Below are 57671 nucleotides of genomic sequence, written 5' to 3'. Positions count from 1 at the left end.
GCATAGCTTGCAAGGACCAGTGCCCATTTCGGGCACTGGTCCTTGCCCGTTAATCGCCTGTTCAAATATGAATTTTTATGATCGACTGCAACCGCCTATGCCATGGAAAATGACAGCTGATTGGGCGCTCATGCGAAACCTTGGTTAGATTCTCCTGTAGCTATTCAGTTACTCAACTCACAGCAGATTTGGCAGGAGGAACGCAATGGCAGTCGAGCAATCAGCGGGAAAAACGCCGGGGCTGGTGAAATCCTTGGGCAACTTGGATGCCCTGGCCCTAGGGTTCGGTGCAATGATCGGCTTCGGCTGGGTAGTGCTGACCGGTGGGTGGCTGGATAACGCCGGCACCATGGGGGCGGTCCTGGCCATGCTCGTTGGCGGTGGCATCATGGCGGTCGTTGGCCTGACCTATGCCGAACTGACCGCGGCCATGCCCAAAGCCGGTGGCGAGCATAACTTCATCCTGCGCGCCTTGGGCGCCCGGCCTTCGTTTATCGGATCGTGGGCAATTACCGGCGGCTATGTCACGATTGTGGCTTTCGAGGCGGTTGCTTTGCCACGAACCGTGGAATACATCTTCCCGGGCATGAGCCAGATCCCCTTGTGGACGGTTGCCGGTTTTGAAGTAAATCTGACGTGGGCGTTGGTAGGCGTGCTTTCAGCGGTGGTGATCACCTGGATCAATATTCGCGGCGTGAAGCAAGCTGGCGTATTGCAGACCTTCGTGGTGCTCTTCCTGGTGGCAATCGGTGCCCTGATGATTGCCGGCGCCTTTGCCGGCGGCGAAGCCAAGAACATGGAACCTTTCTTCACCCCTGGAACCAGCGGGTTCTTTGCCGTGCTGGTGGCGGTGCCATTCCTGTTCATCGGTTTTGACGTGATTCCGCAGTCCGCTGAAGAAGTGAAGATTCCGGCCAAGCAAATTGGCAAGCTCGTAGTCGTCTCCGTAGTCTTGGCCACCATCTGGTACGTCATGGTTGTCCTGACCACAGCGTCAGCGATGCCAGCTGCGCAACTGGCTGGAGCTGACATTGCAACGGCGGATGCTTTCGGGGCCATGTTCGGTTCGGAGCTGATGGCCAAGGTGCTGATTGCCGGTGGCATTGCCGGCATCTTGACTTCATGGAACTCTCTATTGCTGGGAGCTTCGCGATTGGTCTACTCCCTGGCCCGAAGCGGCATGCTTCCTTCCTGGTTTGGCGCATTGCATCCCGAATACCGCACGCCAGCCAACGCACTGGTCTTCATCGGTGGAATCTCCATGCTGGCCCCATTCTTCGGCGCTGAAATGCTGGGGTGGCTCGTGGATTCGGGGGCGCCAAGCATCATCGTGGCCTACTTCCTGGTCTCGGTCACCTTCCTTGTGCTGCGCAAGCGCGAACCCATGATGGATCGTCCGCTGCGCGTTGGCGGCAACGGAATTGCTGGGACTATCATCGGCTGGACTTCAGTCCTGCTCACCGCTGCGCTCTTCAGCCTCTACATGCCCGGCATGCCGGCCTCGCTGAGCTGGGAACCGTGGGCCATCTTCGCCATTTGGTGGGCACTGGGGGCAATTTTCTTCTTCAAGGTACCCGCGGGCATCAAGCCCGGTGAAGACGCTGAGGAGAGGGTCCTTGAAGCGGTCATGCGCCGCCGGAGATAGCATGTGCGAAGCGCCTGATGAGCCGTGTTTTCAAGTTGGCGTGAGCAATAAGAGGCAGCCTGTGCAATCTGGTTACCCTCGGCAAGAGCAAATAAACATATTGAATTAGATTTCTAGGACCAGTGCCCATATCGGGCACTGGTCCTTGGTTTTTGTCACAATTGAGACATGGATCAAGAAGCTGTCTGGCAAACGCGATAGCGTGGTTCCATGAAGAAGAGCCGGTTGGAACGTCTACGCCGTTTTCGTGTTTCACTTCCGAGTCAGCCGGCGGAAACTCCTGCCACACCAGGGCCAGATCTGACGGATTTCAAAAGCGCCGAGGATATGCCGTATGCCATGCGCATGGCAGCAGCGTGGGCTTGGCGTTTCCTGATCATCGTCGCAGCCTTGGGCGTGCTGGTGTGGGCGCTGTCAAAAGTCTCCTTGCTGGTCATCCCGGTTTTCATCGCAGCGCTGCTAGCAGGGCTGCTCTCACCGGTTGTGAATACGATGAACTCCAAGCTTGCTGTACCTCGCGGGTTGGCCGTCGGCATTACTCTCATCGGCTTCCTTGCGCTGGTCACCGCAGGGCTATCGGTAGCAGGGCAAAAACTTTCGGCCGGTTTTACCGCCCTGTGGACCCAAGCGCTTTCGGGCATCGAGCAGGTCCAGGACTGGCTGTTCAATGGCCCGCTCAAGCTGACCAACGACGACCTGCAGAAGGTGCTGGACGATACCCTCGTCCAGCTTCGCGGCAATGCCACCAACATCCTAAGTGAAGCAATCAGCTGGACTTCCGCGATCGGGCAGATCCTGACAGGCACATTGCTGGCCGTCTTCGCCTTGATTTTCCTGCTGCTTGACGGGCGCAAGATCGGTTTGTTCCTGGTGAACCTCTTGCCGCGCCGCGCCCGCCCGGCGATGGACGGCGCCTTGACCCGGGGCTGGGCCTCGCTGGTCACCTATGTGCGAGTCCAGATGATCGTTGCGCTGATCGACGCCATCGGCATCGGATTCGGTGCATTCTTCCTGGGCGTGCCACTTGCCATGCCACTGGGCGTCCTGGTCTTCATCGGCTCCTTCATCCCGATCGTCGGTGCACTGTTTACCGGTGCCCTGGCAGTTTTGCTCGCGTTGGTAGCCAATGGCTGGGTCAACGCATTGATCATGCTGGCCGTAGTGCTGCTGGTCCAGCAGGCGGAGTCCAACATCCTGCAGCCACTGATTATGGGCAAGGCAGTGAGCCTGCACCCACTGGCAGTGGTCTTGTCAGTAGCCGGCGGCACCATGCTTGCAGGCATTCCGGGTGCGCTATTCGCCGTACCGCTGCTGGCGGTGGTCAACGCGGTCGTGAAATACCTGTCGGGCCGAACCTGGGAAACCGACCAATTCGTGATTGAGCACTACGGAAACCAAGTAGTGGCGCAGAGCCCCAAGGCGAGCGACCCAGCGAAGGCCGACCCGCCGGCTGCAGCTGCAGGACCTGCCGCCGCACCAACAGCTTCGCCGGAAACCCGGCACCCTGAGTCCACAGCAGATGAGGAATAATCCATGAGCACCGAACCTACTTTGCCGGTTACGCTGGCTGATATCGAAGCCGCCGCTGAAGTACTCAAACCGGTTATTGCCCGCACCCCGGTGGAGCATTCCCGTGTTTTGTCCCAGCATGTTGGCGCCGAAGTTTTCCTCAAATGCGAGAACATGCAGCGCGCCGGATCCTTCAAGGTCCGCGGTGCCTATGTACGCATGTCCAAGCTCAGCGACGACGAGAAGGCCCGAGGCGTGGTCGCCGCGTCGGCAGGCAACCACGCGCAGGGCGTTGCCCAGGCCGCCAGCCACCTCGGAATCAAGGCGCGCATCTACATGCCCCGGGGCGTCGCCTTGCCGAAACTGACCGCGACGCGTGATCATGGTGCAGAAGTCGTGCTTTTCGGTGACACCGTGGATGAAGCGCTGGCCGAGGCGCAGCGTTTTGCCGACGAGTCCGGGGCAGTCTTCGTGCATCCTTTCGACCACCCGGACATCATTGCCGGCCAAGGCACCATCGGCTTGGAACTGCTCGAACAGCTTCCTGAGGTGGACACCGTGCTAATGGGTGTTGGCGGCGGTGGACTGCTGGCCGGCGTCGCCATCGCGCTGAAGGCCAAGGCCCGCGAACTGGGCCGCGAGATCAAGGTGGTGGGTGTCCAGGCGGAGAACGCCGCGGCCTACCCGCCATCCCTGGCCGCTGACGCGTTGGTCCCGCTGGATAACGTGCACACCATTGCCGACGGCATCGCTGTAGGCAAGCCAGGGCAGCTGCCTTTCGCGATCATCAAGGAATTGGTTGATGACGTGGTGACGGTATCGGAAGATACGCTCGCACGAGCTCTGGTGGTGCTCCTGGAGCGCAACAAGCTCGTGGTGGAACCAGCCGGTGCGGTGGGCGTCGCGGCACTGCTGGAGAACAAGCTGGAAGCGCACGGGATCAATCCGGCAACCACCGCGGTAATCCTTTCTGGCGGCAACATCGATCCGCTGCTGATGCTCAAGGTGATCCAGCGTGGCCTGTCAGCGGCCGGCCGCTTCTTGACCATACGCATGATGCTTCCAGACCGCCCCGGCTCGCTCGCGCAGATCTCCAACATCATCGCCGAATCGGATGCGAATGTCACCCGTCTGGACCACACCCGTATCGGTGGTTCGCTGTCCATGGGCGATGTCGCGATCACCATCGACCTGGAAACCAAGGGCCATGAGCATTCCAAGACGGTGCTCAATAACCTGCGCGCCGAAGGCTTCGACCCGCAGATCACCAATACTGCCGGCGGTTCAGTCGCCTAGCGCATAAGCAGCAAAGTCCGAAGGCCGCCAACCCAGATGGGTTGGCGGCCTTCGGACTTTGCATTGCAGCCTAGTTGCTAGGACTGGTAAGGCTTTGCAGAGATGATCTCAACCTTGATGTCGCGGCCGTTTGGAGCCAAGTACGACAGCTTGTCGCCGACCTTTGCGCCGTGCACGGCAACGCCAATAGGGGACTGCTCGGAGTAGACCTCGAGGTCGGTGTCGCCGGCAACTTCGCGGGAGCCGAACAGGAAGGTGGTCTCGTCGCCAGCGATATTGGCGACAACCAGCATGCCTGGCTCAACAACACCGTCATCGGCAGGAGCATCGCCTACATCGGCGCGGCGCAGCAGATCCTTCAGGTAGAGGATGCGCGCTTCGGCCTTGCCCTGCTCTTCACGGGCGGCGTGGTAACCGCCGTTCTCCTTCAGGTCACCTTCCGAACGTGCCTGCTCGATACGGGCAACGATCTCGGCACGTCCCGGGCCTGAGAGGAAAGTCAGTTCGTCCTGGAGCCGATCGTAGGCTTCCTGAGTCAGCCAAACGACAGGTTCGTTGCTGTTGGTGCTCACGTTGTACTTCCTTTGGTCAGTTAGGACTTCGATTGGCCTTGGGACCGATAAGTGGTCCTAAAGCCGAAAGCCACCGAAACGGTGGCGTCGACGAAGTCGGATTCGGTACGGATCTGAGGGCTCACACGTTATGGGCGATGCAAGCAAAGACCCCGCCAGGCTCATGTCCTAGTACTCAGCTAGAACCATGCGCCGATGCGGGGCGAAACGTATCTTTTCAACGATAGTAGTCGCCAAAACGATTTAAGCCCAATAGATTCAGCTATTAGGGGATGAAGAAGCTGAAATATTAACCCTTGTATTCCTGCGGAACCTCGTAGCAGGACTCCACGCCAGCGGTGGTCGCCAGGTTGTCGGTGTGCAGGTCAATCTCCAGGCGTTGGGTGATGTGCCCGGTAGCTTCTCCAGGATCAAGCAAAATGGTGTCGTATCCGACGATGGCCTTGGATTCGTTCATCGCACGAATATCGCACTGCACGCGGTGCTTGGTGTTGTATTCGACTGCGACAATGGCCTTGGCCTTCGTTGCGGAAATGACCTCGAACTCGATGTCCTGCGCGCTGATGGCGCTGTAGTTGTTGAAGCCGACATAGGCGGCCCCCGCAACGCCGACTGAGAGCGCGGCAGTAATTAGCCAGTTACGCGTTTTCCTGGGAAGACTGCGTTTCTTGGGGTTGTTGTAGCGAGCCGTTAAGCTTGGATCAGACATTATTTGCCTTGCACCACTCTCTTGCCTGGCGGCATTTGAACTGGGAATGCCGTACGTTGGTTCCTTACTCAAGTTTACCGTCTTTCAGCATGGGGGAATAACCGGTGGTCGGCTGTGAGTTGTTATGGATGACGGACAGATTCGAAGCTTCGGGCCGTCCAAAACGTGGCATAAGGAAAGAAGATAAGTGGAGATTCACGACGTGAAGAAAATTGCTCCTTCGCAGGGTCTGCGGCTCATGGCTATTCACGCGCACCCGGACGACGAATCTTCAAAGGGTGCTGCAACGATGGCTGCCTATGTTGATGCTGGCGCCGAAGTGATGGTCGTTTCCTGCACCGGCGGTGAGCGCGGGGATATTCTCAACGCCGCCGCTGGCGAACTCGCCCATGCGCACCGCGACCTGGCAGGCGTCCGGCGGACCGAGATGGCCGAGGCCGCTGCAGTGCTGGGCGTCAAGCACCGCTGGCTGGGCTATGTCGACTCCGGCTTGCCGGAAGGGGATCCGCTGCCGGAGCTGCCCTTTGGCGCCTTCGCCTTGCAGCCAGTAGAAATCGCTGCTGCCGGCATCATCAAGCTGATCCGTGAATTCCGTCCCCACGTCATCACGACCTATGACGAAAACGGCGGGTACCCCCACCCGGACCACATCCACTGCCATAAGGTTTCAACCTTTGCCTTTGAGCACGCGGCTAATCCGCAGATGTACCCGGAACTGGGTGCGCCGTGGTCGGTGAGCAAGTTGTACTACGACCGTGCTTTCGCACCGGATCGTTTCCGCACCTTGCACTACGCGATGCTGGAAGCAGGTTACGAGTCCCCCTACACCGAGCGCGTTGCGCTGTGGGAAGCGGACGAGGAAAACCAGATGTTCAAGTGGGTTTCCCCACACACCACGACCACCCAGATCAACTGCGCGGATTTCTTCTCGCAGCGCGATCAGGCGTTGCTGGCCCACAGAACCCAGATCGACCCGGAAGGTTTCTTCTTCGCCGTACCGGAACACGTCTACGCGGAGCACTGGCCGTGGGAAGACTACACGCTGATTTCCTCCAAGGTAGCTACCGAGTTGCCCGAGACCGACCTGTTTGCCGGACTAAGATAGTACTAAGCGCTTTCCAGTACTAGAAAAGAGTTGTCTTTACATCGTGAATACGATCTTCGAATCCCTGGCTCTGACTTCCTCGACCCTCGGTGTCGGTACGGAGACCAGCAGCGAATACGGTCCAGGATTCCTTGGGTTCATTTTCACCGCAGCCTTGGTGGTTGCCGTGATCTTCCTGATTCGCGACATGGTCCGTCGAGTGCGCCGCGTGCGCTACACCTCGGAAGCCGAGGCAAAGCAGCAGGAAATGGTGGCCAAGGGCGAAGAGCGCAAGCTTCAGGAATCCGAAGAGCCGCACGACCCGAAGACCGACGAACAGCAGTAGGCGCTTTGTGAGCTGCGCGATAGCATGATTGCGTGGCTCAACGACTCGCTGGCTCATCCAGCCAATACCTCAGACAGCATTCGCACCAACTTGTCGACTGGTTCCCCTATGGGGACGAAGCCTTCGAACAGGCCCGGTTACGCGACGTACCGGTCATGCTTTCCATCGGCTACGCTGCCTGCCATTGGTGCCACGTGATGAGCCACGAGTCTTTCGACGATCCTGAAATCGCGGCGCTGCTGAACGAAAACTTCGTAGCTATCAAGGTGGACCGCGAAGAGCATCCGCTCGTGGACGACACCTACATGCTGGCTACCCAGGCGCTCACCGGTGCCGGTGGTTGGCCGATGACGATTTTCGCCCTTCCTGACGGGCGTACCGCGCATGCCGGCACGTACTATCCGAAGACGCCCCGTGGCGAGACCCCAAGCTTCCGCCAAGTGCTTAACGCCGTCCACGAGGCCTGGGAAACCAAGCGCGATTCGCTGGAAGAGCAGGCCCAGATGCTCGCCGCGCATTTGGCCGAACTCGGAAGCCGCCAGAGCTCGCTGTTGTCGCTGCAGTCGCAGCAACCAGCAGCGCAGGCCTTCGGCGCAGCACTTGATCGATGGGTTGCCGCCACCAAACCGGAAGGCGGCTTCACCCCGGCACCTAAGTTCCCGCCGACCTGGGCTCTGAAGACACTGTGGCGTGCAGTGGTCACCACCCCTGACCGCGCCGCCGAGGCCTTCGCCGCAGCGGCCACCCATCTCGAAGCGATGTTCCTTGGCGGCCTGCAGGATCATGTTGATGGCGGTTTCGCCCGTTACTGCGTTGATGAGAACTGGTCGGTCCCGCACTTCGAAAAGATGCTCTACGACAATGCCGGTCTGCTTTCACTGGCGGCTCGCACCAGCGTCCTGGCGGCGGAATTCGCCCGCAAGTCCGAAGGGGAGATAGCCCAGCGCGCGCAGAATCTCGCCTGGCTCGCCCAGCGCAGCGCCCAAGGCATTATCGACTTCCTCAACGAGGAACTGCTCACCGCATCTTCGGCCGCTCCAGCTTTCGCGGCTTCCCTGGATGCCGATTCATCCCGTGATGGCCAGCAGATCGAGGGCGCGTACTACACCTTTAGCCGCGAGGAAATCGCACTGGTCACCGACCCTTTGATTCAGCGGCTGCCCAAGGGGCTGTTGCGTTTCGCGCCGGTGGCCGAGGACCCGCAGAACTTCTGCTTCTCGCTGTTGAGGGTTCCTGAAACGAACGAAATCGGTGTTCTCCATGAACTGCGGGATGCAATGCGCACGCTGCGCCGCTCGCGAATTATGCCGGTCCGCGATGAGAAGGTGATCGCCGGTTGGAACGGGCTGGCCATCGAAGCCTTGTCTGAAGCCGCGCTGCTCCTGGACCAGCCGGAAGCCTTGGCGCTCGCCGAGAAGGCAGCAACCTCGGTGTGGACGATGCAGTGGGATGAAAAAGCCGGACGGCTGGCCCGCGTGAGCTTCGCCAATCGTGCTGAGCACGGCAATGAAGGCACCTTGCAGGACTATGCCGCCCTGGCCCTGGGATTCTTGGCGTTGGGCCAGGCCACCGGGCACAAGCAGTGGGCCGAGCGTGCCAGCGACTTGCTGGGACGCGCTGCCGACTTCGTAGACCCGGAAACCGGGGTGCCGCGTGACGCGGTCCAAGCCGATGCGCGCATCGCAGCCCAGCGCAGCAACATTGCTGCCGTCACGGTGCTTGATGATGCGCTGCCGGCCTCGGGTGCGCTCTACGCCAAGGCGCTGGCGATGCATGCCCTGCAGTCCATGGCGGCGGGAGACTACACCGAAGCAGATGCGGCGGACTTGGAAAGCGCCCGCGTACTTTCTGCCCACGCCCTGGCTTTGGCCAGCGACGCGCCAACACAGGTAGCGACCGCCTTGGAAGTGCAGTGCATAGTTTCCAGCCCGGTCCAGTATCTTGCGCTGTCGCAGTGGGATTCGGCAGAAGCCAAGCGCGTGCGTTCGGTGGCGTTGAGCCTCGGATTGAATGTGCGCCACGATCCGTCGCTACCTGGTGCGGCCCAGACCGTCCAGATCCAGCCTTGCCGCGAAGAGCTTTGCCAGATGCCTGTAGCCGGGGTGGACGGATTGTTCTCGCTGTTCGCTTCCGGAAAGGGTGCCTGAGCCCGGGAGAATGTGTCCATCGTGGACGCGGTGAAGCGGGCAGATACCCATGCTGGGCGATAAATAGCGGTAGATTTAGAACCTAGAGTTTTTGGAATCTATCGAAAGGCAGGGACAAGGTGCAGCTTCCGAACCTTGCGTACCGTTACTACGAACGGCGCTTGGCGAAGTCCCTCCCTGCCGACAAGCTTCCGCACCATATTGGCGTGATGGTCGATGGCAACCGCCGGTGGGCCAAGCTGGCCGGCACCCCGACCATGGCAGGCCACCAGGCCGGTGCGGACAAGATCCTGGAGTTCCTCGATTGGTGCGAGGACCTGGACATCCAGATGGTTACCTTGTACATGCTCTCCACCGACAACCTCAATCGAGAAGCCAGCGAGCTGCGCGACCTCTTGGAAGTTATCGGCACGACCCTGGACCGTCTGGGAGAGACCAACCGGGTCAAGGTCCAGCAGGTGGGAGCCAAGGACTTGCTGCCTGAAGACCTGGCGCAGAAGCTTGCCGCGCTGGAAACCGTTACCGCCAACCGCACCGGTGTTCATGTGAATGTGGCCATCGGCTACGGCGGACGCCGTGAAATCCTTGATGCTTTCAAGTCGCTGCTTTGCAAGGCCGCCGAGGATGGACGCACGATCGAGGAACTTGCCGCCGGACTGTCCACTGAAGACATCGAATCGGCACTGTACACCAAGGGCCAGCCAGACCCGGATTTGGTGATCCGCACCAGCGGGGAACAGCGTCTCTCCGGCTTCTTGACCTGGCAAAGCGCGTACTCGGAGTTCTACTTCTGCGAGGCGTTGTGGCCGGATTTCCGCCGCGTGGATTTCTTGCGTGCGTTGCGCGACTTCGCTGATCGCCAGCGCCGCTTCGGCACCTGAGCCCCGAATGGTGCACCCGGCTCAGCTGTTCAGCTAATCGTTACCTGAACGTAGTCCCCAGGTAGCGCTTCAAGGTCTATGGTGATCATAAGGCCGGGGCAACAAGACCCAGCTGATCGAAGGGTTCCTCACTAGATGACCAAATGCAGCGCCAGCCGGAGCAATTGCCGGAATCGCCTTGGACATCCGGTGTCGGGATTCCCCACTTACGCGTGGGGAGAGTCCCCACGCCGGATTCGAGAATGGGTGCGCTGCCATGACACGAACAGCCGAACAGGGTGTACGAACCTACGTCATTGATACTTCGGTCTTGCTTTCTGACCCGAAAGCCATGTTCCACTTCGATGAGCACCATGTCGTGATCCCGCTGACTGTCGTCACCGAGCTGGAACATAAGCGCAAGGATCCTGATCTGGGCTTCTTTGCACGCCATGCCTTGCGTGTGCTTGATGAGCTGATTGCCAGCCATGGGGGATTAGCCCAAGCGGTGCCCGTGTCCAAAACTGGTGGAACACTGCGCATTGAACTGAACAACATCGCCCCGGAAGTCCTGCCGGTAGGCATGCGCTCAGGCGATAACGATTCACGCATCCTGGCTGTCGCCAAGCACCTGCTGGATGCTGGCCTCGACGTTGCGCTGGTTACCAAGGACCTGCCGATGCGCATCAAGGCCTCTGCCATGGGCATCCATGCCGAGGTGTACCGCAATGAGCTGATCGCCTCGACCGGGTGGACCGGCATACAGCAGCTGGAACTGGGCGAAGAGACCATGGCCAAGCTCTACGAACATGAACAGCTTCTGAACCACCCTGCGGTCGCCGATGAACCGATCAACACCGGGTTCGTCATCACATCCCCGCGCGGAAGCGCCCTGGGCCGCAAGGTTGATGCGAACACCTTGAAATTGGTGCGTGGCGACCAGCAGGCCTTCGGATTGCATGGACGCAGTGCAGAGCAGCGCATCGCCTTGGACCTGCTGATGGATCCATCCGTGGGCATCGTCTCCCTGGGCGGCAACGCCGGAACCGGTAAATCGGCGTTGGCCCTGTGCGCCGGAATGGAAGCAGTGCTTGAACGCAGGGAACACCGCAAGATCACCGTGTTCCGTCCGCTCTATGCCGTTGGCGGCCAGGAACTAGGCTACCTGCCGGGCTCCGAGGGCGAAAAGATGGGACCTTGGGCCCAGGCGGTCTTCGATACCCTCGGCTCGATCGTGTCGAAGAATGCCATTGATGAAGTGGTCGAACGCGGGATGCTTGAAGTCCTGCCGCTGACCCACATCCGCGGGCGTTCGCTGCATGATTCCTTCGTCATTGTTGATGAAGCCCAGTCGCTGGAACGCAATGTTCTGCTCACGGTGCTATCGCGCATCGGGCAGAATTCCAAGGTGGTGCTCACCCATGACGTGGCACAGCGCGATAACTTGCATGTAGGCCGCTACGACGGCGTCGCCGCGGTCGTGGAACAGCTCAAGGGACATGCCCTCTTCGGGCATGTGACCCTGACCCGTTCCGAGCGCTCTGCTATCGCCGCGCTAGTCACCAACCTGCTTGATTCGCCCACCTTGTCCTAGGATTGGCGCTCGCTGCGCAGCTCCCACGGAATCGGCGCCCGCACGTCGGTAAGCGTGGGAGCTGGGGCGGTGAACAAGGAATCGATGTAGTACTCGTTCTGGGCCAGGACCTGAAGCGACAGCTCCGGGGCTGCAGGCATCCCGGCGTGGGCGGAGAGCACCCGGCGGTTCAGGCAGACGCCTGTTGCCAGATCCAGTACCACGAGGGTTCGTGTCCCGGCGGGAACGAGAGGACAGCTGGCCAGTGCGGGCTGGTAGTTGTGTCCCGCAGTGAGAACGGCGGCTAGAGCAGGCCGGTTGCCATGGGTGATCTCTGCGAGCTCGTGAATGTAGGTGGGGTGGTCGAAAGCGAGATCATGGGCGGCAGGCTCGGTGCCGGCAAGTTCCACCGGATCGAGCATTGGTTCCCAATGCTCCAAGGGCAGCAACCCATTGAAGCCAGAAATTTGTGGACGGCGCAAGATCAGGTGGTCTGAGGTATAAACCGGGGAGGTCAGCGAGGCCGGCAGCTTCCATGAGGAATTGGTGGCTGCGACGTAGCCTCGGCTCCGGTCTGCGGTGAACTTCTCCTTTTGGTACACCAGTTGCCCCTCGGCCGAGCGCACGGCTATGGCTTCTCGCTGGCGGAGGATGGCGGTCAGCTGGCCTTCCAGGCCTTCGTCCGGTTTGGCGTAATGCTCCGGGACCTGGACCTGGAACTGCAAGGAGGTGCTCAGCCATGGGGCGGACCGGGCCAAGGCACGGAAACGACGACGGGCCGCCGACTCAGGGGCGGATTGCCCGGGGAAAAGAACTGGAACTGCTGGAACGTCCATACTCCAATTGTAGAAGCGGCTGAATTATTCACAAGAGGAAGACCCCTCTGCCGAAGATCCAATGAGGTGCCTATGCTCTATGCATGTCAGAAATTTGGAACGTGGCACAGGAAAGCCCGACCACCGCAGCGCTGGTTCTCCTCCAGCTAGCCTGCTTTCTTGGTTTCGGGTTCCTCCTGTCCAAGGAAGACATGGCGAGGCATCGTTTGCCCAACCGGCTACTGGCCTACTGGTTGGCGGCCAGCATCGTGGTGATCGCGCCGCTGGGGATCTTCCGTTCTGATGGGCATGGGCTGCTGATGAGCCTTTTGGGGTTGCTGCTGCTTGGCGGAGGCTATCTGCTCCTCGCGCTGATTTCCGCTGGGGCAATGGGCATGGGCGATGTGAAGCTGGCCGGCGTGCTGGGGATGAATCTCGGATACTATTCCTTGCCCAGTTTGTTCTTCGCGACCTTGCTTGCCTTCCTGCTGGCCACCGGCTGGGTTATCGGGGGCGTGGCGGTGCGGAAATTGACGCTGAAATCAGCGGTCCCTTTCGGTCCCTTCATGCTCATTGGGTCTTTAGCAGTGCTGCTTATGGCACGATGAAATCATGGCAACTCCAGAATTCGTAACCCATCTTCGAGAACGCATCGGTCATGAACTGCTATGGCTCTCCGGGGTGAAAATAGTTGTCCTCCACGACAGCCGGGTGCTGTTGGTGCGACGTGCTGACAATGGCAAATGGACCCTGCCGGCAGGAATTATTGATCCAGGCGAAGAGCCTTCGCATACAGCACACCGCGAAGTGCTGGAAGAAACCGGCGTCGAATGCGAAATCACGGACGTGTTGGGGGTCGGGGTGACAGCTCCCACGGTGTATCCCAATGGGGATCACGCGCAGTACCTGGATGTAGTTTTCAAGGCTCGGCACCTTTCCGGCACGGCGAAGGTCAACGATGACGAGAATTTGGAAGTGGGGTACTTCGAACTGGCTGACCGGCCAGAACTCCCGCCGCTGCACGAACGGGCGCTGCAATGGGCACTGGACCCTCGGCCCGGTGGCTATTTCGCCAGTTGACGTTTTCTGCCTTCAAATCCGCTGTGGCATGCGTGAATGCCGCCGGCATGAGCTTAGACTTGCTCCATGACCGGGATTGGACTGATTGAACCTTCTGCCGCACTGCATGCTTCCTTCATGCGGAGCACAACCGAATGGGCGGGGGCGGAGCAGGACGGGGCCTCGGTCTTCTACGCTGCCAAATACGGTTGGGATCTGCGCAACGCAGAAGACTTCGCGCAGTGGGTCCAGCTGCTCAAGGATCTGGAAAAGCCGCACTTCACGCCACCGGATGGCTTCGTTGCGCAAAGCACCCTGTGGCTAGCGCACGACGATGAGTACTTGGGCGCGGTCAGCTTGCGTCACGAGCTGGGCAATGATTTCCTTCGCGAAGTCGGCGGGCACATCGGCTACGGTATACGCCCGGGCGCCCGTGGCAATCGCCTGGCCAGAACCGCGCTCGCCGGATCCCTGGAACAAGCCCGCAGCCTTGGCCTGCCGCGGGTCCTGCTTACCTGCAACGACTCCAATACTGCTTCGGCGCGAACCATCGAAGCTTGCGGCGGAGTCCTCGAACGCGTCACTCCGGTTGCCGAAATCGGGCCCCGCTTCGGCTCCACTGAGGACCTGCGACGCTATTGGATTGAACTGAGCTAGTTCGCTGGAAGCACCTCGCGGAATACGCGCAACGTATTTCCGCCCATGATGGCCGCGATTTCCGTATCCGAATAGCCGCGATTCATCAGTTCCTGGGTGATGACAGCAATCTGGCTGGCATCCCATGCGACGGTAGTTGCTCCGTCGAAGTCGCTGCCCAAACCGACGTGTTCGATTCCTGCGACCTTGATGACGTGCTCCATCGCGTCCACCACCGAATCCACATCCAGGGTGCAGACCGCAGCGTCCCAGTAGCCAATTCCGATAACGCCGCCGGTCTCGGCTATGGCCTGGATCTGATCGTCAGTGAGGTTCCGGTTCACATCGCAGGTGGCTTGGACACCGCCGTGGCTGAATACCACGGGTTCAGTAGCCAGGGAGAGGACTTCATTGAAAGCCGCGTCGCTGGAATGCGCCAGGTCGACGATGACCCCCAGCTCTTCCATGCGCTTGAGTGCAGCACGGCCAAGGTCGGTGAGCCCTGATTTCTCGACCCCGTGTTTGGAGCCGGCCACCGAGTTGTCGAAGAAGTGCGTGAACCCGGCCATGCGCATGCCATCGTTGAACAGGACATCCACGTTCCTGACGTCGCCCTCAAGATTATGCAGGCCCTCTACCGAGAAGAGGCCTCCGGTGACCTGCTGGCCGCTCTTGCGGTCCTTGAACAGTTGGTCGAGCTCGGCGGTGGTGGTGATGGTGCGCAGGGTGCCTTGCGAGTCGGCGGCGTCGTCGCGCAGCTTCTTGGCCTGGTAGCGCGAACGCTCCAGGAGCGAGAACCAGGTCTGAGGCGGTTGCAGCTGGACAATGCCCAGCAGCGTGATGTTATCCGATTCGGCGCTATTGGAGTCGTAATTCTGGCCGACGGGCGACTTGGAAACCGAGGAGAAGACCTGCAGGGCGACATTGCCTTCTTCCATGCGCGGCAGGTCGACATGGCCGCGGTCCGAGCGCTTGAGCAGCGAACGGTCCCACATCAAGGTGTCGGCATGCATGTCGGCAATCTGCAAGCGCGAATGCAGTTCCGAGGCGTCGTCGCCGACCGCTGGCAGACCCGCGGCCTCGATCTTATTGCGGGTGTTTTCCACGATGCCGGGAGCAAAAGCGAAGAATGCGGCCAAGAGGACTACCAGCGTGCCGGAAATCCAGAGGCCAAGACGTTTAAAAGAGCGAGATGTGGTGCGGGTCATAGGTGGAGGCTAGCAGATGTTACCGGTAAGTAGGAGTCTGTTTTTCCGGGTTAAAGTACGCTACCGCGACCCGATGGCGAGCATCGAACCGCGGTAGCAGCAGGGGTGGAGCAGCAGGGAATTAGTGCTTGCCCACCATGGTGGAAACATCCAGAAGCTGATCGAGCTGTTCCTCGGTGACTTCACCGCGTTCAACGAAGCCCAAAGCGATGGTTGCTTCGCGTACGGTCAGCCCCTCGGCAACAGCCTTCTTGGCGATCTTGGCTGCGTTTTCATAGCCGATCAGCTTATTCAGCGGGGTGACAATCGATGGGGAAGCCTCGGCCAGGAAGCGCGCGCGTTCCACATTGGCCTTGATGCCGTCGATCATCTTTTCGGCCATCACCGTTGAGGTGCTGGACAGCAGGCGAATGGATTCGAGCAGGTTGGAGGCCATGACCGGGATGCCCACGTTCAGCTCGAAGGCGCCGTTGGTTCCGGCCCAAGCGATGGCCGTGTCGTTGCCGATGACCTGGGCTGCTACCTGGATGGTTGCCTCCGAAATGACCGGGTTGACCTTGCCGGGCATGATGGAGGATCCTGGCTGCAGATCAGGGATCGCAATTTCTCCCAAGCCGGTGTTGGGGCCGGAGCCCATCCACCGCAGGTCATTGGCGATCTTGATCAGCGAGATAGCGATGGTGCGCAAAGCTGCGGAGGCCTCGACCAGTCCGTCGCGGTTGGCCTGTGCTTCGAAATGGTTGCGCGCCTCGGTGATGGGCAGGCCGGTGTCTTCGCGCAGGAACTCGATGACCTGCTGCGGGAAGCCGTCTGGGGTGTTGATGCCGGTGCCTACCGCGGTGCCGCCCAGGGGAACTTCGGCAACGCGTGGCAGGGCCGCTTCGATGCGTTCAATGCCGTAGCGTACCTGTGCTGCGTAGCCGCCAAATTCCTGGCCAAGGGTGACTGGGGTGGCATCCATCAGGTGGGTGCGGCCGGATTTGACCACATCCTTGAACTCGGCGGACTTCGCCTCCAGCGAGGAAGCCAAGGTTCCGAGGGCCGGGACCAGGTCATTGAGCAGAGCTCCGGTGGCGGCAACATGCACGGACGTCGGGAAGACGTCGTTGGAAGATTGCGAGGCGTTCACGTGGTCGTTCGGGTGGACCTCGGTGCCGCTGTCCCGGGCCTTCAAGGCACGGGTGGCCAATTCGGCGAGAACTTCGTTGGTGTTCATATTCGAGCTGGTTCCGGAACCGGTCTGGAATACGTCGATGGGGAAGTGCTCGTCGTACTGCCCGGTAGCGACCTGATCGGCTGCGGCCACAATGGCCTCAGCGCGTTCTTCGTCGAGAACGCCGAGCGCCAGGTTGGCTCGTGCGGCGGCCTTCTTGACCTGGGCCAGGGCCTTGATATGCGAGGATTCCAAGGTCTTGCCCGAGATCGGGAAATTATCGACGGCACGCTGGGTTTGCGCGCGGTACAGGGCCTGAGCCGGAACTCGGACTTCGCCCATGGTGTCATGTTCGATACGGAAATCGTCACTGTTAGTCATGAGCCCAGAGTACGCCCGAACCGTCATCGAATGACAGGTCTCTGACGTAAACATCACAACCAACAGTGACGCTTCACCGATTTGGGAATAAAAGCCGTTTTACAAGGCTTTTCCTGAAGCTTGGAGCTTCTAGTCGAGGCCCAGGCTGGAGACCAGCTGGGCACGGCCATCGTGCAGGTGGTAGGCAACGCCGGCGACCGCGGTGCGGCCCTCTTCGATGGCCAGCGCGATGATGCTGGACAGGTCGACGAGACGGTCGGTGGTCTGCTTGACGTGCTCGACAACGGTGCCGTTCACGTCGGTGATGCCCTTGCGTTCGGCGGCATGGACTGAAGGGGTGATGTGCTCGACCAGGTCGCGAACGAAGCCCTTGGGCATGTTGCCAGTTTCCTTGGCTTGGATGGCGCTGGTAATCGCACCGCAGGAGTTATGCCCGAGGATGACGATCAACGGTACGTTCAGGGCGTCAACGGCGAATTCCAATGAACCGAGGCTTGCTGGATCCAGGACATGGCCTGCGGTACGCACCACGAACATGTCGCCCAAACCCACATCGAAAATGATCTCTGCCGCAAGGCGGGAATCAGAGCAGCCGAAGATGACAGCGAAAGGTTCCTGGCCGGAGATCAACTTCTGCCGTCGAGCACTGTCCTGGTTGGGGTGCTGGGTATCTTCGTTGACGAAACGGAAATTGCCGGCGCTGAGCTTTTCCCAAGCCTCTTTAGGCGTCAGGGTCGGTTGTGTTGATTCAGAGAGCATGACTCAGATTCTACGGGATGCTGTTCGAATATCGAATATATGACTGGCTTTTCCCGTGAACGTGACTTAATCCAGCTCGCTAGCGACCTGTTCGGCAACACTGTTCAGCTGTTCGGCCGAGGTGTCACTGGAAAGTACGACGGTGGAGTCCTTGAACTCGGAGATCAGGTACGTGCTCTGGTCCTTGGTGCGCACTTCCCACTGCGCTCCGCCGATGGTGCGAGTTTCGGTGGGCGTCGCCGCATCGGTGATCAGGGCTATCCATGTCGGGTTGGCGTCAGCAGCTTGGCGAACCCACACGAAGTTCTTGTCTTCGAAGACGAGGCCGCATTCCCAATAGGGGACACCCTGTGCAGTGTTAGCCTGCCAGCGAGCGAAGTTCGCATATGCCTTGTCGCCCAGTTCCGGGGCGAAGATCTCAAAGCCAGAAATCTGTTCCGTCTGTTCCGCGGTGGCCTGCAGGTTGACGTCGCTTTCAAACGCGTCGTCCTTGGGCGGCGGGTTGAGCATGAGCACCGGAATGAGTATGGCAACCGTGAAGCCGATGGACAGCACCATGCCCTTGAAGGTCTGGTTCGCGCGCTTGGCCTGCTTCTCGGTGAGCTGCGGCTTGTACGGCAGATCCTCGAAGGTGGCATTCGGATCGTCGAGGCTTCGAGGGGACGCAGCAGGCGTCTGGGTACCGTTGACCGTGTTGCCGGTAGCCGGGACGCTGTTCTCGGTGTTCTTCTCAGGTTGCACGCCTTCCATTCTCCCCGAAGATTCTGTGGAATTCGAACCAGAGTGCCCAAACGCACGTCGAACTATGAGCAGGCACTCCCGACACGAACTGTAAAGCGAAAACTCTAGAGGATAGAATGTCCTTGTTTGCATAGGCGCAATGACTACGACTCAGTGATGGGATCTTTCGTGACCGAAAAGAACAATTATGCCCACCTTTCTCCGCGACTGTCGGTTTCCGACGCGGAGCCGGACCGCAACCTAGCACTGGAGCTGGTGCGTGCAACCGAAGCGGCAGCCATCGCTTCCTCGCCGTGGGTCGGATTCGGTGACAAGAATGCCGCAGACGGTGCCGCAGTCGACGCCATGCGCGGCTTGCTGTCCACCGTGAACTTCAACGGCGTTGTCGTGATTGGCGAAGGTGAAAAAGACGAAGCTCCAATGCTGTTCAACGGAGAACAGGTTGGCAGCGGCACCGGCGCCGAATGCGACGTCGCAGTCGACCCGATTGACGGAACCCGTCTGACCGCGCTGGGCCTGAACAACGCCCTGTCCGTGTTGGCCGTCGCCGACCGCGGTTCGATGTTCGACCCCTCCGCCGTGTTCTACATGGAGAAGCTGGTCACCGGGCCAGAGGCAGCCGAGCTCGTTGACCTCCGCCTGCCAGTGAAGCAGAACCTGCATCTGATCGCCAAGGCCAAGGGCAAGAAGGTCAGCCAGGTGACTGTGACCATCCTGGACCGCCCACGCCACGCTGGCCTGATCGAGGAGATCCGCGCGGCTGGTGCCCGCACCAAGCTGATTATGGACGGTGACGTTGCCGGCGCCATCGCCGCAACCCGCGAAGGCACCGGCGTTGACGCGCTGATGGGTGTCGGCGGCACCCCTGAAGGCATCGTGACCGCCTGCGCTATCAAGGCGCTGGGCGGCGTGATCCAGGGCCGCCTGTGGCCAACTGATGACGACGAGAAGCAGAAGGCCATCGACGCCGGCCACGAATTGGGCCGCGTGCTGACCACGAACGACTTGGTGACCTCGGATAACTGCTACTTCGCTGCGACCGGCATCACCGATGGCGACCTGCTGCGCGGTGTCCGCTACAAGGACAACCGCATCCACACCCAGTCGATCGTCATGCGTGCCAAGTCCGGCACCATCCGCTTCGTCGAGGGTGAGCACCACCAGGATAAGTGGGAAGCCTACACCCGCTAATCCGCATCTGATTGCAAAACTGCGAGCCATGGACTTGATTCAAGTCCATGGCTCGCAGTTTTGCGTTTGGCCCCTATAGTGCCACGAAGGGCCTCAGGGCAGTGCGGCTAGTCGATCTGGGCGCTGGCTGCGAAGAGCTGGCCCGGAACGGTGCCCTGCAAGATGGCGGTGGCTGGCAGTTCGGCCGCGGTGAGGAACAACGACTGCCCGCGGCTGATGCTGCGTTCGCTTTCACGCGTGGCTACCAGGAACTCACCGGCGGTGCACAGCAGCACAGCGGCACCATGCAACTGCAGATCAGCGGCAAGGCCCGGCTCTATGGGATCGAGTACCTGCAGCTGGAACTCTTCGAAGTCGGGCTTGTACAAGCGGTCATGGGTATCAAGGGCCACCGGCTCCAGGATCGGGGCAGGGGAGGGGGCAGCAATGGTGACATCCAGCAGTTCGGGAACATCGATATGCTTGCTGGTCAGGCCACCACGCAGCACATTATCCGAATTGGCCATGACCTCGATTCCCAAACCGCGCAGGTAGGCGTGGACGTTGCCGGCGCCCAGGCTGATGGCCTGGCCAGGCTCCAGGAAGATCAAATTCAGCAGCAGTGCGACCAAGACCCCCGGATCGCCAGGATAGATCTTGTTGATCGAGGCTAGCTCGGCGAAATGGGCATTGCCGTGCAATTCAGGGCTGCCTGCCACTGCTTCGCTGATCTGCGCTACCAGCTGGGAAATTTCGTCCCCCGCGGTCAGCACATGCTTGAAAGTCCGGGCCAGCGGATCGGTGCCCTGCAGCAGGTCGAGCAGGCGGCCTATCGGTGCATGCGCCGAGTCCGGCAGCTGCGCGGCCAGGATCTGCAGGTCTTCAACAATCTGCGCTGGTTGGCGGAAGCCCGATAGCGCCACGAAGTCGGTCAGGGCAAAGAGCATCTCCGGCTTGTGGTTGTCATCGCGGTAGTTGCGGTCAGCAGCATCCAAAGGCTTGCCGTCCGCGTTTTCCTGGGCGAAACGCTCTTGCGCCTGCTTCAGCGTGGGGTGCGTCTGGATCGACAGCGGCTGGGTCGCCGAGAGCACCTTGAACAGGTAGGGCAGACGTCCGTAGCGCTGGGCGACTGCTGAACCCAATATGTGCTCTGGATCCTGGGCGATGAAATCATTGAGCGCTGTCCCGCTATCGGAGATCCGGCTCGGGCACCCGGGATGGGCACCGAGCCACATCTCGGCCTGCGGGGTGGTTTCCGCGGGCAGATCGAGCAGATCGGAAATCTGCGAAGCAGATCCCCAGTGGTAGTCCCTAATCGCGTTTTTCAACTCGAACACGTCTTTTGACCATAGCCTTTCAGGAGCGGTAGTTGGGTCGCATGGCGGTCGGGGGGTCTTGACCGTTTACGGAACCGAGCATTCGTCGTTATTGGCTGCGATCTCTGAAATCAACGTGCGGTAGCCGGCCATTTCCAATTGCACCAAGTACTCTTCGGTGATCGGGCTGCCATCTGGCTGGGTGAATTCCGGGCTGTCCTCTTTCGACAGCTTCGGAGCATTGTTCACGTCAGTGGTTTCCGGCGCTTCTTCGGAAGCCTGGGTTGTTTCTTCCGGAGCCGAGGACTTGGAGGTGTCCTCGCTCTTTTCAGGATTGTCCTTCTTCTTTTCCTTCTTCTTCTCCGGCTCGTTCTGCTTTGCGATCAACGTCTGGATACGCTCTTGCAGCTTGTCGAAGTCGGGGTAGGTGGAGAAGCTGCGTTCGAAGTCCGGCGCACCGAGGGTCAAGCGGGCCATTGGCTCCTTGGATACCTTCTCGGCCAGGGATACGAAGGAACCGAGCTGACCTGCTGGAATGTCGGTTTCAACCAGCTGTTCACCGGCGGACATGATCGAAGTGAAATTGCTCAGGATCGTTTGCGGCTTGAACTGCTTGATGATTCCCTGCTGCAAGCACTGCTGGCGCTTGATGCGGTGGTAGTCATCGGTGAAGTCGCGTGAGCGAGCAAACCACAATGCCTGCTTGCCGGTGAATTCGTGGGTGCCCGGTGCGAACCAGTGCGTGCGCACGGTGCTGTTTTCGTGGTATTTCCCGTTGTAGGGAACCCATCCGCCGGAGTCGATGGTGACCCCGCCCAATGCGTCGACAAACTGCTCGAACCCGGCCATGTTGATCATGACGTAGCCCTGGACAGGGAGCCCCGTGGTGCCTTCCAGCGCGTCCATGGCAGCTTGCGCGCCGACGTTCTTCACGGTCTCGGGGAAAGCATCCGCGTGCTCGGTTTCGGCATTGCGGTAGATGGCGTTGAAGATGCATTCGTCGCCGCAGTTGTAGCCTTCGGGCCAGATCTTCTCCATGGGCGAGCCCGGGGCGAAGCGTGCGCTCTGGAAGTTGCGCGGCACCGAGATCAGCAGGCTCTTGCCGGTTTTGGCATCAACAGAAAGCAGAGCCGCAACGTCGGTGCGGACGCCTTCGCGGTTGGCACCGGAGTCGGCACCGAACACTGCGATGTTGTAGCGCCCGTCGACTGGCTCGAAGGCGGGTCCTTCATCGAATACGGCCACAATGGTTTCGCGTCCGGTATTCAGCAGCGAGGCGCCGTAGATGAAGACACCGCTGGTGGCCACCACGGCTGCCAGGGTGAAAATGGTAACGATGGCACGCATGCCAGGGGCCAGCAGCTTAGGCCGGATAATCACCAAGGTGTTGATGAACATGATCAGCCAGCCCAGGGCCAGCGTGCCGAGCACGATGATCAAGAACAGCTGGAAGTTCGGGTGGGCAACCCAGCCGAGAATGATCGAACGATCAATGAAGTACAGGGCAACCAGCGCAAGAATGGCCAGCCAGCAGGCCATGGTGATGGACACTGCGATCCGTCCAAGCTTGCGATTTCCCGCGACCAGCTGAGCGCCGCCGGGGAAGAAGATGGTCAGCAGGACCAGGATCAGAGCCCGCTTGCTGCGCTGCGGAGAGCTGATGGTCTCCGGCTGGCGCAACGGACTTGGTGCGCGGTGACTGGCAGAACCCATGTACTTTTGGACTTTCCCTAGGAAGCGAAATTCTCGTTGGCAACTTCAGCGCGCAAAGCCGAACCCTTGGCATGGGCTTGCTCGCGCAGTGAATCTGCAAACTGAAGCAACTTTACCTGTAACGATTCGGCTAGCTCATCGGTTCCCGCTGCGAGCATGCGCACAGCCAGCAGGCCGGCATTGCGTGCTCCGCCAATGGAAACAGTTGCTACGGGGACTCCTGCAGGCATCTGGACGATGGAGAGCAGGGAGTCCATTCCATCTAGTTTAGCCAGTGGAACTGGAACTCCGATCACCGGCAGCGGTGTAACAGCTGCAAGCATGCCCGGAAGATGCGCTGCACCGCCTGCGCCGGCGATGATTGCGCGCAGTCCGCGTTCGTGGGCTTTCTTGCCGTAATCGATCATTTCTTCTGGCATGCGGTGCGCCGAAACGACGTCCGCTTCAAAAGGGATTCCGAATTCGGCCAGTGCCTGTGCGGCCAGGCGCATGACCGGCCAATCGGAATCAGAACCCATTACGAGGCCGACCAGTGGTGCTTCAGACATGAGATATTTCCTTGCGGTGTTCTAGTAAGAGCCGCTGCCCGGTACGCGGCAGCGGCTCTTGATCAAAATAAAGTCTAGACGGCGGCTTCGATGCCGTCGCGGATGAGCGCGGCAACCTTATTGGCCTGCGAACGAAGTTCATCTACGCTTTGCCCGGCGTTAGCCACAACGTTGACGTGGCCGATCTTGCGGCCCGGGCGCACGGACTTGCCGTAGGCATGGACTTTGACTTCTGGCGCGGCGGCCAAGGCGGCTTGGAAAGCCGAGTAGAGGTCCTGGTTGGCGCCGCCGAGATAGTTCTTCATCACAGTCACGCCCAGCTCGCGGGTTTCGCCCAGCGGCAGATCCAGGACCGCACGCAGGTGCTGCTCGAATTGGCTGGTGACCGAACCGTTCATGGTCCAGTGGCCGGTGTTGTGCGGGCGCATGGCCAATTCGTTGATCACGAAACCGGCTCCTGAACCTGGGGTTTCAAAGAGCTCTGCGGCCATGACTCCGGTGACGCCGAATTCTTCGGCGATGCGCAAGGCCGCATCGGCTGCGGTGGCTGCGGTGGCTTCGTCAATATCCTGGGCAGGCGCGATCACTTCATCGCAGACTCCATCAACCTGGATGGTGTGGACCACGGGCCAAGCCTTGGCCTCGCCTGAAGGGGTGCGGGCTACCAACGCGGAAAGTTCGCGGGAGAACTCGACCTTGTCCTCGGCCAGCAGCGGGCCATGGGCGAACCAGTCGGCGGAATCCCTGGCGTCTTGGGCATTGTCCAGCATGCGCACGCCCTTGCCGTCGTAGCCGCCGCGCGGGGTCTTGAGCACAATGGGCCAGCCGGTCTGCTCACCGAAAGCGATCAGGGCATCGACATCGTCAACCTTGGCCCACGCAGGGTTCGGTAGTCCGAGGCGTTCGATGGCCTCGCGCATGACCAGCTTGTCCTGGGCATGGATCAGCGCAGCCGGACGGGGCTGGATGTTGACGCCCTCATTGATCAGGGTGGTCAAGAATTCGTTGGGCACGTGCTCGTGGTCAAAGGTGACAACGTCCTTGCCCTTGGCGAATTCACGCAGGGTTTCGAGGTCTTTGTAGTCGCCTACAGGAGCGTCGGGAACGCTTCGCGCAGCCGAAACATCAGGACCTTCGGCAAGAACATGCAGTTCGAAACCTAGGTTCAGGGCCTCGGGGGCCATCATTCGGGCTAGCTGCCCGCCACCAATCACACCAATTTTTGGAAAGCTCACGATTACAAGGGTATCGAAAGCGACGTTGAGAATCGCATGCGCGTTGTCTGATTACTCTCACAATTCGGTCAATTTCCAGAAAGTGCCGATAAAATAGCAAGATCGCGCGCTTCTCGTAGTGCTTAGCGCGCCTTGTTACTGCTAGCCAGACGGGAACAATATTCCCTGGAGGACAATTGCTCGAGCGCATCAAACTCAAAATAGCCGGACTCATCTCGTTGCTGTGGCGCGAGGTGGCGAAGTTCGGCGTCGTCGGTGGCGTTGCGTTCATCATCGACTCGGGGATCTACGTCTGGCTCCTGCACGGTTCCATGAGCGATTCCCAGGTTAAAGCGAAAATCATTGCTGGCGTCGTCGCGACGATGTTCTCTTGGGTGGCCAACCGCTACTGGACTTTCCGCCACCGCCGCCAGGCCAATGTGGTGCGCGAGCTCGTGATGTTCATCATCATGAATGCCATCGGCTTGGGCATTGCCGCGGCCTGCGTATGGGTCACCAAATACTGGCTGGGCTTGACCGATCCCACCTCGGTGTTCATTGCCGGTTCGGTAGTCGGCTTGGTGCTCGGCACCATCTTCCGTTTCTTCGCCTACCGTTTCTGGGTCTTCGGCAGCGCGATGGATGCGGAGGAAGAATTCGCCCACGACCACGAAGTTCTGGGCAATCACAAGGCCGATACCGGCGCTGACGCAGCGCACTCCGCTGGCCAGGCCGATACCGGCACGGTACCGACGGTGGCTCGCTAATCCGCTGGTTGGTAGTCGAAGTTAATGCGTTCGCCGTCGCGCAGGCGCTGGGTCACTTCCATCCCGTCTTCTACTAGCACAATTCCGTCACCCGCTGCCCACTGGCCAATGGCGAAGGGCAGCAAGGAGAGCACGGGTTGCTGAGCACGCACTAGAATTGTTCCTTGCGCCTTAGCTTCGGTATCGAATAACGCAGCAAGGCTGACCGGGGTGTCACCATTGGTTGCGATGGCTGAGGCATCACCAGTTACTGGCGAGGGATAGAACTGATCCCCGTAGGTACGCACGGAGGCATTGAAGTCTTCTGCGACAGGGCCGAGATCCGAGCCGAAGGACAGCGCGAGAGCTGCCGGGTTCACGGCAAGGATTTCAGAGCTGCTGGGGATGCGCTCATCATCCGGTTGGGCCGTCACCCACACCGATGCCTGCTGTGCATCATCATGCCCAGCATCGACCAGCGTGGCGCCATGGTGCAGCGCGGCCAGGGCCACGACCAGGGACTTCCAATGCGCCGGCAAATCGAGCACCACGATCGAGTCTTCATCGAGGTCGAAAACCTCGCCCAAGAGATTGGCGCTTTTCGCGACCCAATTGTCAAATACCCGTCCGGACAGCTCGATGCGTTCCCCGCTGACGGAGTACCAGGTGAGCCATGGGGAGGCTGAACTGCGCCGCGGCGCGAGAAGATTCTCGACAAATGTTCGTGATTGTAGGCTATTGCTCATTGGATGTCCTTAAATTTAATTACTGAGAATTCACCGAGAATTCAGCCAAGACGGGACTCGCCCACCTCATGTGCGTCTTTTGACGGCGTGTTGTGCCGGGAGTTTCCTGAGAACTCTTCTTAGAATGACCTCCCCGCTTGACTCTAGCGGAGTTACACGGCTGTAATTAGATGGTGAGTCCGGGCAGGTTCATCACTTTTCGCTAGTTCGATGGAATAAATGCTGCCGGATGGATCGGGAGCAATGACGGCCCGATCTCCTCAAACCAATCGAAAGGTCAACATCACCATGGCGAATCTGGAGCAGGGGTACTCCGAATTTTCGACCTCGGCTGTTGCGTCGGCTCAATATGGGCTGGAGGACGCACCATCCGACTGGTTTGTCGATCCTCAAGCCGGTGAGTCCGCACGGGTTGCAGTTGCAGCCGATCTGGAGACCGCGGCCGACAGCTTCCTGAAAGAGCACGACACGTTATCCGACACCGAAGAAATCTCCTCGGTTGGCTCGTGGGCTCCTGAGCTCGACGAGGATGACGAAGTGCGCGAAACCATCAAGGCAGTTTGGCTTGGTGTTGGCGGCGAAGTTGACGAGGGCGAGCTGGGCTGGCAGGCCCGTGCTCTGTGCGCACAGACTGACCCCGAAGCGTTCTTCCCTGAAAAGGGCGGATCGACTCGCGACGCGAAACGCGTCTGCGGCGCATGTGTTGTCCGTTCGGAATGTCTAGAATATGCCTTGAGCAATGACGAGCGCTTCGGAATCTGGGGAGGGCTCTCAGAGCGCGAACGTCGCCGTCTACGGAAACGAGCAATCTAATTCGTCCGCCAATTCACGTCACCGCCATCGTTGCTTCGCACGATGGCGCTGACTTTTTACCACGCACTTTGGCCGCACTGCGAAACCAGTCCCGGCCTATCGAACGCTTCGTCGGAGTTGACGCTTCGTCCTCTGACGCATCGCTAGAGGTCCTGCGGGCGAACTTGCCTTCCAACTCCGCCTTGCTGGTCGCCGATGAAGGATCCTTGGGGCTGTCGCTGGAAGTAGCGGTTTCGCAACTGCCCGAAGCGCGTTTGGACCGTGATGAATGGCTATGGATTATCCATGATGACTCCATGCCTGCTCCCGACGCGCTGGAACAGCTGACTCGGACCGTTGAGGCCTCCGAATCGGTATCCATTGCCGGTTGCAAGCTGCTGGACATCGATAACCCGCGCCATCTGGTCGAGGTGGGTTTGAGCGTGGACCGCAAGGCCCAGCGCCTGACCATGATCGATATCGACGAAGTCGACCAGGGCCAGTACGACGGACGAAGCGATTACTTTGCCGTGTCCTCGGCCGGCATGTTTATCCGGCGCGAGGTCTTTGAGCAGCTGGGCGGATTCGACCCGGCTATTCCGGGCCGTGGCGACGACGTGGACCTATGCTGGCGCAACCGCCTGGCCGGTCACCGCGTGGTCGTGGTGCCAAGTGCCAAGATGTACCACCAGGTCGAGGTCGTCGACTCGCTGGCAGGCCCGCGCGAAGCCAAGCGCTCGGAGGTCTTCCAGCGCTTGAAGTTCGCTTCGCCTTTGGAACTGCCGTTCTTGTGGATTGGATTGCTGCTCGGCGGCATCGGCCACTTCCTCGTAGCATTGCTGGCCAAGGACCCGGGCCATGGCTTCAGCCACCTGGCTTCGGTCCTGCGCGGACTGTTCTCCCCGGGCAAGCTGGCCGCTTCACGTCGCAACGTCGCCCAGATCCGCGAAATTCCACGCCGCCAGGTCCGCAAGCTGATGGTCTCCGGCGCACAGGTGCGCGAATACCGCCGCAATGTGAACACCGGGCGTGCCGATGGCGAGGTCTACGGGGATGGCAGTGGCGCCGACGCGATGGTTGAACCTAGCGGTGACAACTTCTCCGACTTCGTGCGAATCGCCCGTCCGCCGCGCACCACCGCAGTACTCTCGCTGATTCTGGCACTCTTGCTCTCCGGGGCCGCTTCGCTGGTTGCTTGGCGCAGCCTGCTTGGATCCACTGCTTTGTCCGGCGGCGCGCTGCGCCCGCTGTCCAACAGCAACCAGGAAATCGGCGCCAACGCCCTATCGTGGTGGCAGAACATCACCACCGGATTGAGCGCTCCGCCGGATAACTCCGATGTGCTGTTCTGGCTTTTCTCGCTGGTGACTTTCAACCATGCCAACGAAGCTTCGATCTATCTCTTCTTCGCCGCGATGCCGTTGGCCGCCCTGACCGCGTGGTGGGGCATTGGCGCGGTGAGCCGTTCGCGTGCTGTCCGGTTCTTCGCCGCATTGATCTGGGCCCTGTTGCCTTCGCTGGTCTCTTCGCTGGCCTCGGGACGAGTCGGCTCGGTATTGATCCACATCTTGCTGCCGCTGTTCTTCCTGGCAATTATCCGTGCCATGAATGCCCATGTGGCCATCGAAGGCGCGAAGCCCAAGAACCCGAAGCAGCAATCCGTATCCGCATGGACCGCTTCGGCTAGCGCCGCCTTGCTGCTCTGGGTGATCTCCGCCGGTTCCGTTTCATTCTTCCTGACCGCCAGCATCCTGATTTACGTTTTGGCCATCTTCTCGGTGCGCCGCGCACGCAGCCTGTGGTGGATCCCGCTGCCTGCAATCGTGTGGAATCTTCCGCTGCTGTTTGCCGGCCTGGGCGATCTGCGGCTGCTGTTCACCGAGCCCGGTGCGGCGCGCGCGTTCTCGCCAGCTGCCCCATGGCAGATGCTGCTGGGCTTCCCGGAATCCTTCAACGCCAACGCCTCGCTGGTGGGTTGGGACTTCCTGCCCGCCGGTCCGTGGGCTTTGGTCGCCGCACTGCTGGTCGGGGCTCCAATCATCGTGCTGGCTGTTTTCGGGACCTTGAGTTCTTCGCTCAGCCACAGTTCCAGCATGCGCCGGAACTCCCGCCGCCTGCTGTGGGGCGCAGTCCTGTCGCTGGCAGCGGGATGGGCCGTCGGTTTTGTCCCGTTCACCTTGGACTCGCACACCGCGGTGAGCGCCTACACCGGTCCGTTCGTCTCCTTTGCCATGTTTGCATTGCTTGCAGCTGCCGCCAACGCGCTAGCTGCCCTGCGCCATGAAGATCAGCCGCGCTCGATGCGGACGCAGGGTTCTCGTCCGGCGATGGGCCTGATGGCCGCATTCAGCGTGATCGCGGTTCTCGCTTCCGGCGCCGTGCTGCTTGGCGCCCAGCTGAATCCGGCCGCGGAGTCCGAAACGCTGACGTCCCTGAATTCGGCCCAGCAGGTCCACAGCTCCCAGCCTCGCACCCTGCCTGCCACGGCAGCCGATGCGGGCCGCTCCGAATTCCAGAAGCGCACCTTGGTGCTCAGCCCGCGTTCCTCCGGTGAAATCGACAGCCAGTTGGTTTCGGGTTCCGGTGAAACCCTGGACAGCATCAGCCGCTACTCGCAGGTCAAGCAAATGACCGGACCGCTGCTGGATCCTGAACGCAATGAAGCTTCTGCCACCGCGCAGGTTCAGAGCAAAGCCGTAGCGATGCTGCTCTCCGAGTCTGCATTGGATTCGCGCGAATCGTTGCGCGACTTGGGCGTGGGCTTTGTCGTGCTCAACGAGACTGGTGAATCTGTCCCAGCGACCGTTCGCATCCTGGATGCGGCCACTGGGCTGGCATCGGTCGGCCAGACCGACAGCGGCTGGTTGTGGCGAGTGGATTATGAAGCCGATGAAGAGAATCAGGGCGCTGGATTTGCCCGCGTTGTCGCTGAAAACGGAGACGTGAGCGTATTGCCGACCCAGCGTGGCAAGATCGCCAATCTGGAAATTCCGGCTTCTGATGCCAAGCGGACCCTGGTCCTTGCAACAGCGTCGGATCCGAAGCTGCGGGCCAGCGTTGATGGCGAATCCCTGCGTTCGGTGTCCTATCCCGAGGATTCGGAAACTCGATGGGCCCAGGCTTACGAGCTTCCTGCCGAGGGCGGCAAGCTGACGTTGTCGCACAAGGACTCCACGGCCATACCGGTTCTGGTGCTCAGCGCGACAGTTCTGCTGATTACCGTCCTCTTGGCCATTCCGGTGCCAAGCTCGCGGCGATCCGCCAACTACCGCAACAACGAATACCGCTTCCGTGAGCCACGCGACGAAAATGAAGAACTCGCCGACGGCTCGGCCGTTTTGGCGGCCGCCGAAGTCCAGAGCCCGGCTACCGGCACCATGCCACTGAGCCGACGCGAGGCACGCGAACGCGCCAGCGAGATGCGTGAGAACTTGACCCCGAAGCTCAGCGACCGGATTTCGGACGCCGATGCCGAGCAGGAGAAGAAGTAGTGAGCGACGAGAAGAACGTGAACTCAGCGGATTCTGCTGACAAGCCAACTGAACAGACCCCGGCCCCGAAACCGGCCTCCGCGCAACCAGAAGCCAAGGACACCACCCCAGTGTCGGCGACACTATCGCGTGCTGAGACAAAGGCTGCCAAGGCCCGGGCCAAGGTCGATGCCAAATTGGACAAGGCCCGCGCCAAGGAAGCCCAGGCCCGGTCCAAGGCCGAAGCGAAGAACGCCGAGAAAGCGGCGAAGGCTGAAGCCAAGGCCGCTCAGCGGGAAGAACCAAAGGCAAAGCCGCAGCCTGAGGCGAAGTCAGGGAACAAGGACGCCAAGGAAACGGTGCCCACCGCGCAGGCTGCCCAGGCGAAGGCTCAAGGCGAACCGGCGGAACAGAAGCCGGCTCCCAAGCCGGACTCCGTTCAAGCCGGATCGGAGCAGCCCGAGGCTGCGCACGCCAAACTGCCTGCAGCTGATGCAGCCGCCGCGGGCACCACTGATGCAGCTGCGCAGCCGGAACACTCCCAGGGCGCCGAGCCTGCCAAGAACGCCGGCCCAGCCGCGGCTGGAAGCAAGACGGGGCCTGGTGCCGCCCAGGACGCTGGACCGAAGAAGCCTGCAGTCCAGGACCCTGTAGTTGTTCCCGAACCAGTCAAGCCGCCGGCCGCAGAAGCGGCTAGGGCTTCCGGGAAGCAGAACGATGCCGGGGACTCCTCGGGGCAGCAAGGCGCAGCTGCGCAAGTTGCCGGCGTGGCAGCCACTGGTGCCGCAGCTGGCGCTGGTTCCACCGAGGCTGAGAAGAACCAGCCGGCCGGCCCGAAGCCTGGAGAAGAAGCCGCAATGGCATCAGAACCGGAAGATCCGAAGGCTGCCAAGCGCCGCCATCGGCTGGAGAAGGTTCGCGCGCGGAACGCCGCGAAGGAAGAACTTGCCGCTGCCAGTGCGCTGGATGCGCCCGCAGCCGGGCCGCAGGCGGAATCGGTGGACGGCAACGTCTCGAAGCGTCGCCAGAAGCTGGACAAGGCCCGCGCCGCGGCCTCCAAGGATGCGGCTGCCGCGCCGACGCGCAAGAAGACCGGCGCGGTTCTGCTCAGCCTGGTAGCCGTCGCGGCTGCTGGCGCTGCAGTGGGTGCCGGATCAATTTTTGCCCCGGCACCGGCCGAAAAGTCTTTGCCAGCTGCCGTGACGAACCTGCCCGCAGGTGACTCCAGCAGCGTTTGCTCGGCAACCCCGCAGCTGCTCAAGGGCGTGGAAGGCACCGATGCGCAGTTCGCCCCAGGTGCCAAGGACATTTCCAGCAACTTGCGCAGCATTGCTGTTTCGGATCTGGCCAAGCGCATTCCGGGCTCCTCCTTCACCAAGCTCGATGGCAGCGGCGCGCATGAGCTGACTGGACGCATCGCTGAGGATGAAGCTGCCGAGGCCCGTGGCGCTGATGATGAGGGCCTGACCGGCCGCGCCAGCAAGATTTCAACCGCCAACGATATCGATGACGCCCAGGTCTACACCTTGCAGCCGCTGGGCGAACTCGCTTCGAAGGGCAGCGCCGTGCGCAGCTACCAAGCCAAGGATGGCGACCTGGCAGGGCTTGCTGCCGCAACGTGCCAGGCTCCGGCGTCCAACTGGCGATTCACCGGCCTGCAGACAAGTACCGGTTCCACCAGCGTGATGCATTTGGCCAACCCAACGCATACCACTGCCCAGGTGTCCCTGCGGCTTCGCGGTCCAGACGGCTTGATCGACACCTCGACGCTGCAGAACATTGTCCTGGCAGCGGGGGAGAGCCGGGCCATCGTGCTCGGCGGCTACGCGCAGAACCTGAATTCTGTTTCGGCTGAAATCACCAGTGTTGGCGGAAAAATCACTGCATCGGTCCAGCAGGCCGCCCTGCGCGGTTTGACCCCGTCGGGTGTTGAACTGGTCAGCGCCAACGCGACGGCTTCCAACAGCCAGGTGATTCCGGGAGTGTGGATCGAGAGCAAGGAGAATATTTCCAAGCTCAGCAAGGACAACAAGTCCTTGGTTCCACAGCTGCACGTTGCGGCAACCGGTTCCTCGGGCGCTGGATTCAAGGTGAAGGTCCTGGGCGAAGACGGCGAAGTCGCCGCCAGCTTCGACGATAACCTCGCCGTCGACTCCGACGCGACGAAGATTGTGGATCTGACCCAGCTGGCTGGTGGCTATTACACGGTAGTTGTCGAGTCCGATGCTCCGGTCACCGCAGCGGTGAAGATGGTTCGCGGTGCGGACCCGAAGGACTCCTCGGACACTGCCTGGGCGGTGAGCTCCAACGCGCTAGCCGGTACGCAGGCCATGCCGCTGTCGGCTAATGGCACTGGGAAATTCGCCATCGCCGCCGTAGCTGCAGACTCAGCGGTGGAAGCAGTGGTGGTTAATAAGGACGGCAAGCTGGAGGAACCGAAGAAACTCCAGATCAAGGCCGGGCAGAATGTTGTCTTTGATCCGAAATCTGTCTCCGAAGATGCCCAAGCAGTCATCTTCTCGACAGATGCCAACGCTTACCTGGCCCAGCTGGTGCTCGGTTCCGATCGTTCCATCGCTTGGGCTGCCATGCCACAGGCGAATGCCGGACGCGACGGCATTGTGGTGAACATCGGCGGCTAGGAATCCGCCATTAAGGAACTGGATAATTGAAGACCCCTTTCGCATGGCTGGCTGAGCGAATCACGCTGGAACGTAGTTCGCTCAAGGCAGCTTCGCTATCGGCAATGATCGCAGCGATTCTGATTATTGTCGGCGGCGGTGTCGTTCGAGTCACCGGGTCAGGACTAGGCTGCCCCGACTGGCCAACCTGCACCGGCGGCTCCATCGCGCCAACCGCTGAAATGGGGATTCACGCGACCATCGAGTTCGTCAATCGGCTGCTCACCTTTGTCCTGTGCGCAGCGGTTGGTTGGGTCATCATTGCCGCCCGACTGCAACGCGAACCAGTTCCGGGCATCACCCGATGGGCGTGGTTCCAGTTCTGGCTTGTTGTGCTCAATGCGGTCATTGGCGGGATCACCGTCTGGGTGAAACTGAACCCCTACGTAGTTGCCGCCCATTTCCTGGCTGCGACCTTGCTGCTCACTGCCGCTGCGGCCACCTGGGACAAGGTGCAGAATCTGGGAAACGCCGGCTCAAAAGCCAGTACGGATTCGCTGAAGTCGCTGGGAACCTGGTTAGTTGTTCTCAGCGCCCTGCTCGTCATCATTGGCACCGGGGTGACCGGCTCAGGTCCGCATGCCGGAGACTCGGCCGAGGTCCCGCGGATGGGCTTCGACTGGCTGCAGATCACTCTCGTGCATGCCGCAGCAGCCGTGGGCGCACTGGTTGTTGCTATGGTGATGTGGCGTCAAGCAAGAAAAGAACAAGTACCGGACGTGGCGCACAAAGCCAAGCTCTACCTCTGGGTATTGGCCGGACAGGGGCTGCTCGGAGCGATCCAGGCCATGACCAGCCTGCCAGAGCTGTTTGTGGTCGCCCACCTGGTTGGTGCTGCGCTGGTATGGATCGGTGCCGTGCGCGTTGGCCTGGCCTCCCATGCGCCGGGACGTGAAAGCCGGATCCAGGCCAGCTAGAGAAGATGGCCTTAGTAGTCCGGATCCTCAGGGAAATATCCGGGGTCCACTTCCGAGATGGGTTTCATCCAAAGCTGCGCGACCTCGTGCACCACGCACTGATGGACCAGATCCAAGAGTTCGCCGGTGTTTTCCGCAATCTGCTCAATGGGCAAGCGATAAATGATGATGCGCGCTGGGCGGCTAGCCGAAGCTGATTTTGATGATGCAAGCGGCACCCGCTCGCCCAGTGCAGCAGCCTGTTCCAGCAGCTTGTCACTGGGCACCGGATCAATCAGGAAATCGATCTTTTCAATTTCTCCGGGCCAGCGTTCCGAGAGCCTTTGCGCACTGGCCATCACGGCATCATCAAATCGTTCCGGCCGTGAACGGTAAGCAGGAAGATGCATGGGCATCAGCGGGCCACGCCGCCCGCGTCCGTGGCGGTGGCGACGGGAACCGCTTGGCGGATCAGGCAACTTGGAGTTCATGAACTCAGCCTAGCGCTTGCGACACTGTGCCGGTGCCCATCAGCCCGCAAATGGGCGAAGATCCCAAGGATGTGCTGACCAGCCGAGTAGAATGGCAAACGTGGAAGGTCTTCGTCTTTGTTCTCGCCCAGCCTGCCGTGAAACGGCCCGCGCTACTCTTACCTACGTATACGCAGATTCAACTGCTGTTCTTGGGCCTTTGGCGACGTACCCGGAACCGCACTGCTATGACCTGTGCGCCCGCCATGCGAACCGTCTGACAGTTCCCAGCGGGTGGAGCCTGATCCGTGGCGCCATCCCAGATGTGCTTGAACCAGAAGATGAGCTGAACGCGTTGGTGAATGCCGTCCGCGATCGAGAACCAAAGGTTCGCGAACCTCGCCACGCATCGGATTCGCCCATTGATTCAGTCCGTCCCCGCGATATCCGTGCACAGCGCTTTGACACTCGCGTCCGCTTGGCTGTGCTCCCAGCTGGCGACGAAGAAGCCTAGACCTTCTTCTCGAAGAATTCTTGAACCTGCATCGGCACTTTGGCGGCATCTGCAGCGCCTCTTTGTGTCCTAGCTGAAATCCAATTGTGGTGTGGTAATCCGTCAGATGACTCGACTCGCTGGATATGCTAAAGGCGCGTGCGCCGTACTCGGCCCGTGAAGCAACCCCAAAACAGCACACCATCGCGCGAATTGCAGGAGGACTCCTCATGGCTGAGGCGGCGAAAAACCCCACTGGAGGGCAAGGAACTACGGGCCAGCCGGCACCGGCTGCCACTGGCAACATGCCAGGCCCACAGACCAGCCTGAGCCAAAAAGCTGAAGAGCTTACTGCGCGCCTGGAAAAGCACAAGAACCAGGCCCAGGCAAACGCCGCTGCCCAAAAGGAAGAAGCCCGCAAAGAGGCCATCCGCCGCGCGATGTCCGGCAAAACCGACGCCGAGACCAAGAACCCAACTGCAGCTCCTGCAGCCAAGGCGCAGCCTGCCCCCGTGAAGCCAGCGGCAGACAAGCCTGCCGCGACCCCTGCGGCCAAGCCAGCTGAGGCCAAGCCTGCTGCGGCCAAAGCCCCGGCAACCAAGCAGCCGGTCAAGCCAGCGCCCGTCAAGCCCGCGGCGTCCAAGCAGGCAGCCGCCAAGCCAGTTGCGGCCAAACCTGCGGCCGCGAAGCCTGCCGCCAAGGCGCCCGCTGCGAAGCCGGCCGCTAAAGAGCCAGTAGAAGATGTCATTCGCGCCATCAAGCTGCCGCACGAAATCGAAGCGGAGAAGCAGGTGCAAAGCGAAGCCGCCGCCGGTGCCGGGAAGTCCGCTGAGCCGCAGGCCAGCGAGAAGGCAACCACCGCGCAAAGCGTGCCACCGGTGTCTGCTGCTCCGAAGACCGGATCCCTGCCAACAACAAAGGCTGCCGTTGCCCAGGCGCGCAACCGCGTCTTTGGCAGCTACGCGCCAGAACCGGAACCTTCCGAAGCGGCCGTGAAGCGCCGGGTTGCGCGCGAACGGGCGCTGAACTCGAAGCCGGCCCTGGGCCGTACTGCCCAGGTGATCGTGGCTCTGGTCTTCCCGCTGCTGACCTTGATCGCTGCCATCCGTTTGGTTGCCACGCCGGCTTTCCTGGCCCTGTCCTACGGCCGCCCTGGATTCCCAAGCGATTCTTTTGGTTTCACCGATTCTGAACGCCTGACCTACGGCAGCTACGGTGTGGATTACCTGAACAACTTTGCCGGCCCCGAATACTTGGCCGGCCTGAAGCTTTCCACCGGTTCAAGCATGTTCACCGAAGGGGAAGTCCAGCACATGGTGGACGTGAAGAACCTCATCGGGTTCGCCTATATCCTCGGAGCTGTTCTAGCGGTCATCTTGATCATCGGTGTTTGGTACCTCGCCAAGCGCTATGCAGGCGGCGTACGGCGTGCATTGTTCTCGGGAGCGATCTTGGCCTTGGCGGGCATTGCTGCGCTGGCCGTCTCCGCGATTGTGGGATGGGACAATTTCTTCACCCAGTTCCATGCCCTCTTCTTCTCCGACGGCACCTGGACCTTCAACGTCAGCGATACGCTGATCCGCCTGTACCCAGAGCAGTACTGGCTCGATAGCGCCATTGGCATCGCCGTGCTGCTGCTGGCCACGATCGTCGCTGTATTGATCAGTTGCTGGCCAACCGGCCGCCGCCGTGAGGCGGCCCGGCTGCGCCAGGAGGCCCGTGCGTTCGGCATTGGCAACTAGCTGGCACAAGGCTTAAAGCACTGGGGGAGCAGTTCATGGCGAACTGCTCCCCATTGCTTTACCCAGTGGGAATTACTGGCGGTAGAGGGCTTCCACGCGGCCTTCGAATTCTTCGAGAACGCTCTGGCGCTTGAGCTTCAACGAGTTGGTCAGGTGCCCGGAAGCTTCGGTGAATTCCTCTTCCAGGACCACGAATTTGCGAATGGACTCAGCCTTGGAAACGGTCAAGTTAGCGGTATCCACGTAGCTCTGGATTTCGGCGATCACTGCTGGGTTGATCGCCGCCTCAGCCAGGGTCATGGATTCAAGCCCCTTGGCCTTGGCCCACAGCACCAGTTCTTCGGGATCCAGGGTCATCATGGCCGTAATGAATGGGCGCTGTTCGCCAGCCAGTACGCACTGGGAGACGATGCGTCCGGCGCGGACCATCTCTTCCAACGGGCCAGGGGAGACGTTCTTGCCGCCGGCGGTGACGATCAGTTCCTTCTTGCGGCCAGTGACCTGGAGGAATCCTCCATCATCCAGGACACCGGTATCACCAGTCTTGAAATAGCCGTCTTCATCGAAGACTTCAGCCGTGGCGGCAGGATTGTTGTGATAGCTCGCGAAAACCCCAATGCCCTTGACCAGGATTTCACCGTCATCGGCGATCCTGATGGAGGTGCCGGGAAGCGGACGTCCCACGGTGCCCACGCGGATTCGTGATGCTTGATTCACGGTGGCTGGGGCGGTGGTTTCGGTCAGGCCGTAGCCTTCGAGCAGTTCAATGCCAGCGCCGCGGAAGAAATGAGCCAAGTCCGGGTTCAATGCACTGGCTCCGGAAATCGCGTAACCGCAGTGGCCGCCAAAGACGGCCTGCAACTTCGGGTAGAGGACCTTGCTGAACAAGGCATGGCGGGCACGCAGGCCCAAGGGCATGCGAGTCTTGAGGCCACGCGCACGCGCATCACGGATCTTGGAAACCTCGATGGCTGCCTGTTCTGCCTTGAGGAACAGCTCGGCCTTGCCGCCACGTTCGGCTGTGGCCAAAGCGGTGGTGCGAATTTTCTCGAAGACGCGCGGCACGGCCAGCAGGAAGCCGGGCTTGACCGCGGACATGTCCTCGACCAGATTGGCCATGGAACTGGAGTGAGCAATCACCGATCCGCCGTGGATGCAGGTCTGCTGGACGGCACGAGCCAATACGTGGGCCAGCGGCAGGAACATCAGCGTTCGGCGCTCTTCACCGAGCACTTCGAGCATATGGCCGGCCAGATTATGCGCCACCATGGCAAAGTTCGAGTGGGTCATATTGCAGCCCTTGGGACGCCCGGTGGTACCCGAGGTGTAGACCATCGTGGCCACGTCCTGGAGGGTCATGGAAGCACGGCGGGATTCGACCAGCTGCTCATCGACTTGGTTGGCAGGAACCATCAGCTGATGCAGGCCAGCGGAGGGAATAAGCGTCTTGTCCGCCGTGTCGGAGCCTTCAAAGATGTGTGTGCGAACCGGTTCGCCCAGCTGAGCCGCCGCCTGGCGGACGTTGGCGCGCAGCTCGTGGTTTTCGGCGAAAACCACGCGCGCACCGGAGTCGCGCAGGATCCATTCGATCTGGAAGGCGCTGGAAGTTTCGTAGATGGGGACCGTCACGCCTCCGGCGAACCACACCGCTTCCTCTGCCAAAGCCCATTCATAGCGGGTACGGGAAATAATGGCGACCTTGTCACCGGGCTGCAGCCCATCATTGATCAGCGCCATTGCCAGGCGCTTGACATCAATGAGGAAATCACCGGCACTGAGATCATGCCAGGTGCCGTCGCGCTGCACGCTGAACAGTGGTCGTTGCGCCCCACGTGCTACGCGATCAAGGAGTAGGCTCGTCGTGTTTACTTCTGGTGCTAGATCAGTGAGTAGCTCGACGGTTACTTCTTGCATTGAAGAATTGTCCTTTGGGATTCGATGGTCGTCTTAGTGGCCTATTTCATGGAAGCAGGTGGCCAAGCCACGGGCAGCCTAGCCCCAGCTGGGGAGCCACACGTGCAAGCGCCAGTAGTCATCCGCGATCATTTCCCCACTCCATATCGGCCAGAAAAAGGCCGACGTGACTAGGAATAACGCCATGAATATGGTGAGTACGATGATGCGTGATCGGTGCGCGGCACTGGAATTAGGGTCGCGTGGAATGAACCTGCCAATCATATACGTCAACGCGAGCACCATGAACGGAACCAGTGGCAGGGTGTAGAAGAAGAACATTGTGCGTTCTGGGTACATCAGCCACGGCAGGAACCCGGCCGCCACCGATGAGAGGATCGCTCCGGCGCGCCAATCACGGGCGCCAATCCACCACAGAATCAGCAAGAACATGCTGATGGTGCAGGCCCACCACATCAACGGGTTAGGCAGGTCGGTAATAACCTCGGTGCAACGCTCCAGCCCGCAGCCGTTGGCGCCCTTGTCGTAGCCTTCGAAGTAGAACAGCACTGGACGTCCGGCGAAGGGCCACGTCCACGGCGAGGATTGCCAGCCATGCTCGGAGTCGAGCCCGGTATGGAATTCGTAGCCAGCCTGGTGATAATGCCACAAGGAACGCAACGGCGAGGGCAGCCAGCTAATGCCTTCGCCGGGATTCTCCTCGGCCCAATGGCGGTATCGGCCGCCCTGGGTGATCAGCCACCCGGTCCACGTGGACAAATAGGTCAGCAGCACCAGCGGCAGCATGGTGAAGAAGGAATAGATTCCGTCGCGGATGAATGCCGCCGACTGCCACTTGTGAACTCCTGCGGTGCGCCGCGCACCAAAGTCCCAAAGCACCGCCATGAGGCAGAATACAGCTACGAAGGACAGCGCCGACCATTTAATGCCAACTGCGCCACCGAGCATGATCGCTGCGATCAGCCGCCATGGGCGCCACCAGAGCATGGGGCCATGAACGAGCAGGAAGTCATCTGGCCGGTTACCCTCGGGTACTGAAAGCTTCCGGGCAAGCACGGTTCTGCCATGTATCCGGTCTTTGAGCAGGGCATAAAACGCGGCAATCACAAAGAACATCAAGAAGATGTCCAGCAACGCGGTGCGCGACATGACTATGGAATGGCCGTCGATGGCCATGAGCAAACCGGCGATGCCGGCAAGGACGTGGGAACCGAAGAGCAAGCGGGCGCACAGAGTGACTAGCAGGACCGAGAGGGTGCCGACCAGCGCTGTGGAAAAACGCCAGCCGAAGCCATTGAAATCACCGAAGAGGAGCATGCCCACGCCGATCATCCACTTGCCCAGCGGCGGATGGACGACAAAGGAAGATTCAGCTTCCAGCTGCGGGTCGCCTGCGATGAACTTCCCATCGCTGTCGTCAGCCCATTCGCGCTCGTATCCGCTTTGCAGCATCGCGAATGCGTCCTTGACGTAATAGGTTTCATCAAAGATCAGCAAGTGCGGGTGCGCCAGATTGACGAAGCGCAAGAGGCCGGCAATCAGTGTCACGACCAGCGGAATGATCCACATCAGCGGGCCGCTGGGAGCCACCACAGGCAGGAGCCGTTGTTTCAGGCTCTCGAAAGTGAAGGCCTGTCGCGCCGAGCGTACGTGGCCGGAGTCCGGAGTGTCTAAAACCGAGGTGCCCATCACCAATTCATGCTACCGGTGGAAAGTCCAGAAAGTGGGCTTTTCCTGCGTCGCGTAGGCTTAAGAATGTGCAGAACTCAGATAATGAGGGCGTAATCGTCCTGGGAGCCACCCCGATTGGCAATTTGTCCGACGCCTCCCCGCGTCTGCGGGAGATTATGGCCAGTGCCGATATCATCGCCGCGGAGGACACCAGAAACTTCCACCACCTGGCCCATGCCCTGGGCATTAAAATCACTGCGAGGGTGATGAGCCTGCATGAGCATAACGAGGCTCACAAGCTCTCCGAGGTGATTGACCTGGCCGCCGAGGGCGCGACTGTGCTGGTGGTTTCCGATGCAGGAATGCCGGCGGTATCGGACCCCGGCTACCCATTGGTGGCCGCTGCCTTGAGTGCTGGCATCCGTGTCACCGCGGTACCGGGCCCTTCTGCGGTGCTCACCGCGCTGGCCCTGTCCGGATTGCCAACTGGCCGTTTCACCTTTGAAGGCTTCCTGCCGCGCAAGGCGGGGGAACGCCGCAAGCGCCTGGATTCCTTGCTCGCCGAAGATCGCACCATGGTGTTCTTCGAGGCTCCTCACCGGCTGAGCGACTTCCTCGATGCCGCTATCGAAGCATTTGGCCAAGACCGCCAGGCCGCCGTAGCCCGCGAGCTGACCAAGAAGTTTGAAGAGGTCCGTCGAGATTCACTGGCAAATCTGCGCGCATGGGCAGAAGATGGCGTACGCGGAGAAATTGTTGTGGTGGTCCACGGAGCCCCGGAAGCAGAGGCCGCATCCATCGAGGATTTGCTTCCCAAGGTTGCAGCCCTCGTGGAGGAAGGCATGCGCATGAAGCAGGCCGTGGCCGAAGTGGCCGAAAAATTCGGCGTGAAGAAACGCGAGCTCTATGAAGCTGTTCTGGCAGCACGTCACGAAGCGGGAAAATAGCCGAAGTCGCATAGGCTAAATGCACAATGAATGCTCGCGTTTATCGTGCAGACGGCAATTTACAGCCACCACCTGCCAGGAATAGCGTAGACATCAAAGACGATTAGTTTTCATTATTTTCTATCAGGAGATGCTCGTATGTCGATTACTGCCCAGCGCGAAGCGGAACTGCTTGCCAAGGTGCCAACCGGCCTATTGATTAATGGCGAATGGAGGGATGCCTCCGACGGTGGCACCTTCGACGTGCTCGACCCGGCTACCGGCGAGAAGCTGCTGACACTGGCCAGTGCTACGAGCGAAGACGCAATGGCTGCACTGGATGCAGCTGACGCAGTCCAGGCCGAATGGGCACTGACCGCACCACGCGAACGCGCGGAGATCCTGCGCCGTGCTTTCGACCTTGTCACCGAGCGCAAGGATGACTTTGCGCTGCTGATGAGCCTGGAAATGGGCAAACCACTGGCCGAGGCCTATGGCGAAGTAACCTATGGCGCCGAATTCCTGCGCTGGTTCTCCGAAGAAGCCGTACGCCACTACGGCCGCTACCTCACCACCCCCGAGGGCAAGAACAAGGTCCTGGTCCAGCACAAGCCGGTTGGCCCATGCCTGCTGATCACCCCGTGGAACTTCCCGCTGGCCATGGCTACCCGCAAGGTCGGCCCGGCAGTAGCGGCAGGCTGCACCATGGTGCTCAAACCAGCCAAGCTGACCCCGCTGACTTCCCAGCTTTTCGCAGCCACGATGATGGAAGCAGGCCTTCCAGCTGGTGTGCTGAACGTGGTCTCCGGCGCTTCGGCCTCGAAGATCTCCGGCCCGCTGATGCAAGATGACCGCCTGCGCAAGGTTTCCTTCACCGGCTCGACCCCGGTGGGCAAGCAGCTGATGAAGGACGCCGCAGACAAGGTCCTGCGCACCTCGATGGAGTTGGGTGGCAACGCACCATTCATCGTCTTCGAGGATGCCGATCTGGATGCTGCTGTCGAGGGCGCCATGGCAGCCAAGATGCGCAACATGGGCGAAGCCTGCACCGCTGCTAACCGCTTCCTGGTCCATGAGGATGTTGCCGAGGAATTCACCGCCAAGTTCGCTGCAGCGATGAAGGCCCTGAAGCCAGGACGCGGCACCGAAGCCGACACCACGGTAGGCCCGCTGGTCGAGGAAAAGGCCCGCGACGAAGTCCACTCGCTGGTTGAAGCCGCCGTCGCCGCCGGCGCGACTGCCATCACCGGCGGCGCGCCAGTTGACGGCCCGGGCTACTTCTACCAGCCAACCGTGCTGGCCAATGTCGCCAACGACGCCAAGATCCTGAGCCAGGAAATCTTCGGCCCAGTGGCACCAGTGACCACGTTCAAGGATGAGGCCCAGGCTATCAAGCTGGCCAACTCCACCGAATACGGTTTGGCTTCCTACATCTACTCGCAGGACTTCAACCGCATGTTCCGTGTTTCGGAGCAGATCGAATTCGGCCTGGTTGGATTCAACGCTGGCGTGATCTCCAACGCCGCGGCACCATTCGGTGGCGTGAAGCAGTCGGGCCTGGGCCGCGAAGGCGGCGCCGAAGGCCTGGAGGAATACACCACCGTGCAGTACATCGGCATTGCCGATCCTTACGCAGCCAAGAAGTAGATTCTCCAGCTCGCGCCGAGGCCCGACCGGATTCTTCCGGTCGGGCCTTGGCCGGTTAAACCGATGGCTACATGTCGATTCGCGTGGATTCTTCCGAGCGCGAATGACGCGGGTGCACCGAAGCAGGGAACAAGAATGCCCTGATTCGTTGGATAAAGGACAGCTCGCCGCGCAAATTGCCCTGGATCGCGTGCAAGGCGTCAAGCAACGGAGCGGCATCATCAGCGCTGGGATGCCTGTTGGCGTAGAAGCTCTCTTGGATGACAGTTTTCAGGGACTGCAAATCCTTGGCGACTTGGGGATGGTCTTCGCCCAGCCGGGTAGTGTAGTCACCGGCCGACTCGTGGCTGCCGGCCGGCCCCCGGTAATCGGCCCCAATAGCCTGCAGCTCGGCCAGCAGAGCTGGAGCGGCATCAGCGCCGCCACGGCGCACGCGTCCTAGCCGCTCCTCACGCAGGCGATGGCGACGCCACGGAGCAACTCCCAGTGCGAGGAAAGCCAGCAACAAGACCGCTGGCAACAGCCACACTGCCTTTGCGCCCTGGGTCCCAGAATCTGCGGACGGTGCCGGTGCAGAAGGCGCGGCGCTGGCCGGGAGGCTCGGGTTGCCGCGCTCGGTGGGCACTTGGGGTGCAGTGCTTTCTTGCGGGTTCGACGTAGGAGTTGGTTCCGGCGCGTAACTTGGCGAGTAGCCCCGACCCGGGGTGGGCTCGAACGGAATCCAACCCAGCCCGTTCAAATACAATTCTGGCCACGCGTGGGACTGTTTCCCGCTGACGGTATATCCGGTGAGCTCGGTACCTTCTTCCAGGCGCCGTTCCAGCATGCTCTGGGCGGTGTCCCCGGTGATTTCGAGAGTGTCTCCGCTGGCTTCACCGGGTGCATACCCCACGGCAATGCGCGAAGGGATTCCGGCTTCACGAGCCAGCAGGGCCATCGCCGAGGCGAAGTGCACGCAATACCCCTGGCGCCGGGCCAGGAATGCTTCGACAACTCGACGATTGGCCCCGTCGTAGCCTTCGCGCAGCGGGGTGCGTTCGGAGTACACGAAATTCCCGGAACGGAAGAAATGCTGCAAAGCCACGGCGGTATCAATGTCGTTGGCAGGCTTCCCCTTCTTGCCGAAAACCTCATCAAGGGTTTGCTGCAGCAACGGTTCCAATCCGTTGTCAGGATCCTGCGGAAGACGCAGGTATTCCTCGGGCAGCTGGTCGCTGGCGTCGACTCCCATGTGCCCGACGTTGCGGACCATTTGCGTGCTGATGGCCAATTCCGCGTAGGCCACTGAAATGTCGTTGGTCGATGCCATGGCGTCGCCAGTGAGCCTAGCCACCGAGGTCTCGTAGGTCCAGTTCCAATCCCCGACGATGCCTTGCACGAAATAGGATTGGTTGGGCAACGGGAGGACCGGACTGCTGATGCCATCAGGCCAAGTCATTCGCAAGACTTCGTCGGTGCTGTTGAACGTGCTGAAATTCGTTGACACTGCGGAGGTGCCATCAAGCGTGTGCTGCATGGAGCTTTCGCTTGGTTCCCAGCGGTCTGCGGACAGATCCTTGATCACCTGAGTGCGCAGGTAAGGCGCTTCTTCTGCAGTTGTGTAGTAGTCCAGGATGGGAACACCGCTGTTCGAGCGGAGGTCTCTTCCGAGGTTGATCAGCGGATCGACATTGCTGGCCAGCAGATCACCCGAAGGACGTTGCCCCTCGGAGAACATGCCGCTGCGGAAACCAGGCATCCAGATGCTGGCCGCCAAGAGGGCACCGACACAGGCCATCACGCTGACACCCAGGATTCCCAGCGTCCTGGGCGTGGGAAGCATCACTTGGGAATGCTTGGAAGATGCAGGGGCAAAGAGATACGGAATCAGCGCAATATAGCCGAGCACTGCCGACAACAGCAGCGCGAGGTAGCCAATTCCGGCGCCTTCCTGCTTGAACAGCGACGCGATGATCGGTGCCAGAGACAAGGGAATGATGATCAGCATGGCCATGCGCCGCGAGCTGGCCAGCATTTCCACGATCAGGCTGATTGCCAAAGTGAAGCACAATACGCTGAAAGCCACAGAGCGGGAATTGGCTACCGGCGGCACTTGGGTAGCTAGCTGGATTCCCGCTTCACCAAGCACATTCCAGACCCATTGGGCGAGAGGCAAACCGTAGATGTTGCTTTCCCGGGCATCGCTGAGCGCAATGGATGCCACAGCGACGATTGCAGCAGCAGGAAGAGCACTCCAGCGCAAGCGGCGGACTGCGCGCAGCAGACCGGCGCACAGGTGCACGGCGAAGACCGGGAGGACCAAGGCCGGGAACCAGCTGGAGCCTTCAATGACCCCGGACAGCGAGGCGGCACCCGCTAATACAGCGACTGCAAGGCAGCAGGCAGCAGCAACCCGCACGAGCAGAAGCCGCATCGCGGGAGCCGAGCCAACGCTCGGATCCGGGTTGTCGGGAGTCGGGGCCAGAATGCTTGCCCCAGTACGGCCAGCGCTCATCATCCCCACATCTCGTCTATCGCCATATTGCCGGGAAGAATATGCACTTTCCAGCTGGTGCGAGCCAATTCAAGTTGTATCTGCCCATAGCGTTCAGGGTGGCTGACCAGCAGGAAAACCTCGACATTGCGCACGGTGCGCGAGAGCGTAGCCAGCCAAGCTGCCTGCGGCGCAGTGAGCTCTCCGAGGATCATGATGACCGGTTCTTCGCGGAACACCAAGAGCTCCTTGCGCAGGGTATTGCCCAGAATCTCGGAACCGTTGGCTTCAACTGTTCCGTTGGCCAAGGCCAGGTCCGAAGTTGCGGCATGGAAGTCTTCAAAACTGTTCAGCGCGCCGAGCTCGGAGACGCTTTGCGGGTCTCGTTGCGCCAACGAGGCCCCGGTGAGGTCCCGGAAGGCGAGCTGGTAGCCGCTAGTGGCATATCTCAGGCCGATGCTGCTGGCCAACGACAACGCATTTTCAAAGCGGCGGCTGCTGGTGAGTGCCTCCGCGTGAGCCTGCGGCAACGAGATCCTCAGATCCGATCCGCTGTGATTCCAATGCTCGAAGGAAGTGTCCAGGACCAGGAGCGCCTGCGCGGTTGCCACGTGGTTTTCCTGGCGGACCATGAGCTTTCCGTGCCGGGCACTGGCTTTCCAGTGCACCTGGCGGACGGAGTCGCCTTGCTGGTAGTCGCGCGTCGCGACATCGTAGTAGTCGGTGGTGGTGCTCCTGGAGAATTTCGCATCGCCAGTGAGCGTTCGTTCGCCGAGCGGGGCGAAACGATCCAAGCGGTGCAATTGGGAACGCACGGGGATCTGCAGGCTCGCTCCGGTGCGCACCATTCCCTGTATCAGCCCCAGAGGGTCCACGACTATTTGCTGGGCTGGTCCCACAAGGTGGATCCCGCGTGTGCGGAACACCAATTCGTATTCGATTGAACCCGGGGCCTGGAATCGTGGGCCGGGTCCGAAATCCTCCGGCAATTGTTCCTGGATGATGGAACGCTCAGCACACGACAAGCGGAACTTGCTGACCTCGCCAACGCTGGGAACCGCCGAGAGCAGCTCCCGGTGGATAATCGTGCGTCCGCGCAGGCGCAAGGCCAAACCCCAGTTCGCCAAAGCCAACGCCACCAGGGCCAGGCCCAAAGCCATCATTTCGTGCCGGCCCAGGAGATATGCCACGAACACCAGCAGGCCGCCAGCTCCGGCAGTGCACCAACCGCGCACGGTGAACAGGTCAAGGTGCCAACGCCGCAGGGCTGTCGCCGAATTTTCGGTGCGCGTCCAGGAGAGGGCATCGCGCGAATCGTAGCGGGGAATCTTCTCCATGGCTGCCCGTTAGCTCACTGGGGTGCTGGCAACAAGCTCTTGGATCACGGCGCTGGCATCCAAGCCGTCCGCAACCGCTCGCCGGGTCAGGATCAACCGGTGGTTCAGCACCATCTGGGCCACGCTGCGAACGTCTTCTGGCAAGACGTGGTCGCGTCCATGAATCGCGGCATGGGCTTTGGCCGCGCGAACCCACTGAATCAGTGCGCGAGGCGAGGCCCCCAGCGCCACCTGCGGGTGCTCGCGTGTGGCTCGGCCCAGATCCACCACGTAGGCGCCTAGCCGTTCGGTGACCGTCACCGCTTTAACCTGCTCAATCATGTATTCCAGATCAGCCAGCTGCACCACGGCTTGCAGTGCTTCCAATGGGTCGAACTGGTGCCGGCCGGTGAGCATGGTGATTTCGGCATCGCGTTGTGGGTAACCCAGCGAAAGCCGTGCCATGAATCGGTCACGCTGTGCCTCGGGCAGGGCGAATGTGCCCTCGGATTCCACCGGGTTCTGCGTGGCCACGACCATGAAAGGCTGCTCCAGCCGATGGGTGATCGAATCGACGGTGACTTGCTTTTCTTCCATGCATTCCAGCAATGCCGACTGGGTCTTGGCATTCGCACGATTGATTTCATCGGCGATGACTATATTGGCGAAGACCGGTCCGGGATGGAAAGTGAATTCGTGAGTCTGCGGGGAGTAAACCGAGACACCGGTGACGTCACTGGGCAAAAGGTCCGGGGTGAACTGGATGCGGTGCACCGAACCATTGACGCTGCGCGCCAATGACTTGGCCAGCATGGTCTTACCGACCCCGGGAACGTCTTCCACCAGCAGGTGGCCCTGTGCCAGCAGAACCGTCAATGCGCTAGTCACCGCCTCCGGCTTGCCGGTGATGACGCTCTGGACAGCATCGAAAATGCGCTGGCAATTGGACTGGAATGCCGAATCAAGCGACGGCACTGTTCGGTTTGCACTCATGCGCGGTTCCTCCTGAAGAACGAATCGTTGGCAAGATCGATCGCCGCAGCATTCATTCAATTGGGTCTTGCATCACATCATATGGGGATCTTTTGTCCAGCAACAGAGCCTAACTACCGGGAGCTGAGCACCTGATTGTCGTTGCTACCCCTAGTGGTGCCACAATTAACCACAGATTCGATCCCAGTATTCACGCGCAAAGGATAACCGTGTCCAAGAAGAAGCACACTGATCCCACCCTGGTTCCCGAGGCCTACCGCCCGACGGAGCAAGCCGCTGCAGCAGAGCAGGGGGAGCGGTCGCGTGCTTCTGGCAATGAAAAGGGCGGAAGCCAGCGCAATTTGCAGTACCCGGAAGCGCCAGAAGCGCTTCCGGTGCCAGTGGTCGATAACCATACGCATCTGGATTTCCTTGACGGAACTGTGAAGGTCACGGCTGCCGATGCCCTGGCGGCGGCGGCAGCTGTTGGCGTGAAAGGGCTGATCCAGGTCGGCTGCGACGTGGAGTCATCGGAATACGCGGTCCAGGTAGCTAACGAGTACTCGAATATCCTGGCCGCGGTAGCCATTCACCCCAACGATGCCGCGCGTCTGGCTGAACGCGGGGAGCTGGAAGGAGCGATCGCGCGGATCGAAGAACTTGCCGCGGATCCGCGGGTGCGTGCAATTGGCGAAACCGGGTTGGACTACTTCCGTACCGGTGAAGACGGACGGGGCGCCCAGGAGCATTCCTTCCGGGAGCATCTGCGCATTGCGGTGGAGCAGGGCAAGGCCCTGCAGATCCATGACCGGGATGCCCATGAGGACGTGGTTCGTGTGCTCAAGGACGCGCCATTGCCGGGGAAAGTGGTCTTCCACTGCTTCTCTGGGGACGCGGCATTAGCCCGGATCTGCAACGACAACGGCTGGTACATGTCGTTCTCTGGAACTGTGACATTCAAGAATTCGCATGATCTTCGCGAGGCCTTGGCGCTGGCGGATCCAGAACTGCTTCTGGTAGAAACCGACGCACCGTTCTTGACGCCGCACCCCTTCCGGGGCCGCCCGAACGCCAGCTACATGATTCCGTACACGACTAGGTTCTTGGCGGAAACCAAGGGGATCGATCTGGCCGAATTCTGCACCCGGATCGATGCGAATACGCGAGAAGTGTACGGAGAATTCTAGACCCGGAGGTTGTGTGTCTCGTTACAGGACACTTGCCACAAATATAACAATTCGGTTACGGTGGATGAGATGTCCGGTACCGCCCCCGCCTATTTTCGGCACGGTGTGTTCAGGACAGCCTGATCCTCACGCCTTGCTGCAAGTGGAAACACGGCGCAACTTTGACTGAAGGACAGGCAGCGAACACTGCCGGGCCCAACCGGAGATCCTGACAGGATTCCCGCAGTTGGGTCTACAAACGATGGGGACCTCATTACCGTGACTCACTTGCTCAAGAAGACCTGGGTGAAATACCTGGCTCAGGCGCTCGCCGTAGCTGTGGTTATTGCCGGTGCTGTTTTCTATATTTCTGGCCAGAAATCGGTCGTCATGTCGGTGGACGGCCAGCGCCAGGAAATCACCACCCGTGCTGCCACCGTTGGCGCACTGCTGGAACAGCAGGACGTTGCCTTGGCTGAGCGCGACGAGATCTCCGCAGCACTGGATTCCGAGCTTGCCGACCAGCAGCTTGTTGATATCAAGCGCAACAAGTCGATCGAAGTAACCGTGGATGGCACCGAGCGCGTTGTGCACACTACCGGCATGACCGTTGCCGACGTGGTTGAACAGCTCGACCTGGATAAGGATTCCGAGGTTTCCCTCGATGAGGACATGCAGCTCGCAGCCTTGAGCGATGAATTGGAAGTCATCACGCCCAAGGAAATGACCCTGGTCGTCAAGGACAAGAAGAAGAAAATCGCAACGACTGCTTTGACCGTCAAGCAATTGCTTGCCGACGAGAAGATCAAGGTCGACGGCAACGACGAAATCAACGTCAAGATCAAGGACGAAACCGACAAGGACGTCAAGGACAGCGCCAAGCTGGCCGCGGGCACCACTGTCGAGGTGATCGACGTAACGGTCAAGACGTGGGACGAAACGCGCGACATCGACTTCGAGACCAAGAAGGTCAAGGACAGCTCGTTGGATAAGGGCGACACCGAGGTCAAGACCGAAGGCAAGAAGGGCGAGCGTGAGCTGACCCTGCGCCAGGAAACCCGCAACGGCAAGAAGGGCGAGGAAGAAGTCCTCAAGTCCAAGGTCACCAAGAAGCCCGTTGCCGAGGAAATCCGTGTTGGCACCAAGGAAGAGAAGAAGGAAACTTCAACTTCCAAGAACACTCCAACCCCGAGCAGCATCTCCTCGACTTGGGCTGCCCTGGCCAAGTGCGAATCCGGCGGCAACTGGTCGATCAACACCGGCAACGGCTACTACGGCGGACTGCAGTTCTCTGCATCGTCGTGGCGCAATGTGGGTGGCACCAAGTACGCACCGCTGCCGCACCAGGCAACTCCGCAGGAGCAGATCGCTGCAGCTGAAGTGCTGCGTCGATCAGGCGGCTGGGGCCACTGGCCATCGTGCTCGTCCAAGCTGGGCCTGCGCTAAAAGCAAGAGCCGAATAACAACGCGACGCGTCCACCATCACGGTGGATGCGTCGCGTTGTTATGTTTGGATCAATCTAGCTGAACTAGAATTGGATTTGTGATGTCTAAGGAATCTTTGCCGCTGCTTGGGGCCACCGAAATCCGTCGTCTGGCCGAAGAGCTGGGAATCCGCCCTACCAAGACGCTGGGGCAGAACTTTGTGATCGATGGGAACACCATCCGCCGCATTGTCGCCGCCGCCAAAGTCGACCGATCCGAAACAGTGCTGGAAGTAGGCCCGGGCCTAGGTTCCCTGACCCTGGGCATCATGGATGCCGCCGCCAAGGTCGTGGCCGTGGAGATCGATCCACCCCTGGCAAAGCGACTGCCGCAGACCATGGCCGAGTTCCGCCCTGGCCGAGAAGACGATCTGACCGTGATCCTTTCCGACGCCATGAAGGTCACCGAACTTCCCGGCGAGCCAACCTCGCTGGTCGCCAACCTTCCCTATAACGTTGCCGTCCCGGTGGTGCTGCACCTGCTGGAGCACTTCCCGTCCATCCGCAATGGCTTGGTTATGGTGCAGGACGAAGTTGCCGACCGGATGGCCGCCACCCCGGGCAATAAGATCTATGGCGTCCCATCGGTGAAGGGCGCCTGGTACGGAACCATGCGCAAGGCTGGCGTGATCGGCATGAACGTCTTCTGGCCAGCTCCGAAGATCCACTCCGGCCTGGTGGGGTTCACCCGCGACAAGGACCGCAGCGATGCCCCGGATCGCAAGGAAGTCTTCGCCATCATCGATGCAGCCTTCGCCCAGCGCCGCAAGACGCTGCGTGCTGCCCTCTCCGGCTGGGCAGGCTCCGGTGCTCGTGCAGAACAGATCCTGGTTGCAGCAGGCATTGATCCGAAGGAACGCGGCGAGAAGCTGGATATTGACCAGTACATCGACATTGCCCGTGCCGCACAGGATATTCCGGCTGAAGCTCCAGCTAGCGAGGCATAAGCATGTCTAAGCAGCGTGTCATCGCGACCGCACCGGGCAAAATCAACTGCTACTTCAAGGTCGGTCCTCCTCGCGAAGACGGATACCACGAAGTGGCGAGCCTCTACGTTGCGGTTTCCCTGGCCGAGCAGATTGAAGCGACGCTGCGCACCGACGGGGAATTGCAGCTGAGCCTGGAACCGAATTCCCCTGTGGTCTCCGAACCGGAAAGCTTTCCGCTGGGTGCAGGCAATCTGGTGCACCAGGCAGCCCAGCTGCTTCGCGAGCACACGGGCTGTAGCCTCGGAGCGAACCTGCACATCACCAAGCGCGTCCCGATCGCCGGCGGAATGGGTGGAGGCTCTGCAGACGCGGCGGCCACCCTGGTAGCCTGCAACGAATTGTGGGGAACCGGGCTGGACCGGGAAGAACTCGGCCGCTTGGGCGCACGCCTCGGTGCTGACGTGCCTTTCGCCTTGATGGGCGGGGCCGCCATCGGCCTGGGCATCGGCGACAAGCTTGCCCCGTTGCTGACTCGTGCCAAGACCCATTGGGTGCTGATCCCGGCCAGCTTTGGCCTATCGACCCCGCGAGTCTATGGCATGCTCGATCGCTTGCGTTCCGGCACGGAGATCGAAGTCCCGCAGGAAATCGATCCAGCGGTCATCGAAGCGCTGATGGCTTCGGACGCGCCAGCGTTGGCCCAGGTGCTGGCCAACGACCTGACCCAGGCTTCCTTGGCCCTTGCCCCGGAACTAGGCACCATGCGCGATATGGCAGAAGGCGCCGGTGCCCTGCGAGCCATGGTTTCCGGTTCGGGGCCGACCCTGGCTCTGCTGGTCGAAGATGCCGAGCATGCTGAAGAGGTCATGGCCCAGCTGGGCGATGAGGTGGGTGTCGCTACCATCCCGGTGACCGCTCCAGCGCCCGGAGCGCACATCACCGTTTCCGAATAACTTTTCCGGAAGTCCCTGTCTGGCCTTGGGCCGGGCAGGGATTTCTTGCATCATTTTCCGCCACCCCTCTTGTTGCGCCCTGGGCCCGGCCCTAGGCTGAATCCCAAAGCAATTATTGAGAGCCATTCATTTTGGATCTGGGGCGGAATACAACATGCTCAATGGACGCGTCTCGCACTGGTGGGAAGACATCGGCCTGCCAGAGCCACGCCAGCAATTACGCGGTCAGGGCACCGCAGATGTCGCCATCATCGGTGCCGGGTTCACCGGACTGTGGACCGCCTATTACCTGGCCAAGGCCAACACGGATCTTCGCATCACGATCCTCGAAGCCCGGCACGTGGGCTACGGCGCCTCGGGGCGCAATGGGGGATGGCTGACCAACACCATCACCGCTGGCCGCGAACGCTACCTGAAATCCCATGGCAGGCAAGCAGTCAATGACTTCCAGCTGGCCATGAACCGGACCGTCGCCGAGGTCATCGAGGTGTGCGCTGCCGAGGGGATCGATGCAGATATCCTGCAGGGTGGCGAACTCGAAGTTGCCTACACCCCTGCCCAGGAAAAGCGCTTGCGCGCCGATGCCATGGCCGACGCGCAATGGGAACACACGCACACCGAATTGCTGGAAGCCGAGGCAGCGCAAGGCAAGGTCAACGTCGCCAATGCCCGGGCCGGGCTGTGGCATCCGCACGCGGCCAGAATCCATCCTGCAAAACTGGTACGCGGACTCGCCGAAGCCGTGGAGCGGCTCGGCGTACGGATCTATGAAAACACCCGCGCCACCACACTGCGCGCACGCCGCATCGAATTCGACGGTGGGTCATTGGACGCCGAGTACATCATCCGTGCCACCGAAGGGTTTACTGCCGGGCTAGCAGGACACAAGCGCTTGTGGCTCCCGATGAATTCGTCCTTGATTGCCACCGAACCGCTAGCTCCATCCATCTGGGACGAACTGGCATGGAACAACGGCGAGGTGCTGGGGGACTACGCCCACGTCTACATGTATGCCCAGCGCACCGCGGATAACCGCATTGCCATTGGAGGCCGGGGAGTGCCGTATAAATATGGTTCGCGCACGGATGCCGATGGCCAGACGCCGCAAAGCACCGTGGAGGGACTGCAGGAAATCCTGCACCGCATGTTCCCGCAGACCCGGAATTCGAGAATCGATCATGCCTGGTCCGGGGTACTGGGCGTGCCGCGGGACTGGGCCGCTACCGTCGGGCTGGACCCGGCGGCCGGACTGGGCTGGGCCGGCGGCTATGTCGGCACCGGGGTCGGCGCAGCGAACCTGGCCGGACGAACCTTGCGCGACTTGATCCTCGGGGAAAGCACTGAATTGGCCAATCTGCCGTGGGTCAATCACCAGGTGCGCAAATGGGAGCCGGAACCACTGCGCTGGCTGGCAACCAAGGGGCTCTATGCAGCCTATGGTGCCGCAGATCGAAGCGAACTGAAGGGGCGGGGGAGCTCCTCGCCGCTGGCCGTGCTGGCCGATAGAATCACCGGAAAGCCTTGAGCGCTGGCACACTGGGGCATAGGCTGTGGCCATGGGACTTGATAAACGTGGAATCTATGTGTGCGCATTAGCACTTGTGCTCATTATTTCTGGCGTCTTGATGATCACGCTGATGCAGGCCGGAATTCTTGGCTGGGCACTGCAAGCGGCCGGAATCTTCGTCATGGCCATCTCGGTGGGTGCGGCGCGTACGCCCAGGGCCAGTGCCTGAGGTGCGCGAGGAGCCCATGAGCGCCTGCAGCTTGTCGGCACGCGGCCAGAACTACCTCCTGCGCGAAGCACGGGCTACGGATCTTGAACAGATCATTGCCTTGATGGCAGATGATGAGATCCGTCGTGCAGAGCATGCGGACGCTGGGGACGCCGGGGAACAGTATCTGGAGGCTTTCAACGAGATTCACGCAGACCCAGCGCATACGCTGATCGTGGTGGAGGGCAATGACGGAGCCATTGCCGGCACGATGCAGCTGACCATGTTGCCGGGTCTTGCGCGCAGGGGAGCGAAGCGGATGCAGATCGAGGCAGTGCGCGTGGCCAGCGCATTGCGCGGCGGTGGCCTGGGAACGGAAATGATCCGCTGGGCCATTTCCGAAGCCGAAAGCAAGAGAATTCCGCTGGTCCAGCTGACAAGCGACGCGCAACGCCAGGACGCGCACCGCTTTTACGAGGGGCTAGGATTTACCGCGTCGCATGTGGGCTTCAAAATGCACCTGGCTATAAGCCCTTGATCTTGTAGATTCGTTGCAATCCGGAGGTCGTCTGGCCCCATTCGCTCTTCGCGGCCCGCTGCTGGTGGGCCTCGAAAGCGGCACTGTCTTCGAATTCCTCGTGCACCAGCCAGACCCAGGGATCGCCGGTTTGCGTGACAGAGAAAGAAATGCAGCCGTCTTCCGCCTTGGTGAGGCGTATATGCTCCGGCAGCAATTTCTCCACCAATTCAGCCTCAGCCGCGTCCGCGCACAGCAACCGGCCCTCCATGATCACAATTCCCATGTTCGCCAGTCTGCCACGATCTTGAGTGGATTGGGGAAAAATCACAGTATAAGGAGGTGGCCCGGAAACCAGTATTTCCGGGAATTCTTTTTGGCCGACTTACGCAGGTGTGATTGTTAGCTTCGTTTGACGGTTAAGTCGTAACTTCGATTGGCGGCTTTCCAGCAACGAGGCGGATATGAACCACTAAAGTTCACCTCCTGGCGGATTGGCTGCGGCATAGCTTACGACGGCTTGAGCTGCGGCCTGGACGGTTGCTCGTGTTTGCCGTTGAGACACCAGCCACATCGTAATCTCGAGCGGGAGGCCAAGTATTGGCCGCCAACGCCAACCAGGCAACTGGCGTTGGGCTGTCATCTGGCTGACCAGCGCCACATCGGCATCTGCAACCTCCGCACTTGCCCTGGCGTGTTCAACGAACTGCGCAAACTGCCACTTTGGCTGCACGCCCGCCTCCAAGGCCCTGCCGAGAATCCCCTCCTGTTGCGGCGTCGGCACCTGATCCCGCGAGTGGATAAGCACACGAACGCCGTCCAAGGAGGGCACAGTCAGCTCGGCCTCATGCATGAGCGCCGAACCAAGTCGTATGGCCAGGCCAAAGGCTTCCTGGCGTAGCTTCCACGAGGCGTATTCGTCAGGGGGTTGCTGATGGAGCATCGCCAAGTTTTGCCTGCCCTCACGAAGCATGCGTAATTGAACGGAGCTGTTGGCTTCGATCAAGGTCGGAGTGCAGGCTGGCGCAAGGGACGCACCGCCGAAGACGCAGCACGCCTGGTCGGGTGGAGCCGTGCCACGTTCTACCGTCATCTCGGTGATCGAGGGATAAACACGGGCACAGAGTAACTTTTCAATTCACAAATGCATGCAAGTATTCACATCGACCGAAATTCCATGTCAGCAAGGTCTCGCAACGGGCTTGTACGCACGACTAGATGTTGCTACTTGAAGCCCATGGTTGCGAGACTTTCGAAGCGTTGGATTTTCAGTGCTTTTGATGCGGGGGAGCGGTGTTCGAAGAGACGTCTTGCAACCTATTGGTTACAAGACATGTCGCCGAATGTATTTACCTTGTTTGTCTTCTTATTTAGGTAGCCCCCGGGTCTATGAAAAAAGCAACCGTTGCATCGAGGGGTTCACTTAGAATCAGCCCATTGCATTCGACGATCGAGTGGCCGATACAGTCGTCAGCAGTAAGGCGCTTTTAGAGGTGCCGGAAATTAAGAAACCCGCCGGATGCCGGCGAACAGCCTTTGTACGCGTACTTGGCCACGAGGGATTTATTAAATAACTGAGTCAGCAATAACTGTGTCAGCGGAAATGATCGACCTAGCACTCGTGAGTTAGAGATTTAGCGCTCATGGGTTAGAAAGGGTGAATTTTGGGGTGAATTTAACCCGTGAGCCGACGAAAGGTTATTTTCAGTTGGACACTCTTGAAGTACTTGCAGTTCTGTGAAGATGGTAGATAATTCACGAGCTCCAAATTGGGAAGAATCACATCACTTCTGACGCGTGATTATTTCACCTTCCCTTCGTGGTCCAGTGTCACGAAAAGTGAAATCCTCTGGCGCGAATGACTTCAATTGCTACTCACCGAGAGAGCTGTTCTAAATATAGCCATGTCAAAATCATTTTCCAACGCCAAATTTAGTAAGGTATGAAAATTTTCAAATCGAAACGCGTACTTGGCTCAGCATGAATGTATCTGAGAGAGAATAGCGATCTTCGATCATAAAATCCGTGGTTGCGAGCTTCTGGAAATCTAGCTCGTATGCATAACGCGCAAATTCGCATAGTAATCCTTCCCTGACCTCAGCTATTTCCAACCTGATAGTCCCATTTATCACCTTGCTAGACTCGCGATGTCCACAGTGGGGGAAGTCTGCGTTTAGGGAACCAGACGGGTGTTTACCACCCTGCTAAACAACGGTAATTGGGAATATGAAAATGCGAATAGAGCACGAATCTGGCGTATCAAAACGCTGGAAATCTATGCTTGCCTCGTTCCTTGCGATAACCGTCGGAATTGGAATGGCAGGTGTAGCGCCAGCAGTGGCCGCTCCTTCCTCCGATTCGTCTGTAGCAGATACAGCTGTCGCAAGCGCCGACTCGCAAGAAGGCGGACCGGAAGGTCAAGAAGCAAGTGATTCAAGAGCGGACAAAGAGTCCACAGCAGTAAATAATATTCAGGGCACAATAGCACCGCAAGTTGGTACTCGTGCCGCCGCCGGTGCTGGCATGTTCTTGGAAAAGAATCTGACCAGTAATGAAGTGATTCGTCCGGGCGATTTCGTCAACTACGAGATCAAGCTGGGCTGCTCCTCAAACACTGAACCGTGTAGCGATGCGTTTCTGATTGATGCCCTTCCTGAACCATTGGTGCTGGAAAGCATTAATTACAACGGGTTCGCGAAGGATATTACCGAAGAACCCTCGGAAGATGGCACTTCGGTAAAGCTGACTTTCAATGAAACCTCTGAGGACCGCCCCGGGAAAATCGGTATCAACGATGGCACCGACTACACGATAACCATCGTGGCAAAGTTCCCCGATAACGCGGACCCAAAATTCAACGGCCAGCAGCTGATTAACGAAGCAGAACTCACTTCTGACCTTGGATCCATCAAGGACCCAGCCGAAGCTGTTGTTCCGAACATTGATCTGGCTCCCAACGCCGAAATTACTAAGCAGTGGTCCGAAGATGTGCTGGAGCAAGGAGCTGATAAGAACATCAGCGCGACGCTCGGAGGAATCAAGAACACCTCAAAGGTGGGCGCAACTTCGCTGATCATCGAGGAGCCATCAGGCAATTCCGCTCCATTCGCTTCAGTTGAATTCACCGGATTCGGTGACATTGTCTACCCCGAGGGTGCCGATGAACTCGTCGTTTCCTACTTCGTGGGTGACGCGCCAGAACCTCAGGTTCTAGAAACCGCCAACCCTAACGCACCGCCTGTATTCCCGGAGAGCTTTGATCTAAAAACCATTACCGGGTTTAAATTCGTCTTCACCTCAACGAAATCAACCGACACCGAAGGCGGAATCATCGCCAACGGTACAACTGGATCGATTCCACTGAACACCGTCCTACGCGATGGTGCCGAAGCCGCTGTGGTCGCGAATGAAACCAACATCATCGCTGTACTCCCTAACGGCGAACAGAATGACCCTTTCACTGCTGAAGATAGCTTCGTGATTGAGTCGGCAAACTAC

Annotated in this window: 49 protein-coding genes (1 of these 49 cut by a window edge); 29 read left to right on the top strand and 20 right to left on the bottom strand. The window is 60.1% G+C overall.

Annotated features, from left to right (window positions below; genetic code table 11):
* The first annotated feature begins 205 nt into the window (after positions 1 to 205).
* The 3 genes from AC1Z36_RS16885 to ilvA all read left to right on the top strand — a co-directional run bounded on the left by AC1Z36_RS16885 (position 206) and on the right by ilvA (position 4450).
* Entirely contained in the window at positions 206 to 1645 is a 1440-nt protein-coding gene (locus AC1Z36_RS16885) for an APC family permease (RefSeq protein WP_483561482.1), read from the top strand.
* 339 nt (positions 1646 to 1984) lie between these two features.
* Positions 1985 to 3175, top strand: a complete 1191-nt coding sequence (locus tag AC1Z36_RS16880; RefSeq protein WP_286134180.1) for an AI-2E family transporter — start codon at positions 1985 to 1987, stop codon at positions 3173 to 3175.
* Positions 3176 to 3178: 3 nt separating this feature from the next.
* Positions 3179 to 4450, top strand: a complete 1272-nt coding sequence (gene ilvA, locus AC1Z36_RS16875; RefSeq protein ID WP_105657446.1) for a threonine ammonia-lyase — start codon at positions 3179 to 3181, stop codon at positions 4448 to 4450.
* Positions 4451 to 4527: 77 nt separating this feature from the next.
* On the opposite strand, the gene greA is transcribed toward ilvA, so the two are convergent.
* Together greA and AC1Z36_RS16865 are read right to left on the bottom strand one after the other, a co-directional pair.
* Positions 4528 to 5022: a transcription elongation factor GreA gene (greA, locus tag AC1Z36_RS16870; RefSeq protein ID WP_105657447.1), complete on the bottom strand. Its 495-nt coding sequence runs from the start codon at positions 5020 to 5022 to the stop codon at positions 4528 to 4530.
* 289 nt (positions 5023 to 5311) lie between these two features.
* Positions 5312 to 5731 (bottom strand): DUF4307 domain-containing protein, encoded by a 420-nt coding sequence (locus AC1Z36_RS16865; protein ID WP_402735635.1) that lies wholly within the window; start codon positions 5729 to 5731, stop codon positions 5312 to 5314.
* A 238-nt stretch (positions 5732 to 5969) separates the two neighbouring features.
* On the opposite strand from AC1Z36_RS16865, the gene mca reads away from it, so the two are divergent.
* The 5 genes from mca to phoH2 all read left to right on the top strand — a co-directional run bounded on the left by mca (position 5970) and on the right by phoH2 (position 11762).
* Positions 5970 to 6836, top strand: coding sequence for a mycothiol conjugate amidase Mca (mca, locus tag AC1Z36_RS16860; RefSeq protein WP_105657493.1), 867 nt, complete (start codon positions 5970 to 5972; stop codon positions 6834 to 6836).
* Positions 6837 to 6879: 43 nt separating this feature from the next.
* Positions 6880 to 7161 (top strand): hypothetical protein, encoded by a 282-nt coding sequence (locus tag AC1Z36_RS16855; RefSeq protein ID WP_105657449.1) that lies wholly within the window; start codon positions 6880 to 6882, stop codon positions 7159 to 7161.
* 32 nt (positions 7162 to 7193) lie between these two features.
* Positions 7194 to 9308 (top strand): thioredoxin domain-containing protein, encoded by a 2115-nt coding sequence (locus tag AC1Z36_RS16850; RefSeq protein ID WP_402735634.1) that lies wholly within the window; start codon positions 7194 to 7196, stop codon positions 9306 to 9308.
* 119 nt (positions 9309 to 9427) lie between these two features.
* Positions 9428 to 10189, top strand: coding sequence for an isoprenyl transferase (locus AC1Z36_RS16845; protein WP_402735633.1), 762 nt, complete (start codon positions 9428 to 9430; stop codon positions 10187 to 10189).
* Positions 10190 to 10445: 256 nt separating this feature from the next.
* Positions 10446 to 11762 carry an RNA 5'-3' helicase PhoH2 gene (gene phoH2 / locus AC1Z36_RS16840; RefSeq protein ID WP_105657452.1) on the top strand — a complete coding sequence of 439 codons (1317 nt, stop codon included), beginning with the start codon at positions 10446 to 10448 and terminating at the stop codon, positions 11760 to 11762.
* Here the strand turns inward: phoH2 and AC1Z36_RS16835 are convergent.
* Positions 11759 to 12577, bottom strand: coding sequence for a hypothetical protein (locus tag AC1Z36_RS16835; protein ID WP_105657453.1), 819 nt, complete (start codon positions 12575 to 12577; stop codon positions 11759 to 11761). The genes phoH2 and AC1Z36_RS16835 overlap by 4 nt on opposite strands.
* 83 nt (positions 12578 to 12660) lie before the next feature.
* Between AC1Z36_RS16835 and AC1Z36_RS16830 the strand changes: the two genes are divergently transcribed.
* From AC1Z36_RS16830 to AC1Z36_RS16820, 3 genes are all read left to right on the top strand, one after another.
* Positions 12661 to 13164: a prepilin peptidase gene (locus AC1Z36_RS16830; protein ID WP_105661711.1), complete on the top strand. Its 504-nt coding sequence runs from the start codon at positions 12661 to 12663 to the stop codon at positions 13162 to 13164.
* A gap of 4 nt (positions 13165 to 13168) precedes the next feature.
* A complete protein-coding gene (locus AC1Z36_RS16825; protein ID WP_483561481.1) occupies positions 13169 to 13636 on the top strand; it encodes an NUDIX hydrolase in 468 nt (155 codons plus the stop codon).
* Between the two features lie 66 nt (positions 13637 to 13702).
* Positions 13703 to 14272 (top strand): GNAT family N-acetyltransferase, encoded by a 570-nt coding sequence (locus tag AC1Z36_RS16820; RefSeq protein WP_105661712.1) that lies wholly within the window; start codon positions 13703 to 13705, stop codon positions 14270 to 14272.
* On the opposite strand, the gene AC1Z36_RS16815 is transcribed toward AC1Z36_RS16820, so the two are convergent.
* The 4 genes from AC1Z36_RS16815 to AC1Z36_RS16800 form a co-directional block, all read right to left on the bottom strand.
* Positions 14269 to 15459 (bottom strand): dipeptidase, encoded by a 1191-nt coding sequence (locus AC1Z36_RS16815; protein ID WP_402735631.1) that lies wholly within the window; start codon positions 15457 to 15459, stop codon positions 14269 to 14271. The genes AC1Z36_RS16820 and AC1Z36_RS16815 overlap by 4 nt on opposite strands.
* Positions 15460 to 15580: 121 nt before the next feature.
* Positions 15581 to 16993, bottom strand: coding sequence for a class II fumarate hydratase (locus AC1Z36_RS16810; RefSeq protein WP_105657458.1), 1413 nt, complete (start codon positions 16991 to 16993; stop codon positions 15581 to 15583).
* A gap of 129 nt (positions 16994 to 17122) precedes the next feature.
* Positions 17123 to 17752, bottom strand: coding sequence for a carbonic anhydrase (locus AC1Z36_RS16805; RefSeq protein WP_105657459.1), 630 nt, complete (start codon positions 17750 to 17752; stop codon positions 17123 to 17125).
* 66 nt (positions 17753 to 17818) lie between these two features.
* Positions 17819 to 18493 carry a DUF4245 domain-containing protein gene (locus AC1Z36_RS16800; RefSeq protein ID WP_332728213.1) on the bottom strand — a complete coding sequence of 225 codons (675 nt, stop codon included), beginning with the start codon at positions 18491 to 18493 and terminating at the stop codon, positions 17819 to 17821.
* A 156-nt stretch (positions 18494 to 18649) separates the two neighbouring features.
* Here AC1Z36_RS16800 and glpX point away from each other — a divergent pair, with 156 nt between their 5' ends.
* The gene (gene glpX, locus AC1Z36_RS16795; protein ID WP_105657461.1) at positions 18650 to 19684 is read left to right on the top strand and encodes a class II fructose-bisphosphatase; all 1035 of its coding nucleotides are present in this window, start codon (positions 18650 to 18652) and stop codon (positions 19682 to 19684) included.
* Positions 19685 to 19791: 107 nt separating this feature from the next.
* Here the strand turns inward: glpX and manA are convergent, their stop codons facing one another.
* From manA to AC1Z36_RS16775, 4 genes are all read right to left on the bottom strand, one after another.
* Entirely contained in the window at positions 19792 to 21000 is a 1209-nt protein-coding gene (manA, locus tag AC1Z36_RS16790; RefSeq protein WP_483561480.1) for a mannose-6-phosphate isomerase, class I, read from the bottom strand.
* 66 nt (positions 21001 to 21066) lie between these two features.
* The gene (locus AC1Z36_RS16785) at positions 21067 to 22692 is read right to left on the bottom strand and encodes an LCP family glycopolymer transferase (protein ID WP_105661716.1); all 1626 of its coding nucleotides are present in this window, start codon (positions 22690 to 22692) and stop codon (positions 21067 to 21069) included.
* Between the two features lie 17 nt (positions 22693 to 22709).
* The gene (purE, locus tag AC1Z36_RS16780; protein WP_105657464.1) at positions 22710 to 23240 is read right to left on the bottom strand and encodes a 5-(carboxyamino)imidazole ribonucleotide mutase; all 531 of its coding nucleotides are present in this window, start codon (positions 23238 to 23240) and stop codon (positions 22710 to 22712) included.
* Positions 23241 to 23314: 74 nt separating this feature from the next.
* Positions 23315 to 24475 (bottom strand): 5-(carboxyamino)imidazole ribonucleotide synthase, encoded by a 1161-nt coding sequence (locus tag AC1Z36_RS16775; protein ID WP_402735629.1) that lies wholly within the window; start codon positions 24473 to 24475, stop codon positions 23315 to 23317.
* Positions 24476 to 24651: 176 nt separating this feature from the next.
* Here AC1Z36_RS16775 and AC1Z36_RS16770 point away from each other — a divergent pair, with 176 nt between their 5' ends.
* A complete protein-coding gene (locus tag AC1Z36_RS16770) occupies positions 24652 to 25221 on the top strand; it encodes a GtrA family protein (RefSeq protein WP_105657466.1) in 570 nt (189 codons plus the stop codon).
* Here the strand turns inward: AC1Z36_RS16770 and AC1Z36_RS16765 are convergent.
* On the bottom strand, positions 25218 to 25946 hold the full coding sequence (locus tag AC1Z36_RS16765; protein ID WP_146112920.1) for a TIGR03089 family protein: 729 nt from the start codon (positions 25944 to 25946) through the stop codon (positions 25218 to 25220). The genes AC1Z36_RS16770 and AC1Z36_RS16765 overlap by 4 nt on opposite strands.
* Before the next feature lie 288 nt (positions 25947 to 26234).
* Here AC1Z36_RS16765 and AC1Z36_RS16760 point away from each other — a divergent pair, with 288 nt between their 5' ends.
* The 4 genes from AC1Z36_RS16760 to AC1Z36_RS16745 are packed head-to-tail and all read left to right on the top strand — an operon-like array spanning position 26235 to position 33806.
* Entirely contained in the window at positions 26235 to 26759 is a 525-nt protein-coding gene (locus tag AC1Z36_RS16760; RefSeq protein WP_105657494.1) for a WhiB family transcriptional regulator, read from the top strand.
* Entirely contained in the window at positions 26705 to 30229 is a 3525-nt protein-coding gene (locus AC1Z36_RS16755) for a glycosyltransferase family 2 protein (protein WP_483561981.1), read from the top strand. The genes AC1Z36_RS16760 and AC1Z36_RS16755 overlap by 55 nt, the downstream gene beginning before the upstream one ends.
* Positions 30229 to 32850: a DUF5719 family protein gene (locus AC1Z36_RS16750; RefSeq protein WP_402741655.1), complete on the top strand. Its 2622-nt coding sequence runs from the start codon at positions 30229 to 30231 to the stop codon at positions 32848 to 32850. Before AC1Z36_RS16755 ends, AC1Z36_RS16750 begins: the two co-directional genes overlap by 1 nt.
* Before the next feature lie 26 nt (positions 32851 to 32876).
* Complete coding sequence (locus AC1Z36_RS16745; protein ID WP_483561479.1) at positions 32877 to 33806, top strand: COX15/CtaA family protein; 930 nt, start codon at positions 32877 to 32879, stop codon at positions 33804 to 33806.
* 11 nt (positions 33807 to 33817) lie between these two features.
* On the opposite strand, the gene AC1Z36_RS16740 is transcribed toward AC1Z36_RS16745, so the two are convergent.
* A complete protein-coding gene (locus tag AC1Z36_RS16740) occupies positions 33818 to 34276 on the bottom strand; it encodes a metallopeptidase family protein (RefSeq protein WP_402741657.1) in 459 nt (152 codons plus the stop codon).
* A 91-nt stretch (positions 34277 to 34367) separates the two neighbouring features.
* Between AC1Z36_RS16740 and AC1Z36_RS16735 the strand changes: the two genes are divergently transcribed.
* Positions 34368 to 34769, top strand: coding sequence for a DUF3499 domain-containing protein (locus tag AC1Z36_RS16735; protein ID WP_208294212.1), 402 nt, complete (start codon positions 34368 to 34370; stop codon positions 34767 to 34769).
* 284 nt (positions 34770 to 35053) lie between these two features.
* A complete protein-coding gene (locus AC1Z36_RS16730; protein ID WP_483561478.1) occupies positions 35054 to 36490 on the top strand; it encodes a TIGR01906 family membrane protein in 1437 nt (478 codons plus the stop codon).
* A 72-nt stretch (positions 36491 to 36562) separates the two neighbouring features.
* On the opposite strand, the gene AC1Z36_RS16725 is transcribed toward AC1Z36_RS16730, so the two are convergent.
* Both AC1Z36_RS16725 and AC1Z36_RS16720 read right to left on the bottom strand, forming a co-directional pair.
* Positions 36563 to 38404, bottom strand: a complete 1842-nt coding sequence (locus tag AC1Z36_RS16725) for an AMP-dependent synthetase/ligase (RefSeq protein ID WP_332594723.1) — start codon at positions 38402 to 38404, stop codon at positions 36563 to 36565.
* A 78-nt stretch (positions 38405 to 38482) separates the two neighbouring features.
* Entirely contained in the window at positions 38483 to 40093 is a 1611-nt protein-coding gene (locus AC1Z36_RS16720; RefSeq protein WP_402735625.1) for a dolichyl-phosphate-mannose--protein mannosyltransferase, read from the bottom strand.
* Positions 40094 to 40161: 68 nt separating this feature from the next.
* Between AC1Z36_RS16720 and rsmI the strand changes: the two genes are divergently transcribed.
* Positions 40162 to 41022 carry a 16S rRNA (cytidine(1402)-2'-O)-methyltransferase gene (gene rsmI / locus AC1Z36_RS16715; RefSeq protein WP_483561477.1) on the top strand — a complete coding sequence of 287 codons (861 nt, stop codon included), beginning with the start codon at positions 40162 to 40164 and terminating at the stop codon, positions 41020 to 41022.
* A 138-nt stretch (positions 41023 to 41160) separates the two neighbouring features.
* The gene (locus tag AC1Z36_RS16710) at positions 41161 to 42648 is read left to right on the top strand and encodes an NAD-dependent succinate-semialdehyde dehydrogenase (RefSeq protein ID WP_105657476.1); all 1488 of its coding nucleotides are present in this window, start codon (positions 41161 to 41163) and stop codon (positions 42646 to 42648) included.
* Between the two features lie 67 nt (positions 42649 to 42715).
* Here AC1Z36_RS16710 and AC1Z36_RS16705 read toward each other — a convergent pair whose 3' ends face one another.
* From AC1Z36_RS16705 to AC1Z36_RS16695, 3 genes are read right to left on the bottom strand one after another with little or no spacing between them, the layout of a single operon-like run.
* Positions 42716 to 45145, bottom strand: coding sequence for a transglutaminase TgpA family protein (locus AC1Z36_RS16705; protein ID WP_483561980.1), 2430 nt, complete (start codon positions 45143 to 45145; stop codon positions 42716 to 42718).
* Entirely contained in the window at positions 45142 to 46458 is a 1317-nt protein-coding gene (locus AC1Z36_RS16700) for a DUF58 domain-containing protein (protein ID WP_105661726.1), read from the bottom strand. Before AC1Z36_RS16700 ends, AC1Z36_RS16705 begins: the two co-directional genes overlap by 4 nt.
* A gap of 9 nt (positions 46459 to 46467) precedes the next feature.
* A complete protein-coding gene (locus AC1Z36_RS16695; protein ID WP_402735623.1) occupies positions 46468 to 47430 on the bottom strand; it encodes an AAA family ATPase in 963 nt (320 codons plus the stop codon).
* A gap of 209 nt (positions 47431 to 47639) precedes the next feature.
* Between AC1Z36_RS16695 and AC1Z36_RS16690 the strand changes: the two genes are divergently transcribed.
* The 7 genes from AC1Z36_RS16690 (at position 47640) to AC1Z36_RS16660 (ending at position 54194) form a co-directional block, all read left to right on the top strand.
* On the top strand, positions 47640 to 48596 hold the full coding sequence (locus AC1Z36_RS16690; protein WP_105657480.1) for a TatD family hydrolase: 957 nt from the start codon (positions 47640 to 47642) through the stop codon (positions 48594 to 48596).
* 258 nt (positions 48597 to 48854) lie between these two features.
* Positions 48855 to 50021: a resuscitation-promoting factor gene (locus AC1Z36_RS16685; protein ID WP_402735622.1), complete on the top strand. Its 1167-nt coding sequence runs from the start codon at positions 48855 to 48857 to the stop codon at positions 50019 to 50021.
* Between the two features lie 100 nt (positions 50022 to 50121).
* Positions 50122 to 51006 carry a 16S rRNA (adenine(1518)-N(6)/adenine(1519)-N(6))-dimethyltransferase RsmA gene (gene rsmA, locus AC1Z36_RS16680; RefSeq protein ID WP_402735621.1) on the top strand — a complete coding sequence of 295 codons (885 nt, stop codon included), beginning with the start codon at positions 50122 to 50124 and terminating at the stop codon, positions 51004 to 51006.
* A 2-nt stretch (positions 51007 to 51008) separates the two neighbouring features.
* The gene (locus AC1Z36_RS16675) at positions 51009 to 51941 is read left to right on the top strand and encodes a 4-(cytidine 5'-diphospho)-2-C-methyl-D-erythritol kinase (RefSeq protein WP_105657483.1); all 933 of its coding nucleotides are present in this window, start codon (positions 51009 to 51011) and stop codon (positions 51939 to 51941) included.
* 154 nt (positions 51942 to 52095) lie between these two features.
* Entirely contained in the window at positions 52096 to 53466 is a 1371-nt protein-coding gene (locus AC1Z36_RS16670; protein WP_402735620.1) for an NAD(P)/FAD-dependent oxidoreductase, read from the top strand.
* Between the two features lie 31 nt (positions 53467 to 53497).
* Positions 53498 to 53677 (top strand): hypothetical protein, encoded by a 180-nt coding sequence (locus AC1Z36_RS16665; protein WP_402735619.1) that lies wholly within the window; start codon positions 53498 to 53500, stop codon positions 53675 to 53677.
* Positions 53678 to 53693: 16 nt separating this feature from the next.
* Positions 53694 to 54194 (top strand): GNAT family N-acetyltransferase, encoded by a 501-nt coding sequence (locus AC1Z36_RS16660; protein WP_105657485.1) that lies wholly within the window; start codon positions 53694 to 53696, stop codon positions 54192 to 54194.
* On the opposite strand, the gene AC1Z36_RS16655 is transcribed toward AC1Z36_RS16660, so the two are convergent.
* A complete protein-coding gene (locus AC1Z36_RS16655; protein ID WP_208294223.1) occupies positions 54181 to 54459 on the bottom strand; it encodes a putative quinol monooxygenase in 279 nt (92 codons plus the stop codon). The two genes, AC1Z36_RS16660 and AC1Z36_RS16655, sit on opposite strands and share 14 nt — an antisense overlap.
* A 186-nt stretch (positions 54460 to 54645) precedes the next feature.
* Positions 54646 to 55179, bottom strand: a complete 534-nt coding sequence (locus tag AC1Z36_RS16650) for a type 2 periplasmic-binding domain-containing protein (protein ID WP_402735736.1) — start codon at positions 55177 to 55179, stop codon at positions 54646 to 54648.
* 1517 nt (positions 55180 to 56696) lie between these two features.
* Here AC1Z36_RS16650 and AC1Z36_RS16645 point away from each other — a divergent pair.
* On the top strand, positions 56697 to 57671 hold the start of the coding sequence (locus tag AC1Z36_RS16645) for an SdrD B-like domain-containing protein (RefSeq protein ID WP_483561476.1). Its footprint extends 7548 nt past the window's final position; only the first 975 of its 8523 coding nucleotides appear in the window; it begins with the start codon at positions 56697 to 56699; its stop codon lies off the right edge, out of view.

The organism is Glutamicibacter sp. BS14 (assembly GCF_056934375.1).
The sequence above is the reverse complement of the archived record's forward strand: the minus strand, read 5'-3'. Positions and strand labels throughout refer to the sequence as shown.

Coding starts and splice junctions, on each gene's coding strand:
- AC1Z36_RS16885 (WP_483561482.1), top strand. CDS start 206: ATGGCAGTCGAGCAATCAGCGGGAAAAACGCCGGGGCTGGTGAAATCC.
- AC1Z36_RS16880 (WP_286134180.1), top strand. CDS start 1,985: ATGCGCATGGCAGCAGCGTGGGCTTGGCGTTTCCTGATCATCGTCGCA.
- ilvA (WP_105657446.1), top strand. CDS start 3,179: ATGAGCACCGAACCTACTTTGCCGGTTACGCTGGCTGATATCGAAGCC.
- AC1Z36_RS16865 (WP_402735635.1), bottom strand. CDS start 5,731: ATGTCTGATCCAAGCTTAACGGCTCGCTACAACAACCCCAAGAAACGC.
- mca (WP_105657493.1), top strand. CDS start 5,970: ATGGCTATTCACGCGCACCCGGACGACGAATCTTCAAAGGGTGCTGCA.
- phoH2 (WP_105657452.1), top strand. CDS start 10,446: ATGACACGAACAGCCGAACAGGGTGTACGAACCTACGTCATTGATACT.
- AC1Z36_RS16835 (WP_105657453.1), bottom strand. CDS start 12,577: ATGGACGTTCCAGCAGTTCCAGTTCTTTTCCCCGGGCAATCCGCCCCT.
- AC1Z36_RS16830 (WP_105661711.1), top strand. CDS start 12,661: ATGTCAGAAATTTGGAACGTGGCACAGGAAAGCCCGACCACCGCAGCG.
- AC1Z36_RS16825 (WP_483561481.1), top strand. CDS start 13,169: ATGGCAACTCCAGAATTCGTAACCCATCTTCGAGAACGCATCGGTCAT.
- AC1Z36_RS16820 (WP_105661712.1), top strand. CDS start 13,703: ATGACCGGGATTGGACTGATTGAACCTTCTGCCGCACTGCATGCTTCC.
- AC1Z36_RS16815 (WP_402735631.1), bottom strand. CDS start 15,459: ATGACCCGCACCACATCTCGCTCTTTTAAACGTCTTGGCCTCTGGATT.
- AC1Z36_RS16810 (WP_105657458.1), bottom strand. CDS start 16,993: ATGACTAACAGTGACGATTTCCGTATCGAACATGACACCATGGGCGAA.
- AC1Z36_RS16805 (WP_105657459.1), bottom strand. CDS start 17,752: ATGCTCTCTGAATCAACACAACCGACCCTGACGCCTAAAGAGGCTTGG.
- glpX (WP_105657461.1), top strand. CDS start 18,650: ATGGGATCTTTCGTGACCGAAAAGAACAATTATGCCCACCTTTCTCCG.
- AC1Z36_RS16785 (WP_105661716.1), bottom strand. CDS start 22,692: ATGGGTTCTGCCAGTCACCGCGCACCAAGTCCGTTGCGCCAGCCGGAG.
- purE (WP_105657464.1), bottom strand. CDS start 23,240: ATGTCTGAAGCACCACTGGTCGGCCTCGTAATGGGTTCTGATTCCGAT.
- AC1Z36_RS16765 (WP_146112920.1), bottom strand. CDS start 25,946: ATGAGCAATAGCCTACAATCACGAACATTTGTCGAGAATCTTCTCGCG.
- AC1Z36_RS16760 (WP_105657494.1), top strand. CDS start 26,235: ATGGCGAATCTGGAGCAGGGGTACTCCGAATTTTCGACCTCGGCTGTT.
- AC1Z36_RS16740 (WP_402741657.1), bottom strand. CDS start 34,276: ATGAACTCCAAGTTGCCTGATCCGCCAAGCGGTTCCCGTCGCCACCGC.
- AC1Z36_RS16735 (WP_208294212.1), top strand. CDS start 34,368: ATGGCAAACGTGGAAGGTCTTCGTCTTTGTTCTCGCCCAGCCTGCCGT.
- AC1Z36_RS16730 (WP_483561478.1), top strand. CDS start 35,054: ATGCCAGGCCCACAGACCAGCCTGAGCCAAAAAGCTGAAGAGCTTACT.
- AC1Z36_RS16725 (WP_332594723.1), bottom strand. CDS start 38,404: ATGCAAGAAGTAACCGTCGAGCTACTCACTGATCTAGCACCAGAAGTA.
- AC1Z36_RS16720 (WP_402735625.1), bottom strand. CDS start 40,093: ATGGGCACCTCGGTTTTAGACACTCCGGACTCCGGCCACGTACGCTCG.
- AC1Z36_RS16710 (WP_105657476.1), top strand. CDS start 41,161: ATGTCGATTACTGCCCAGCGCGAAGCGGAACTGCTTGCCAAGGTGCCA.
- AC1Z36_RS16705 (WP_483561980.1), bottom strand. CDS start 45,145: ATGATGAGCGCTGGCCGTACTGGGGCAAGCATTCTGGCCCCGACTCCC.
- AC1Z36_RS16700 (WP_105661726.1), bottom strand. CDS start 46,458: ATGGAGAAGATTCCCCGCTACGATTCGCGCGATGCCCTCTCCTGGACG.
- AC1Z36_RS16695 (WP_402735623.1), bottom strand. CDS start 47,430: ATGAGTGCAAACCGAACAGTGCCGTCGCTTGATTCGGCATTCCAGTCC.
- rsmA (WP_402735621.1), top strand. CDS start 50,122: ATGTCTAAGGAATCTTTGCCGCTGCTTGGGGCCACCGAAATCCGTCGT.
- AC1Z36_RS16675 (WP_105657483.1), top strand. CDS start 51,009: ATGTCTAAGCAGCGTGTCATCGCGACCGCACCGGGCAAAATCAACTGC.
- AC1Z36_RS16670 (WP_402735620.1), top strand. CDS start 52,096: ATGCTCAATGGACGCGTCTCGCACTGGTGGGAAGACATCGGCCTGCCA.
- AC1Z36_RS16665 (WP_402735619.1), top strand. CDS start 53,498: ATGGGACTTGATAAACGTGGAATCTATGTGTGCGCATTAGCACTTGTG.
- AC1Z36_RS16660 (WP_105657485.1), top strand. CDS start 53,694: ATGAGCGCCTGCAGCTTGTCGGCACGCGGCCAGAACTACCTCCTGCGC.
- AC1Z36_RS16655 (WP_208294223.1), bottom strand. CDS start 54,459: ATGGGAATTGTGATCATGGAGGGCCGGTTGCTGTGCGCGGACGCGGCT.